The 55514-nt window shown below is 71.3% G+C and carries 58 protein-coding genes and 3 tRNA genes (2 of these 61 cut by a window edge); 33 read left to right on the forward strand and 28 right to left on the reverse strand.

Annotated features, from left to right (window positions below):
* The 8 genes from crtI to AB0B55_RS11665 all read left to right on the forward strand — a co-directional run.
* On the forward strand, window positions 1-1185 hold the 3' portion of the coding sequence (gene crtI / locus AB0B55_RS11630) for a phytoene desaturase family protein (RefSeq protein WP_357132060.1). Its footprint begins 297 nt before the window's first position; the window shows 1185 of its 1482 coding nt (coding positions 298-1482); the start codon falls outside the window, past its left edge; it ends in the stop codon at window positions 1183-1185.
* Window positions 1182-1805: an isopentenyl-diphosphate Delta-isomerase gene (gene idi, locus AB0B55_RS11635; protein WP_357132063.1), complete on the forward strand. Its 624-nt coding sequence runs from the start codon at window positions 1182-1184 to the stop codon at window positions 1803-1805. The genes crtI and idi overlap by 4 nt, the downstream gene beginning before the upstream one ends.
* Window positions 1795-2739: a MerR family transcriptional regulator gene (locus AB0B55_RS11640; RefSeq protein WP_357171658.1), complete on the forward strand. Its 945-nt coding sequence runs from the start codon at window positions 1795-1797 to the stop codon at window positions 2737-2739. Before idi ends, AB0B55_RS11640 begins: the two co-directional genes overlap by 11 nt.
* A gap of 76 nt (window positions 2740-2815) precedes the next feature.
* The gene (locus AB0B55_RS11645) at window positions 2816-3616 is read left to right on the forward strand and encodes a polysaccharide deacetylase family protein (RefSeq protein ID WP_357171659.1); all 801 of its coding nucleotides are present in this window, start codon (window positions 2816-2818) and stop codon (window positions 3614-3616) included.
* A gap of 143 nt (window positions 3617-3759) precedes the next feature.
* A tRNA-Glu gene (locus AB0B55_RS11650) sits at window positions 3760-3832 on the forward strand.
* Window positions 3833-3863: 31 nt separating this feature from the next.
* Window positions 3864-3937 (forward strand) — tRNA-Asp (locus AB0B55_RS11655).
* A gap of 99 nt (window positions 3938-4036) precedes the next feature.
* A tRNA-Phe gene (locus AB0B55_RS11660) sits at window positions 4037-4110 on the forward strand.
* Window positions 4111-4385: 275 nt separating this feature from the next.
* On the forward strand, window positions 4386-4538 hold the full coding sequence (locus AB0B55_RS11665) for a hypothetical protein (protein WP_357132072.1): 153 nt from the start codon (window positions 4386-4388) through the stop codon (window positions 4536-4538).
* 1225 nt (window positions 4539-5763) lie between these two features.
* Here AB0B55_RS11665 and AB0B55_RS11670 read toward each other — a convergent pair.
* Window positions 5764-6456 (reverse strand): DUF6218 family protein, encoded by a 693-nt coding sequence (locus AB0B55_RS11670; protein ID WP_357132075.1) that lies wholly within the window; start codon window positions 6454-6456, stop codon window positions 5764-5766.
* Between the two features lie 211 nt (window positions 6457-6667).
* Between AB0B55_RS11670 and AB0B55_RS11675 the strand changes: the two genes are divergently transcribed.
* Together AB0B55_RS11675 and AB0B55_RS11680 are read left to right on the forward strand one after the other, a co-directional pair.
* Window positions 6668-7630 (forward strand): exonuclease domain-containing protein, encoded by a 963-nt coding sequence (locus AB0B55_RS11675; RefSeq protein ID WP_357132078.1) that lies wholly within the window; start codon window positions 6668-6670, stop codon window positions 7628-7630.
* 168 nt (window positions 7631-7798) lie between these two features.
* Entirely contained in the window at window positions 7799-8389 is a 591-nt protein-coding gene (locus AB0B55_RS11680) for a GIY-YIG nuclease family protein (protein WP_357132081.1), read from the forward strand.
* Between the two features lie 97 nt (window positions 8390-8486).
* Here AB0B55_RS11680 and AB0B55_RS11685 read toward each other — a convergent pair whose 3' ends face one another.
* Both AB0B55_RS11685 and AB0B55_RS11690 read right to left on the reverse strand, forming a co-directional pair.
* Complete coding sequence (locus tag AB0B55_RS11685; protein ID WP_357132084.1) at window positions 8487-9389, reverse strand: DMT family transporter; 903 nt, start codon at window positions 9387-9389, stop codon at window positions 8487-8489.
* Window positions 9379-10152, reverse strand: a complete 774-nt coding sequence (locus tag AB0B55_RS11690) for a GntR family transcriptional regulator (protein WP_357132087.1) — start codon at window positions 10150-10152, stop codon at window positions 9379-9381. The genes AB0B55_RS11685 and AB0B55_RS11690 overlap by 11 nt, the downstream gene beginning before the upstream one ends.
* A gap of 240 nt (window positions 10153-10392) precedes the next feature.
* Between AB0B55_RS11690 and AB0B55_RS11695 the strand changes: the two genes are divergently transcribed.
* Both AB0B55_RS11695 and AB0B55_RS11700 read left to right on the forward strand, forming a co-directional pair.
* A complete protein-coding gene (locus AB0B55_RS11695; RefSeq protein ID WP_357132090.1) occupies window positions 10393-10587 on the forward strand; it encodes a hypothetical protein in 195 nt (64 codons plus the stop codon).
* On the forward strand, window positions 10587-10898 hold the full coding sequence (locus tag AB0B55_RS11700) for a hypothetical protein (protein WP_357132093.1): 312 nt from the start codon (window positions 10587-10589) through the stop codon (window positions 10896-10898). The genes AB0B55_RS11695 and AB0B55_RS11700 overlap by 1 nt, the downstream gene beginning before the upstream one ends.
* A gap of 77 nt (window positions 10899-10975) precedes the next feature.
* On the opposite strand, the gene AB0B55_RS11705 is transcribed toward AB0B55_RS11700, so the two are convergent.
* Window positions 10976-12007, reverse strand: coding sequence for a hypothetical protein (locus AB0B55_RS11705; RefSeq protein ID WP_357171660.1), 1032 nt, complete (start codon window positions 12005-12007; stop codon window positions 10976-10978).
* Window positions 12008-12173: 166 nt separating this feature from the next.
* Here AB0B55_RS11705 and AB0B55_RS11710 point away from each other — a divergent pair, with 166 nt between their 5' ends.
* Entirely contained in the window at window positions 12174-12698 is a 525-nt protein-coding gene (locus tag AB0B55_RS11710) for an SRPBCC family protein (RefSeq protein ID WP_355048395.1), read from the forward strand.
* Between the two features lie 97 nt (window positions 12699-12795).
* Here AB0B55_RS11710 and AB0B55_RS11715 read toward each other — a convergent pair whose 3' ends face one another.
* On the reverse strand, window positions 12796-13500 hold the full coding sequence (locus AB0B55_RS11715; protein WP_357171661.1) for a DUF2786 domain-containing protein: 705 nt from the start codon (window positions 13498-13500) through the stop codon (window positions 12796-12798).
* A 128-nt stretch (window positions 13501-13628) separates the two neighbouring features.
* Between AB0B55_RS11715 and AB0B55_RS11720 the strand changes: the two genes are divergently transcribed.
* On the forward strand, window positions 13629-14078 hold the full coding sequence (locus AB0B55_RS11720) for a hypothetical protein (RefSeq protein ID WP_357171662.1): 450 nt from the start codon (window positions 13629-13631) through the stop codon (window positions 14076-14078).
* 40 nt (window positions 14079-14118) lie between these two features.
* Here AB0B55_RS11720 and AB0B55_RS11725 read toward each other — a convergent pair whose 3' ends face one another.
* Window positions 14119-14508: a hypothetical protein gene (locus AB0B55_RS11725; protein WP_357132105.1), complete on the reverse strand. Its 390-nt coding sequence runs from the start codon at window positions 14506-14508 to the stop codon at window positions 14119-14121.
* A 155-nt stretch (window positions 14509-14663) separates the two neighbouring features.
* Between AB0B55_RS11725 and AB0B55_RS11730 the strand changes: the two genes are divergently transcribed.
* The gene (locus tag AB0B55_RS11730; RefSeq protein WP_357132108.1) at window positions 14664-16007 is read left to right on the forward strand and encodes an ABC transporter substrate-binding protein; all 1344 of its coding nucleotides are present in this window, start codon (window positions 14664-14666) and stop codon (window positions 16005-16007) included.
* A 68-nt stretch (window positions 16008-16075) separates the two neighbouring features.
* Here AB0B55_RS11730 and AB0B55_RS11735 read toward each other — a convergent pair whose 3' ends face one another.
* Window positions 16076-16819: an enoyl-CoA hydratase/isomerase family protein gene (locus tag AB0B55_RS11735; RefSeq protein WP_357132111.1), complete on the reverse strand. Its 744-nt coding sequence runs from the start codon at window positions 16817-16819 to the stop codon at window positions 16076-16078.
* A complete protein-coding gene (locus tag AB0B55_RS11740; protein ID WP_357132261.1) occupies window positions 16816-17673 on the reverse strand; it encodes a 3-hydroxyacyl-CoA dehydrogenase family protein in 858 nt (285 codons plus the stop codon). The genes AB0B55_RS11735 and AB0B55_RS11740 overlap by 4 nt, the downstream gene beginning before the upstream one ends.
* Window positions 17674-17850: 177 nt before the next feature.
* Between AB0B55_RS11740 and AB0B55_RS11745 the strand changes: the two genes are divergently transcribed.
* A complete protein-coding gene (locus tag AB0B55_RS11745) occupies window positions 17851-18141 on the forward strand; it encodes a hypothetical protein (protein WP_357132114.1) in 291 nt (96 codons plus the stop codon).
* 45 nt (window positions 18142-18186) lie between these two features.
* Here AB0B55_RS11745 and AB0B55_RS11750 read toward each other — a convergent pair whose 3' ends face one another.
* The gene (locus AB0B55_RS11750; RefSeq protein WP_357132117.1) at window positions 18187-18966 is read right to left on the reverse strand and encodes a class I SAM-dependent methyltransferase; all 780 of its coding nucleotides are present in this window, start codon (window positions 18964-18966) and stop codon (window positions 18187-18189) included.
* Window positions 18967-19019: 53 nt separating this feature from the next.
* Between AB0B55_RS11750 and AB0B55_RS11755 the strand changes: the two genes are divergently transcribed.
* Window positions 19020-19412, forward strand: coding sequence for a PPOX class F420-dependent oxidoreductase (locus AB0B55_RS11755; RefSeq protein ID WP_357171663.1), 393 nt, complete (start codon window positions 19020-19022; stop codon window positions 19410-19412).
* An 82-nt stretch (window positions 19413-19494) separates the two neighbouring features.
* Here AB0B55_RS11755 and AB0B55_RS11760 read toward each other — a convergent pair whose 3' ends face one another.
* Window positions 19495-19704 (reverse strand): BldC family transcriptional regulator, encoded by a 210-nt coding sequence (locus tag AB0B55_RS11760; protein WP_007073996.1) that lies wholly within the window; start codon window positions 19702-19704, stop codon window positions 19495-19497.
* 251 nt (window positions 19705-19955) lie between these two features.
* A complete protein-coding gene (locus AB0B55_RS11765; protein ID WP_357132123.1) occupies window positions 19956-20795 on the reverse strand; it encodes a hypothetical protein in 840 nt (279 codons plus the stop codon).
* A 195-nt stretch (window positions 20796-20990) separates the two neighbouring features.
* On the opposite strand from AB0B55_RS11765, the gene AB0B55_RS11770 reads away from it, so the two are divergent.
* Entirely contained in the window at window positions 20991-22073 is a 1083-nt protein-coding gene (locus tag AB0B55_RS11770; protein WP_357132126.1) for a Glu/Leu/Phe/Val dehydrogenase, read from the forward strand.
* Window positions 22074-22375: 302 nt separating this feature from the next.
* Window positions 22376-22591 carry a DUF3073 domain-containing protein gene (locus AB0B55_RS11775; RefSeq protein ID WP_007454329.1) on the forward strand — a complete coding sequence of 72 codons (216 nt, stop codon included), beginning with the start codon at window positions 22376-22378 and terminating at the stop codon, window positions 22589-22591.
* 142 nt (window positions 22592-22733) lie between these two features.
* On the opposite strand, the gene amcA is transcribed toward AB0B55_RS11775, so the two are convergent.
* From amcA to AB0B55_RS11800, 5 genes are all read right to left on the reverse strand, one after another.
* Window positions 22734-22970 (reverse strand): multiple cyclophane-containing RiPP AmcA, encoded by a 237-nt coding sequence (amcA, locus tag AB0B55_RS11780; protein WP_357132129.1) that lies wholly within the window; start codon window positions 22968-22970, stop codon window positions 22734-22736.
* On the reverse strand, window positions 22939-24042 hold the full coding sequence (amcB, locus tag AB0B55_RS11785) for a cyclophane-forming radical SAM peptide maturase AmcB (RefSeq protein ID WP_357171825.1): 1104 nt from the start codon (window positions 24040-24042) through the stop codon (window positions 22939-22941). The genes amcA and amcB overlap by 32 nt, the downstream gene beginning before the upstream one ends.
* A gap of 126 nt (window positions 24043-24168) precedes the next feature.
* Window positions 24169-25323, reverse strand: a complete 1155-nt coding sequence (purM, locus tag AB0B55_RS11790) for a phosphoribosylformylglycinamidine cyclo-ligase (protein ID WP_355048408.1) — start codon at window positions 25321-25323, stop codon at window positions 24169-24171.
* A 62-nt stretch (window positions 25324-25385) separates the two neighbouring features.
* Window positions 25386-26924: an amidophosphoribosyltransferase gene (gene purF, locus AB0B55_RS11795; protein ID WP_355048409.1), complete on the reverse strand. Its 1539-nt coding sequence runs from the start codon at window positions 26922-26924 to the stop codon at window positions 25386-25388.
* 168 nt (window positions 26925-27092) lie between these two features.
* Window positions 27093-27446 carry a sterol carrier family protein gene (locus AB0B55_RS11800; RefSeq protein WP_357132134.1) on the reverse strand — a complete coding sequence of 118 codons (354 nt, stop codon included), beginning with the start codon at window positions 27444-27446 and terminating at the stop codon, window positions 27093-27095.
* 427 nt (window positions 27447-27873) lie between these two features.
* On the opposite strand from AB0B55_RS11800, the gene AB0B55_RS11805 reads away from it, so the two are divergent.
* On the forward strand, window positions 27874-29625 hold the full coding sequence (locus tag AB0B55_RS11805; RefSeq protein WP_357171664.1) for a carboxypeptidase-like regulatory domain-containing protein: 1752 nt from the start codon (window positions 27874-27876) through the stop codon (window positions 29623-29625).
* Window positions 29626-29880: 255 nt separating this feature from the next.
* Here AB0B55_RS11805 and AB0B55_RS11810 read toward each other — a convergent pair whose 3' ends face one another.
* The 4 genes from AB0B55_RS11810 to purS are packed head-to-tail and all read right to left on the reverse strand — an operon-like array spanning window position 29881 to window position 34336.
* Complete coding sequence (locus AB0B55_RS11810; protein WP_357132267.1) at window positions 29881-30636, reverse strand: 2-phosphosulfolactate phosphatase; 756 nt, start codon at window positions 30634-30636, stop codon at window positions 29881-29883.
* 4 nt (window positions 30637-30640) lie between these two features.
* On the reverse strand, window positions 30641-33337 hold the full coding sequence (purL, locus tag AB0B55_RS11815) for a phosphoribosylformylglycinamidine synthase subunit PurL (protein WP_357132140.1): 2697 nt from the start codon (window positions 33335-33337) through the stop codon (window positions 30641-30643).
* A gap of 55 nt (window positions 33338-33392) precedes the next feature.
* Window positions 33393-34076: a phosphoribosylformylglycinamidine synthase subunit PurQ gene (purQ, locus tag AB0B55_RS11820; RefSeq protein ID WP_355048413.1), complete on the reverse strand. Its 684-nt coding sequence runs from the start codon at window positions 34074-34076 to the stop codon at window positions 33393-33395.
* The gene (gene purS, locus AB0B55_RS11825; protein ID WP_007454310.1) at window positions 34073-34336 is read right to left on the reverse strand and encodes a phosphoribosylformylglycinamidine synthase subunit PurS; all 264 of its coding nucleotides are present in this window, start codon (window positions 34334-34336) and stop codon (window positions 34073-34075) included. Before purS ends, purQ begins: the two co-directional genes overlap by 4 nt.
* Window positions 34337-34692: 356 nt before the next feature.
* Here purS and AB0B55_RS11830 point away from each other — a divergent pair, with 356 nt between their 5' ends.
* Both AB0B55_RS11830 and AB0B55_RS11835 read left to right on the forward strand, forming a co-directional pair.
* On the forward strand, window positions 34693-35376 hold the full coding sequence (locus AB0B55_RS11830) for a trypsin-like serine protease (protein ID WP_355245595.1): 684 nt from the start codon (window positions 34693-34695) through the stop codon (window positions 35374-35376).
* Window positions 35377-35399: 23 nt separating this feature from the next.
* On the forward strand, window positions 35400-35963 hold the full coding sequence (locus AB0B55_RS11835; RefSeq protein WP_357171665.1) for a YbjQ family protein: 564 nt from the start codon (window positions 35400-35402) through the stop codon (window positions 35961-35963).
* A 174-nt stretch (window positions 35964-36137) separates the two neighbouring features.
* Here AB0B55_RS11835 and purB read toward each other — a convergent pair whose 3' ends face one another.
* The 4 genes from purB to AB0B55_RS11855 form a co-directional block, all read right to left on the reverse strand.
* Window positions 36138-37562, reverse strand: a complete 1425-nt coding sequence (purB, locus tag AB0B55_RS11840; protein WP_357132151.1) for an adenylosuccinate lyase — start codon at window positions 37560-37562, stop codon at window positions 36138-36140.
* 60 nt (window positions 37563-37622) lie between these two features.
* Window positions 37623-40058 (reverse strand): hypothetical protein, encoded by a 2436-nt coding sequence (locus tag AB0B55_RS11845; RefSeq protein ID WP_357171666.1) that lies wholly within the window; start codon window positions 40056-40058, stop codon window positions 37623-37625.
* On the reverse strand, window positions 40012-41025 hold the full coding sequence (locus AB0B55_RS11850; protein ID WP_357171667.1) for a glycosyltransferase family 2 protein: 1014 nt from the start codon (window positions 41023-41025) through the stop codon (window positions 40012-40014). The genes AB0B55_RS11845 and AB0B55_RS11850 overlap by 47 nt, the downstream gene beginning before the upstream one ends.
* Before the next feature lie 158 nt (window positions 41026-41183).
* Window positions 41184-42476, reverse strand: coding sequence for an acetyl-CoA C-acetyltransferase (locus tag AB0B55_RS11855; RefSeq protein ID WP_355048422.1), 1293 nt, complete (start codon window positions 42474-42476; stop codon window positions 41184-41186).
* 54 nt (window positions 42477-42530) lie between these two features.
* Between AB0B55_RS11855 and AB0B55_RS11860 the strand changes: the two genes are divergently transcribed.
* The 6 genes from AB0B55_RS11860 to AB0B55_RS11885 all read left to right on the forward strand — a co-directional run bounded on the left by AB0B55_RS11860 (window position 42531) and on the right by AB0B55_RS11885 (window position 48967).
* On the forward strand, window positions 42531-43877 hold the full coding sequence (locus tag AB0B55_RS11860; RefSeq protein WP_357171668.1) for a 3-oxoacyl-ACP reductase: 1347 nt from the start codon (window positions 42531-42533) through the stop codon (window positions 43875-43877).
* Window positions 43878-44110: 233 nt separating this feature from the next.
* Window positions 44111-44926 carry a MaoC/PaaZ C-terminal domain-containing protein gene (locus AB0B55_RS11865; protein WP_357171826.1) on the forward strand — a complete coding sequence of 272 codons (816 nt, stop codon included), beginning with the start codon at window positions 44111-44113 and terminating at the stop codon, window positions 44924-44926.
* Window positions 44927-45014: 88 nt separating this feature from the next.
* A complete protein-coding gene (locus AB0B55_RS11870) occupies window positions 45015-45770 on the forward strand; it encodes an NUDIX domain-containing protein (RefSeq protein WP_357171669.1) in 756 nt (251 codons plus the stop codon).
* Entirely contained in the window at window positions 45767-46732 is a 966-nt protein-coding gene (locus tag AB0B55_RS11875; protein WP_357171671.1) for a serine/threonine protein kinase, read from the forward strand. Before AB0B55_RS11870 ends, AB0B55_RS11875 begins: the two co-directional genes overlap by 4 nt.
* A 10-nt stretch (window positions 46733-46742) precedes the next feature.
* Window positions 46743-47702 carry a hypothetical protein gene (locus AB0B55_RS11880; protein ID WP_357171672.1) on the forward strand — a complete coding sequence of 320 codons (960 nt, stop codon included), beginning with the start codon at window positions 46743-46745 and terminating at the stop codon, window positions 47700-47702.
* Window positions 47699-48967 carry an adenylosuccinate synthetase gene (locus AB0B55_RS11885; RefSeq protein WP_357171673.1) on the forward strand — a complete coding sequence of 423 codons (1269 nt, stop codon included), beginning with the start codon at window positions 47699-47701 and terminating at the stop codon, window positions 48965-48967. Before AB0B55_RS11880 ends, AB0B55_RS11885 begins: the two co-directional genes overlap by 4 nt.
* Here the strand turns inward: AB0B55_RS11885 and AB0B55_RS11890 are convergent.
* Entirely contained in the window at window positions 48959-49453 is a 495-nt protein-coding gene (locus AB0B55_RS11890) for an Lrp/AsnC family transcriptional regulator (protein WP_357171827.1), read from the reverse strand. The two genes, AB0B55_RS11885 and AB0B55_RS11890, sit on opposite strands and share 9 nt — an antisense overlap.
* A 110-nt stretch (window positions 49454-49563) precedes the next feature.
* On the opposite strand from AB0B55_RS11890, the gene AB0B55_RS11895 reads away from it, so the two are divergent.
* Both AB0B55_RS11895 and AB0B55_RS11900 read left to right on the forward strand, forming a co-directional pair.
* Window positions 49564-50493, forward strand: coding sequence for an SMP-30/gluconolactonase/LRE family protein (locus AB0B55_RS11895; protein ID WP_357171675.1), 930 nt, complete (start codon window positions 49564-49566; stop codon window positions 50491-50493).
* A 122-nt stretch (window positions 50494-50615) separates the two neighbouring features.
* Window positions 50616-51236, forward strand: a complete 621-nt coding sequence (locus AB0B55_RS11900) for a DedA family protein (protein WP_355048429.1) — start codon at window positions 50616-50618, stop codon at window positions 51234-51236.
* A gap of 24 nt (window positions 51237-51260) precedes the next feature.
* Here AB0B55_RS11900 and AB0B55_RS11905 read toward each other — a convergent pair whose 3' ends face one another.
* A complete protein-coding gene (locus AB0B55_RS11905; protein WP_357132182.1) occupies window positions 51261-51902 on the reverse strand; it encodes a response regulator transcription factor in 642 nt (213 codons plus the stop codon).
* Window positions 51899-53050, reverse strand: coding sequence for a histidine kinase (locus tag AB0B55_RS11910; RefSeq protein WP_357171677.1), 1152 nt, complete (start codon window positions 53048-53050; stop codon window positions 51899-51901). The genes AB0B55_RS11905 and AB0B55_RS11910 overlap by 4 nt, the downstream gene beginning before the upstream one ends.
* A 167-nt stretch (window positions 53051-53217) precedes the next feature.
* On the opposite strand from AB0B55_RS11910, the gene AB0B55_RS11915 reads away from it, so the two are divergent.
* Window positions 53218-53874 carry a VTT domain-containing protein gene (locus AB0B55_RS11915; RefSeq protein WP_357171828.1) on the forward strand — a complete coding sequence of 219 codons (657 nt, stop codon included), beginning with the start codon at window positions 53218-53220 and terminating at the stop codon, window positions 53872-53874.
* Here the strand turns inward: AB0B55_RS11915 and AB0B55_RS11920 are convergent.
* A complete protein-coding gene (locus AB0B55_RS11920; RefSeq protein ID WP_355048432.1) occupies window positions 53849-54487 on the reverse strand; it encodes a TetR/AcrR family transcriptional regulator in 639 nt (212 codons plus the stop codon). The two genes, AB0B55_RS11915 and AB0B55_RS11920, sit on opposite strands and share 26 nt — an antisense overlap.
* Window positions 54488-54555: 68 nt before the next feature.
* Here AB0B55_RS11920 and AB0B55_RS11925 point away from each other — a divergent pair, with 68 nt between their 5' ends.
* On the forward strand, window positions 54556-55008 hold the full coding sequence (locus AB0B55_RS11925; protein ID WP_355048433.1) for an SCP2 sterol-binding domain-containing protein: 453 nt from the start codon (window positions 54556-54558) through the stop codon (window positions 55006-55008).
* Window position 55009: 1 nt separating this feature from the next.
* A protein-coding gene (locus AB0B55_RS11930; protein ID WP_357171679.1) for an acyl-CoA dehydrogenase family protein crosses the window boundary here: on the forward strand, window positions 55010-55514 show its 5' portion. The gene runs 710 nt beyond the window's last position; 505 of the gene's 1215 nt are visible here — the first part of the coding sequence; the start codon lies at window positions 55010-55012; its stop codon lies beyond the right edge, outside the window.

Below are 55514 nucleotides of genomic sequence, written 5' to 3' on the forward strand. Positions count from 1 at the left end.
GACGGGTCGACCCTCGACGTACGCACCGACACCACCCGGATGGCCGCTGAGATCTCCCGGGTCTGCGGTCCCCGGGAGGCCGACGGCTACCTGCGCTTCGTCGACTACTCGCGCGAGCTGTGGCGGCTGGAGCGGGCCGACTTCATCGAGCGCAACCTGGACGCGCCGACCGATCTGCTCACCGGCAACCTGCTCAAGCTGCTCACCGGTGGGGCCTTCCGCCGCCTCCAGACCAAGATCAACCAGTTCTTCCGGGACCCGCGCACCCAGCGGATCTTCTCCTTCCAGGCGATGTACGCCGGGCTCGCCCCACACGACGCGCTGGCCATTTACGCGGTCATCGCGTACCTCGACTCGGTTGCCGGGGTCTACTTCCCCCGGGGCGGCATCCACGCGGTCTCCCGCGCGATGGCCGGCGCGGCCGAGAAGCACGGCGTGCAGATCCGGTACGACACCACGGTGACCCGGGTGGAGACCGCGAACGGCCGGGCCACCGGCGTACTGACCGCCGACGGCGAGCTGGTGCCGGCGGACGTGGTGGTGCTCAACCCGGACCTGCCGGTCGCCTACCGGGACCTGCTGCCCGCCGCGCCCGCGCGACGCCTCACCTACTCGCCGTCCTGCGTCGTCCTGCACGTCGGCTCGCGGCAGGGCTATGCGAAGATCGCCCACCACAACATCCACTTCGGACGCGCGTGGAAGGGCACCTTCGATGAGGTCATCCGCAGGGGTGAGCTGATGACCGATCCGTCGCTGCTCGTCACCAATCCCAGCCGGACCGACCCGTCGGTGGCACCAGCGGATCGGCACACCTACTACGTGCTCGCGCCCGTGCCGAACCTCGATCGGGCGCCCTTCGAGTGGCGTGGCGACCTGACCCAGCGGTACGGCGACCAGCTCATCGCGACGCTGGAGGAGCGCGGCTACGTCGGGTTCGGCGACGGCGTCGAGGTGCTGCGGGCGATCACCCCCGCCGAGTGGGCCGAGCAGGGCATGGCCGCCGGCACACCGTTCGCCGCCGCGCACACCCTCTTCCAGACCGGGCCGTTCCGCCCGTCGAACCTGCACCGACACCTGTCGAACGTCGTCTTCGTCGGCTCCGGCACCCAACCCGGCGTGGGCGTACCGATGGTGTTGATCTCTGGCAAGCTGGCCGCCGGCCGGATCACGGGGGAGGGACGATGAGCAGTCGCGAGGACCACCTCGTCGAGCTGGTCGACGACAACGGGCGAGCCCACGGCGACACCACCGTCGCCGCCGCACACCAACCACCGGGGCAACTGCACCGGGCATTCTCGGTGATGCTCGTCGACCCGGACGGCCAGGTGCTGTTGCAACGACGGGCCGCGGTCAAGACCCGCTTTCCGCTGCGGTGGGCGAACTCCTGCTGCGGCCACCCCCGGCCGGGCGAGTCGCTCACCGAGGCGGCCAACCGGCGGCTGCGTGAGGAGTTGGGCACCGGTCCGGTCGAGCTGACCCAGGTGGGCGTCTACGTCTACTACGCCGAGGACCCCACCACCGGTCGGGTCGAGTTCGAGTACGACCACGTGCTGCGCGGCGAGTTCCGGCCCGTCGCGCCACTGCGCCCCGACCCGGACGAGGTGGCCGAGCTGCGCTGGGCCGACCCGGCCGCCCTGGAAGCCGACCTCGACCGGGACCCTCGTTCGTACGCGCCCTGGCTGGGCGGGGTGGTGAACCGTCTGTTGCGCCCCTCGGGGTCCTCGTCGGACACCCCCGGCTCCACCACCACGACCCCGCCCGGATCGCCGGCGGACGACGCGGTGGAGCGGTCGGGTGGCCGATGAGGCGTTGAGCGCGGGCGCCGTGGCACGCCGGCTGGGGGTCGCGGTCACCACGCTGCGTACCTGGCACCAGCGCTACGGGCTCGGGCCCAGCGAGCACGTGCCCGGCCATCACCGCCGGTACACGCCGGCCGACCTGGCCCGCCTCGAAACCATGCGGCGGCTGACCGCCGAGGGCGTCAGCCCGGCCGAGGCGGCTCAATGGGCCCGGCAGGGACCGGACCGCACGCACCTGGACACCGTCCCCCGGGGTCGGATCCGTCCGGCGAGCCGCGACGGCGGCGGCGCCATCGGGGTGGGCCGCGCCGGCCCGGCGGCCCGGGGCCTGGCCCGCGCTGCCATGCGCCTGGACGCGGCGGTGATCAACGAGACGATCGCGCACACGATCGCCGCCAGCGGGGTCGTCGCCACCTGGGAGACCCTGCTGCGGCCGGTGCTCGCCGGCATCGGCGAACGGCATGTCGCCACCTCCGGCCTCATCGAGGTGGAGCACCTGGTCTCCCGGTGCGTGTCGGAGGCGTTCGCCGCGGCCAGCCGGGCCAACCCGCCCGCCGGGCCCGCCCGGATCCTGCTCTCCTGCGCCGACGAGGAGCAGCACACCCTGCCCCTGGAGGCACTGGCCGCCGCGCTCGCCGAGGCCGGGGTGGGCTACCGGATGCTGGGCGCCCGGGTGCCGGTGGCCGCCCTCGTCGAGGCGGTCAACCGGACCGGACCGGCCGCCGTGGTCCTCTGGTCACACACCCGGGCCACCGCCGACCCGGACCAACTCAGCGCGCTGCTCGCCGCACCCCGCCGCCCGCTGCTGATCCTCGCCGCCGGGCCGGGCTGGCGGGCCGATGGCCTGCCCGCCGGAGTGGTCCGGCCGGTCGACCTGGCCGAGGCGGTCTCACTGGCGGTGGCGGTCCGCGATTCGCTGGACCAGTCGCGAGAGGCCTGACCGACCTGTCGGCTCCCCGGCCGCTTCCACTACCGTCGGAGTGGTCCGCCCACCCCGACCCTCCGGGAGCGAACAGATGCAAGCCCGCGCCGCCCTGGCGTCCGTCCTCGCCGTGGTGCTGGTCTTGTCCGGTTGCGCCCAGCCAGACACTGCCATCCACGTCGCCGGGCCGCCGCTGCCCGTCGAGTCGACCACCAGCCCCACGCCGACGCCCACCCCGAGCGCCACCCGCACCAAGCCGCCGAAACCGCCGCTGCGACCGCTGCCGGCGAAGCTCCCGGCCGGGCTCCGGCGCAACACCGGCGTACGGCCCGTGGCGCTGACCTTCGACGACGGGCCCAGCCCCGCCTGGACGCCCAAGGTGCTCGACCAACTGAAGGCGGCCCACGTGACGGCCACCTTCTGCGTCGTGGGCCTCGAGGCCCAGCGGCACCCCGAGCTGATCCGGCGGATCGTCCGGGAGGGCCACCAACTGTGCAACCACAGCTGGCGGCACGACCTCGACCTCGCCCGTCGACCGGTCGCCGACATCAAGGCCGACCTGGCCCGCACCAACAAGGCCATCCAGAAGGCCGCCCCGGGCACGCCGGTGCCCTTCTACCGCCAACCCGGTGGCCGGTGGACGCCAGAGGTCCTCGCGGTGGCCAAGGATCTCGGCATGCACCCCCTGCACTGGGCCGTCGACCCGCAGGACTGGGACAAGCCGACCGCCACCACGATCGCCAACCGGGTCCACAACTCGGCACGTCCCGGCTCCATCGTGCTGCTGCACGACGGGGGCGGAAACCGGGCCGCGACGCTCGCCGCCTGCCCGCACCTGATCGCCGACCTGAAGCACCGCTACGGCATCACCCGGCTCAAGGCAGATGGACCCTGACCTGCGGTTATGCGCTCCCCGACGGCCCCGGCCATACCGGTTTTGTCGACCGGCCAGGCATCACGTATGCTTTCCAAGCCTCCGGCGGGGCCGGATGGGAGCAAGTCCGCTTGAAGTTGCGAATGTGCAATGATGGCGGGGCCGCCCTCATCGTCTAGCGGCCCAGGACGCCGCCCTTTCAAGGCGGTAGCACGGGTTCGAATCCCGTTGGGGGCACGACCGGCGCAAGCCGGAGCAACACAAGCTAGGTCCTGTGGAGCAGTTGGAGTGCTCGCCGCCCTGTCAAGGCGGAGGTCGCGGGTTCAAGTCCCGTCAGGACCGCAGCGCTGACGCCGCGCCTCGCGCGGCGTTCTGCGTATCGGAGCGTGTGATCCTGTCAGCAGCTCAATCTGCTGGCGGGTAGCATGAGCCGAGCAACACGGCCAGGTAGCTCAGTTGGTACGAGCGTCCGACTGAAAATCGGAAGGTCGGCGGTTCGACCCCGCCCCTGGCCACATAGCCTTTCGCCGGGCTACAGAGATCCCCACCAGCGGATTCGCAGGTGGGGATCTTGCTATGGGTAGTCCTACCGCACCCATGACCGTGGCCCGCGGTTGACCGCTCCTCACCGGTGATCGCCACCACAAGTTGCACACTCGCCGCACGCCGCCGGCTCGGCTGGGAGGCTGTTGGGACCGGGTACGATGCCCCTGAAGAGCTGCCTTGTACTCGATTCCCGAGCCCTCTGGGGCGGCTGGTGCCTGCCGGTCGCGGGAAGCTCACTAAGATCATGAAGGCCACGCTGCCCGCCGTCTTTTTTGTGCTGCTGCTGATGGTCTCGGCTCTTGTGGGAGGGGTGGATGTGATGGTCTGCAACCTGCTGGTCAACGTCGCTTCGACTCTCGTGACCGGGAGTCGGGTAGAGGGCAGCTCTTCGCTGTAACGCTAGCCACGGGTCGGCCCGCTCGTCGTGCCCGCGAGGCTCCGCAGGACGCCTTCTAATCCGTAGCTTCGGGCGGTTCAGTCCGCTCCGGCTGCCCTCGAGATCGGCTGGCTCGTGGGGGCCGCGTGGTAGCGGTTGCAGCTCGATCGGTTGCTGTACTTCCCTGCTGTATCTCCGCTGCCTCGGCAGGCACGTTCAGCCGCCACTGGACTGGGCACGGACCGCAGAGCGGGCCCGCATCGGCCACGGCGCTTTCCAGAGAACCTTGCGGCGTCCTTGCCTGGCTTCGGCCTGCAAGTTCACGTGCCCCCGGGCGCAGCTCTGGCCTCTCGTTGGGGTCGGGCCGGGGTCAGCTCCCAGAACGAGCAGAAGCCTGCGCTGGGATCTCCTGCTTCGGAAGTGGAGTAACGAGGACCTCGGCAGGGACTGTCCATGGCTCGAAACCGTCGCGGGTGCACCGCAGAAGTAGGCGGACGGACTTGCCGGCGTAGTCGCGCCGCCAGGAAGCTTCCGTGCCACTTGTGTTCCAGAGGGGCGGGAGCTGCCGATCCATGGCGAAGTCGGTGCCCTCGCCAAGCGGGAGGCTGAACGGCGCGACATCGCGGCCGTTCTCCGACCCTCCGTCGATGCCGTGCCTGAATCGGTACGGCCCCCAGACATGGTTCGCAACCTGATCCGCGCTAGGGCCACCTGCGATTTGTGACGCCCCACGAGCGTGGTAGTCATCTCGGACCGAGAGCTGGATCTGGTCGAGGCGGTCGAGGCTGGGAGGGCCTACCAGCTCAACATGAAGCATGGCGTACGTGTCCGACTGAGCCTCGGCCGTGATCTTGAATTGCGGAAGTGTCTCGGCCCAGATGCGTCTCGCCTCAATCCTTGTCAGCGCCGCAGTTGAGCTAGCGGCAGTTTGCGTTGTCCTATAGGCCAGGTAGGCAACGACGAGAGCGGCGAGTGCCGCGAGGGCGCTGGTGACGGTACCAACGGCGCTCCAAAGCGTGGCTGTGTCCACGCTCGCGGTCGGTACAGCCTCAAGCCCCTGGTTCAGTCTCATGGCGACCTCTTGGTGTGATGTAGATCTTGATTCGCGTTGAGCTCCAACGGATGCGTCTGATGCCGTTGTATGCCCTGCCTACCACTGTCGGATCTTGCTTGGCATTGGGTCTCGCTGAACGGTTGCTGACTTACGGCTGACGCAGTGCCGCCAGCGCCAGCGCTCCTAGTCTGCTTATTCAGACGTGCCAGCAGCTGCCTGCAATATCGACAGCCAACGAGGCGGAAGCAGCCGCGGCTCGCTCAAGGATCGGAGATATCGCCGGCGACAGCGCACCTGCTCGGTGTCCTGCCACAGCTGCGCGACCCGGGCCAAGCCGGCGCTAAGGGCAAGCGCACTAGCCGCCACCGGCGATGCTGCCGCCCGCCGGGCCCCGGCAGTGAGCTCCCTCAGTTCCGCCACACTTGGAACCTCGCTGGGCCAGACCAGCGGCGCTACCTTCGACTTCGCAGTTCGCCGGTAGTCGTCCGCCACCAAGACGATGGCCGCACGTTGCTCGGTCACCTCCTGTAGCAGGTCCGGTATGGCCACAACGTTCCGCTTGAGGGCGGCAGACAGCTGTGCCGGCACGTTGGCAGCGAGGCGATCGATCACGCTAACTGGAGTACCGGTGTCCCAGTCGACCAAGCATCTATCCCGCAGCAGGCCCATCAACCGCTGAAAGTACTCGTTATCCTGCTGCAGCTGCTTCAACGGCAGAACCCAGGCACCCACAGCACGACCGGTCGCGCCAAGTCGCCACACCGCCAGCGACTCCGAACCAGCTTCGTCGTGTCCGATCGCCAGAACGGCGTGACCGCGTGCACCTGGCACGTAGTCCAACGGTATGGAGAGCTCGTTCTCGGGGGCATCGACGGCAGAAGTCATATCGGGAGTCCTTGATCATTGACGACGGGGTGACCACCGTAGCGACAACCTCCGACGACTCCAGTCAGCTGGACGGTCGATTAACCAGCGACAGCCGCTCAGACGATCGCGGCCTCGCACGACCGCCTGACTATGGAGCAGGTGGATGAACCCGAGGTCAGACCGAAAGGTGGAACGAGCAGCACTTCGAGCGACACTATGGTCGTTGATCATGACATCATGGGTGGCGATCGATTTTGAGACGGCAAACGAGTACCGCGGCAGCCCATGCGCCGTTGCCATGGTTGCAGTGCAAGACGGCATGCTTGGCGAGCGGTACACCACATACATCCAGCCTCCGCCCTCGGCCGCCTACTTCTCCCCCTTCAACATGGCGCTGCATGGCATCACCCCACGGCATGTCCAGAACGCACCCAACTGGCCTCAAGCGCTCAAGGAGATCATTGACTTTGTCGATGACCGGCCAGTAGTGGCTCACAATGCCGCCTTCGACTTGGGCGTCATCAGGAACGCATGCGATCTGACGGACTCGCCCTGGCCTAACTTGACCTACGCCTGCACCCTCGTGGTCGCCCGTCGAACCTGGCAGCTCATCTCGTACTCGCTCCCCTGGGTCGCCGAAGCCGCTGGCCATCAGTTTCTCGACCACCACGATCCCGCGGCCGACGCACAGGCGGCGGCAACTATCGCCCTCGCAGCGCAGCGCGCCCACGGCGTGGACACGCTGCCGGAGCTTCTACAAGCTACGAGGACTAGGTTCGGCGCTCTTTTCGGCGGCGAGTGGAAGGGCTGCCGCTACCAACCTCCATCGACCTCTAGGGCCCGATCTGCTCTCCCTGGCGCCAACCCAGATGCCGACCCAGATGGTCCCTTCTACGGGCTTACGGTCTGCTTCACAGGCACGCTGCTCACCATGAGCCGCGATGAGGCACGGCACCTGGTAGCCGAGGTGGGAGGCCAGCCGGTTGCTGGAGTCTCGAAAAAGACGAACGTGCTGGTGATCGGCGAACAGGACCCCAGCCGCCTGAGGCCAGGTGCCGAGACCAGCAGCAAGCACCAAAAGGCTGCCACGCTCCTTGAGGCCGGCCACTCGATCGAGGTCATCTCAGAACTTGACTTCCTGCAGCGCCTCGCATCGACCGAAGGTGTCTCACTACGGCTTAACGGAACGTGACACCGTGACCGACTGTCGCTCCTGTGCCCTAGAGTGCCGCATGGCCGACCGCACCTACGGTGACATCCCTGGTTTTCCTGTGGGCACTGAGTTGTCAACCGGACAGCCCTAGCGGCACGCCTTCAGCCTGCCAACCCGCGTCCGCGCATCCCGTGCCGAGGAGTATTAGTGGTCCCGGAGGAGGCATTACTCCGTCCCTCCCGTCTTTACCGGGCTGAGGATGTCCAGGGACGAAACTGTCCGATACCGGCGGCACCTGGCGTCTACGCCTGGTATTTCGCATCGCCGCCACCCCTGGTCCCGGTCCCTGGCTGCCATCAGCGGGACGGGGCAACGCTGCTTTACGTGGGCATCTCACCGAAGGCACCGCCGAGCAATGGCCGCCCCCCGAGCAGGCAGACCATCCGCAGTCGCATCCGCTATCACTACAGAGGCAACGCTGCCGGGTCGACGCTACGCCTGACCCTCGGCTCGCTCCTCGCCGACGAGCTTGAGATCGGGCTACGCCGAGTCGGTAGCGGCAACCGGCTGACCTTTGGCCGAGACGGCGAGAAACGGCTCACCGACTGGATGGCCGAGCACGCCCAGGTCGTGTGGAGCGCCACGGATCAGCCGTGGAAGCTTGAGGAGGAACTCATTCAGTCGTGCGTGCTTCCGCTCAACCTCGACCAGAATCGCCACAGTTCGTTCCACAGCCAACTCTCCGCCCTCCGCGCCGCGCAGAGGACGCACGCTCGCGCGCTACCGGTGGAGGCATGACTGCCGCGCCGAGGATGACCTGGACGCCATGGCCTTCATGCTCGACTCCCAACAGGCATTGTCGATGTGGTGAGACTAGACATCCACAGGCAGGCTGCTACCGCTTCTCGGCTGACCGCTTCCGGGTGAGGGTGACCCCAGCGAGGACCAGGGCGATGCCGGCCACGATCGCGACGGTGACGGCTTCGTGCAGGAAGATCCCACCGAGGATCACGGCGACAATGGGCAAGAGGTAGGTGACCACCGATGCGGCGGTCGGGCCTTCGTCATCGATGATGCGGTAGTTCAGGACGTACGCGGCTCCGGTCCCGAGTGCGCCGAGGACGAGCAGGCTTGCGACGGCGTCGAGTCGCCATGTCGGTGTGTCCAATCCTGCGAACGGGAAGGCTAGGGCGAGCAGGACGGTGGCTGCGCCGAGCTGGGCCGCCGACAGCATGAGCGGAGGGATTCCGCGGCCGGCCAGGAACCTGCCCATGTAGACGTAGCCGAGTCCGTAGCTGGCGGCGGCGGCGAGGCAGGCAAGGCCCCCCCAACTGGCGATCTCACCCGCGGACTCCCACGGCGAGAAGATGACCACTACGCCAAGGAACCCGAGGGCAAACCCCGCGGTCTTCCTCACGGTGACGGCGCGGTCGACGCCGACGAGGAAGGCTAGGAGCAGCGTCCACAGCGGCGTGGTCGCGTTCAGCACGCCTGCCACGTTCGATCCGACCGTCTCCTCCCCGCTACCGAACAGCACATACGGCACGGCGTTGGAGATCAGGGCCGCGACGAACAGGTGCCCCCAGACACGTCGCTCGCTCGGGAAGCGCAACCCCCGGGACAGGACGATGGGCACCAGGATCACGAAACCGAGAAAGAGCCGGGCGAACACGATCTGCACCGGGTTGAAGCCCCGCAGTGCGAGCTTGATCCATAGGAAGCTGGAACCCCACAGCAGCGCCAGAGCAGCCACCCGAGCGATGCCCGTCCGGGTGACGCCTTGGTGGTCAGTCTTCAACGGGCATCTCGTAGTCCAATCCGTTCACGTCGGCTCGCATGACGAACCGCGTCACCTCGAACGCTCGTCCCTCGCCGTCGGTGCTGGTGTGCAGAACCTCGATCACGGGCACGCCCGGCGGCATCGCCAGGCCCTTCACTTCTTCGGGCGTCGGCATGCGGGAGCTCACCTCTTCGCGAATACGCACGATCGGGTAGCCGAGATCCTCGAACCGCTGGTAGATGCTGCCTCGACCGAGCTTCTTCTCACTCGCCAGCGGCGACCCCTCGACCACCGCCGTGGGGATGTAGGTGATCGCGACTTGCACCGGTTCGTCGTCAGCGAAGTACCAGTTCTCGCGCCGGACGACCTCTTGACCGGCGTCCAGTCCGAGTCGCTCGGCAACCTCAGGCGGTGGCTGCACGGTCGTGACTGACCGGCACTCCGTGTGCGGGACTCGCCCTTGTCGCTCGACCTCGATTCGGAACGGCGAAAGGCCGGTCTCGTTCCGTGCTCGTCGGGAGTACCGGTCCCGGCCCATCCGCACCAGCGGCCGGCGCTGACGTACGAAGACGCCTCGGCCGTGCTGAGCCTGCGCAAGCCCTTCGGCTTGCAGGATGCCCAACGCCTCGCGCGCCGTGTTGCGGGCAGTGGCGTACCTGGACGCCAATTCGCGCTCGGAAGGAAGCTGGTCGCCGTCTACGAGATCGCCGCGAATGATCGCGGCCCGTAGCTCCTCGGCGATGCGGCGGCTCGGCGGCTGCCGTTCTTCCTGATTACTCATCGGATCACCCGTTCCTCGAGGTGATCCCAGGCTACCGCTACTGGCTCAAGCCAGCTATTGACAGATGCTCGCCTCTTCACCAAGCTGGCTTAAGCCACTACTGGCTCAAGCCAGTTAGTCGACGGGCACGTCGCCCGCCAACGCCGGGAAGCCGGCGCGACCAAGGAAGGACGGGGGCGGCCGCGCCGAGAGAGGCCGGCCGGCCACCTCAGTCCTGATGAGGAGAGAGGGCAACCCGCGATGAGGATCCGCAATCCGTTCCGCCGGCACGGACGCCGGCTCGCGCAGCTCGACCAGACCGGCCCGGCCACCTGCTACCCGCACGGCTTCGGCGCGTACCCCGCTCCGCCCACGTGGGCCGGCCCCACCCTCATGACGACCGCGTCCCCGCTGCTCACCCCTGGACAGCTTCACCGTGCCGGCGGCATCTGGTGATGGGCGAGGAGCCGACCACCGTACGCGCGGTCCGTATCGAGCTCGGCCAGCGTTCGGTCCGGGCGCTCGCGAACCACCTGCAAGATGAGCACCTGCCGCGGCGGCCGGACTGGGACTGCCTGACGTGTGACCCTTCCACGCCCTGGCCGTGCGACTCGGCGCGGATGCGCCTCGCCGAGACGTACGAGGAGCACGACAACCGGATCGGCCTGTCGATGTACATGGGTTCGCTGCTGCACGCCGCGCTCGAGGAGATGCCGGACACCCCGGCGAACGAGTTGCACGAGAGGTTCGTCGCCTGGACGCGATGAGCGCCACATCGCCCGCAGTCGAGTCGATCAACTCTCGCCCGAGGCCCCGTCGGACGGGCCGGCGCACGGCAGCCCGGTCACTGGTCGTCGCGGCCCTGTTGGCGGTGCTGGGCGATCCCACCCTGGATCGCCTCCCACACGCTGCGGCCCGCCTGCCGGAGGCTCTCGCCGGCCTGCTCGGCGAGCTGCGCCGCGCTCTGGGCCGCCGCCTGCGCCCCACCCGCGACACCACCGCCAGCCTGCCCGCCGCCTCCGCCGCCCTGCTGCCCACCGGCTTGCCGTCCGCCGCCGTACTGGCCGGCACCCTGCTGTCCACCGCCGTGCTGGCCACCACCACCACCTTGCTGGCCGCCGCCCTGGGCACCACCACCGGTCGGCCCGCCACCAGAGGGTCCGCCGCCGGCTTGGCCGCCCCCAGCCCGACCACCCTGGCCGCTTTCGCCGCGCCCCGCCGGGCCGCCACCAGCCCGACCAGCCCCAGCCGGACCGCCGCCGGACGGTCCACCACCGCTCGGAGCGCCCTCGGGCTGCTCCCGGTCACCTCGGCCACCGGTAGGAGCGCCGGACGGGCCCGGAGCGGGGGTCGAGACGGGCGGACCGGCCGACGGACTCACCGGGCGGGCGGGTCGTACTCGTGGCTGGTCGCCGCCGGACGCATCCGTTCGTCGGGCCAGATCGTCGCGTACGCGGGCGTGCTGTGCCAGTGCGCTGACCTCGGTGGCGCCGGCAGCGACCTGCTGGGCGCTCCGGTTGACGTCGTCGAGCGCACCGCCGCCCGCCTGGGCGAGGGATTCGATGACCTGCGGGTTGTTGTCGATGGTGTCGAGCGCGCGGCCGAGGAGTGTCACCAACTGCTCCAGTCGTACCCGTAGCTGCGCCTCGGCGTGTGCCCCGTCGATGTCCAGTTCGACGCCGCGTAGGTGGACCCGTACGCCCGCGTCGAGTTGGAGCAGGTTGGCCAGCCGGGCACGCAGCGAGATGTCGGCGTCCAGCCCGTCCACGGCCAGCCGGATCGAGTCGACCGAGACCTTCGGGATGTCGAGGAGGACGTCCGGCTCTCCGGCGTCGGCGTCCCGCTCCGGCCGTCGCTGCTGCGCGTTCTCGCTCATGCTCTCCCGCTCCGCCCGTGCGCCGAACCCGGTGGTCCGGGCCGTCCGGCGCGGTTACCCGCTTTCCGGCGGGCCATCCCGTGCGTGACGACTCGGCAACCCACTGTCTGGAAAAGGGCACTGCGGAAGCTGCACACCCGGGCATCAGCCGGTATGGTCCGGGCCTATGGGACAGGGGATGGCTGATCCGGCCGACATTCGGCAGGACCTGGAGCGCTTCTCCTTACGGTGCAGTCTCCTCGTCCCCGGGTCCGCCGAGCGGGCGTTCGCCGTGTTCACCGACGAGCTGACCGAGTGGTGGGTCACCGAGTACACCTGGTCCGGTCCGGAAGCTCTCGCCGAGCTGGGCATGGAGCCCCGGGCCGGCGGAATGCTCTACGAGATCGGCCCGTACGGCTTCCGGGCCGACTGGGGTCGGGTGCTCACGTGGGATCCGCCTCGACGGCTGGTCTTCGCCTGGCAGCTCGGGCCGGACCGGGTGCCGGTGCCGGATCCGGCGAAGGCGAGCGAGGTCGAGGTGCTGTTCCTGCCGGACGGCCCCGAACGGACCCGGGTCGAGCTGGAGCACCGGCACTTCGACCGGCACGGCGAGGCGGCCGAGGGCTATCGCAAGGCGCTCACGGCGGGCTGGCACGAGTTGCTGACCCGCTATCTCGCCACGGTGTCGCGCGGCGGCCCGCACACCGCCTGAGCCGCGCCGGGCCGGGCTGATCCAGGCCGAGCCGGGCTGATCCAGGCCGGGCCGCGCCGGGCCCGGCCGCGCCAAGCCGCGCTGCGCCGGGCCGGGGTCAGTGGCCGAGTTGTCGACCGACCCGGCCGGTGTCGAGATTACGGCCGCCCAGGTGAGCGCGGCTGCCCGCCTCGGCGCCGGAGCCGAAGCCCGTGCCGCCGAGGCGACGAGCCGGGGCGGTACGCAGTCGCGGGTACTCCTCGGTGAGCCGTCGCTGCACCCGGTCGGAGCGGTCGGCCAGCACCAACGCCATCGACGGGGCGCCTGACTCGCTGGCCGCCGCGGACTCGGCCGCCCAGAGCCGCCCCCCGATCACCTCCGCGAAGCCCGCGAGCCAGGAGCGCCGGAAGGCGGCCGGATGGTCGTCCGCCGGCACCGCCGTGGCCGCCAGGCCGTGTGCGGCCTGTACGAGCAGCGACGTGAAGAGCAGGTCCACGCGTTCGAGGTCGCTGGCGAAGCCGAACAGGTGGGCGACGAAGCCGTTGCCCTGCTTACGCCGGACGCAGCGGCAGCGCAGCGGTTCGGCGACCGCCGCGAGCAGGCCGACCTTGTCCCGCGCGTACGGGGCGACGATGTCGAGCACGCGGTCGCCGACCGGGTCGCTGGTCGGGTCGCGGACCGCGAGCAGCGCCCTGTCGACGCCGTAGCGGGCGATCAGCTCGGTCGCCTTGGCGGTGAACGCCGCCGACTCGGCGGGAGTGCAGGCCGGATCCTCGGCCTGGGCGAGCAGCTTGCGCACCTTGCTGAGCATGGCCTCGGACATGCCCCAGAGCTATCACACCCGACCGACGATCCCGGACCACGCCGCGATTAATCGATCAGTATCATCGTCACGGTCAGCTCGTCCGTCCAATACGGACAGTCAGTCAACTGTTTTCGGAGGCCGCCTGCATGTCATCCCCGACCGCTCGCCTGCTCGCCGTCGCCACGGCCGCCGCGCTGCTCGCCACCGGCGCACCCGCCCAGGCCGCCACGGCCACCCCGAGCGCCGACTCCACCGATTTCACCTCGGGGCCGAACCTCTTCGCGCCGCTCGCCACCTGCTACGGCGGCGCGGTCCGCTCGTTCTTCCAGACCGGCGGGTACGGCGGCCAGGCCGGCCCGTACCGCACCACAACCCGCTGCCGCGACATCAACGTCCGCAACACCAGCGCGTACGCCACCGAAGCCTGCGTGATCTTCATCGACAAGACCAGCAACTGCAACTACTGGACCTACCTGCCGGCCAACTCCGGCTGGACCGTCGTCGCGACGAACGTCAGGGACGGGGTCAACTTCCGGGTCCGCTTCGACAACCTGCGCTACGAGTACGAGCCGCTGGTCGCGTACCACGCCTTCTGAACGGCCCGCGCGGACGCGGCACCCGAAGCGGGTGCCGCGTTCACTCGGCGCGGCTGCGCAGGGTGGCGATCGTCGAGCCGGCGAGCGTGAGCAGGCAGTCGGAGAGCAGCCCGTCGGCCGCCGCCGCGCCGAACAGGGCCTCGCCGGTCGATACGTCCCGGTTGGCGTAGGCGCTCACGAAGCGGGCCACCCAGCGGGTGTCGTAGTCCGCCTGCTCGATGCCCGGGAACTCCAGCGCGCATCCGGTGCTCGTCGGCGCGTCACCGACCATCGTCGCGGCCAGGCACCAGGCGACCCCGTACGCCCCGGACAGGCCGGCCCGGTCGACGACGGCGTCGAACGTACCCGTCACGGCGTCCCCGTCCCCGGCCAGCGCCGATCGGAGCACGGCGGTCGCGTCGTCGAACGTCTGCTGTGGTAGGTCCGTCACGCAGCGCACAGTAGGACGGGGGGTCAAGCCACGGCACTTCCGTCACTGTGTGTATTCACAGTGAGCTACCTACGCATTGCGCCGCCTCCACGGTCCCGCGACCGGCCCGGGCACGCTAATGTGCGCAGCGGACCTTCGCCGGAGGAAGGACGACCATGCTCGTATCACGCCGCTCGCGGGTGGCCACACTGGCTGCCTGCGCGACGATCCTGCTCGCCACAAGCGCTTGCGGGGATGACAAGGCCCAGGAGGGGAGCGCCCAACAGGTGCGCCTCTACGGCACGGACGGCAACATGCTCAACTCCTACCCAGCGGAGTTGAAGGAACGCGCCGACCTCGTCGACGGAATGAAGGGGACCACGCCACTCACCCCACTGCCCGAAGACTTCAAGGGCCGGCTACGGTCCGTCAATCCGGCGCTGACGGACTACCTCTACTCCGCCGAGACGTACGACGCGGTGGTCATCGGTGTGCTCGCCGCCCAACTGGCCGGCAGCACCGACCCGGCGGCCATCGCCAAGCAGATCGTCGGCGTGACCAACAACGGACAGCGCTGCGAGACCCCGGCCGCCTGCCTCACGCTGGCCCGGGCCGGGCAGGACATCGAGTACCGCAGCGTCTCGCTGACCCGCGCCGGCTTCACCGACAAGGGTGAGCCGGCCACCGCGAGCTACGCCACGCTGACCTTCGACGGCCAGCAGCTCAACGACGGCAAGACCGAGTTCGTCGGCGCGGGCTCCGAGTCGGCGGCGAGCACCAAGACGCCGCCGAAGGGCAAGAAGCCGCGCCCCGGTGACGCCGACGACCAGAAGCCGCTGATCGTGGGCGGTCTGCTGCCGAAGACCGGCGACCTGGCGATCGCGTACCCGCCGATGGCGGCCGGCGCGGCGCTGGCCATCCGGGAGATCAACGCCGCGGGCGGCGCGCTGGGCAAGCCGGTGACGTGGAAGGACGGCGACGACGGCACCAACCCGGCGGTAGCCAAGGCGACCGTCGCCAAACACGTGGCGGACGGGGTCAGCATCATCATCGGCGCGGGCGCGTCGGGCATCTCCCGCGAGGTGCTGCCGGACGTGGTCAAGGCCGGGAAGATCCTCTTCTCGTCGTCGAACACCGACGCCGGCCTGACCGACGTCGAGGACAAGGGCCTCTACTTCCGTACCGCCCCACCGGACAGCCTCCAGGGCCGGGCGCTGGCCGACGTGGTCCTCCGCGACGGGTCGCAGAAGATCGTCATCGTCGCCCGTAAGGACTCCTACGGTGAGGGCCTGCAGGCCACCGTCCGTGACGAGTTGGAGAAGGCCGGCATTCCCGGTGACCGACTCAAGCTGCTCACGTACGACCCGCCGGCAGACGCCAAGGCCGCGCCGGTGGACTTCTCCGGCGGCGCGAAGGAGATCAAGCAGTTCGGTGCGGACGCCGTCCTGATCATCGGCTTCGGTGAGTCGGCCCAGGTGATCCGGGCGCTCGCCGACAGCGGGGTGCAGATCCGGCACTGAGCAGTACCTGCGGACCGCGTACGGCCGCACCGGCTCGACAGCCGGTGCGGCCGTTCCCGTTTGCCGCGTCAGCGGGCCCGGCGGCGTTCCAGGAACTCGGTCATGCGGCGGTGCTTCTCCTCGTCCTCGAAGAGCACCGCCTGACTCACCAGGTCGAGCTGCGGGTGCGCGGCGGCGGGCGCGTCGACGGCCAGTTTCGTGAGCCGCAACGCCAGGGGCGAGGCCTGGGCCATCTCGTCCAGCAGCCCGTGCGCCGTCGTCAGCAGCTCGCCGGGTTCGTCCACCACCCGGTTCACCAGACCGATCCGCAGGGCCTCCGCCGCGTCCACCCGACGGCCGGTGAACAGCAGTTCCTTGGCCCGACCTTCGCCGATGAGGGCGGGCAGTCGGTGGGTCGCGCCAGCGCCGGCCAGGATGCCCAACCGCACCTCCGGCTGGCCGAACACCGCCCGGGCCGTACACACCCGAAGATCGCAGGCGTACGCCAGCTCCGCGCCGCCGCCCAGCGCCGGCCCGTCCACGGCGGCCACGCTCGGCATGGGTAGTGCCCTGATCCGCGCGAAGGCCGCCGAGTTGATCGCGGCCAGGGCGTCCGTGCGGCCCCGCTCGCGGAGCTGGCCGATGTCGGCGCCACCGGCGAAGATGCCCTCCGCGCCGCCGGTCAGGAGCAGCAGCCGGGGACGGGCCTCCAACTCGGCGCAGACCTCGTGCAGCTCGGCGATCAGGTCGGCGTCGATGGCGTTGCGCTTCTCCGGTCGGGCCAGCGTCACCACGAGCCGGTCCGACCGCTCCTCGATCCGCAGACCACTCATTGCTTGACGCCACCTTCCCAGCGGTAGAAGCCGTGCCCGGACTTCTTGCCCAGCCGTCCGGCGGCCACCATCTCCACCAGCAGCTCCGGTGGCGCGAAGCGGTCCCCGTACGCGGCCTGGAGGGTACGGGCGATGTCGAGGCGCACGTCCAGGCCGACGAGGTCGGTGAGTTCCAGCGGCCCGATCGGGTGCCGGTAGCCGAGCACCATCGCCTTGTCGATGTCGGCGGGGCTGGCCACCTGGTCGGCGACCATCCGGATCGCCTCCAGCCCGAGGGTGACCCCGAGGCGGGAGGTCGCGAAGCCGGGCATGTCGCGTACCACGACGGGGTCCTTGCCCAGCCGGCCGGCGAGCGCGACGGCCGCGGTGGTGGTCTCCTCGGCGGTGGCCGGGCCGACCACGATCTCCAGCAGCGCCATCGCCCAGACGGGGTTGAAGAAGTGCAGGCCGAGGAAGCGCTCGGGCGCGTCGAGAGCCGCGGCCAGCTCGCCGATGGCGATGCTGGACGTGTTGCTGCCGAGCAGGGCCGGGTTCAGGGCGGCGGCGTCGCGCAGCACCGCCCGCTTCAGCTCCAGCCGCTCCGGGACCGCCTCCACGACCACTCCCGGGGCGGGGGCGACGTCGGCGAGGCTCGGCCGCAGGATCACCCGCTGCCGGTACGCGGCGGCCTCGTCGGCGGTCAGCCTGCCGCGCTGCACCGCGCGCTCCCACAGGTCGGCGAGCCGGGTCAGCGCGGTCGCGCCCCGGTCCGCGTCCACCTCGACCAGCTCGACGGCGTGACCGGCGCCGGCCGCCACGTACGCGATGCCGAGCCCCATCGTGCCCGCACCGACGACCACGAAACGATCGTTCATCACGCCTCCCTGTCCGTCCCGGTGGCGCGCGGGGTCTCCGCCACGCCGGCCCGGGTGCTCGGCCCGCTGCGCTCGCTCATGGTGCGACCCTAGACAGCCCGGTACCCCGCCGATGCGTGGGGGAGCGCGGGATCGGGTACGTACGGCCCGTCAACTCAAGGGAAGGACCGCATCGAGATGAGCCAGGCACCGGAGAGCGTCACGACCGACTCCGAAACCGTGGAGACCCGGGGCGACGAACGGGTCGACCTGCTGCGCGCCGACACCAACAACGACGGCAAGACCGACGTGTGGGTGGTGGACACCGACGGCGACGGCAAGGCCGACCTGTTCCAGTTCGACACCGACGGTGACGGCAAGGTGGACATCACCATGGTCGACCTCGACGAGGACGGCACCCCCGACGAGGTCGTCGACGGCGACGGCGGCCTCCCGCCCGAGCCGCTGCCCCCGACCGTTCAGGTCTGAGTCGTACGACGGCTCCCGCGTCCGTCGCGGCGCGGGAGCCGTCGCTCAGCCGGCGAGGCGCAGGGTGGCCAGGTAGTAGGGGGCGTCGCGGTCGTCCACATCGATCAACCGCCAGCCGCTGCCGTGCACCAGCTCGGCGAACTCGTCCGGCGAGCAGACCAGGTAGTCGAACCATTCGGTGCCGAGTTCCCGGTAGCGCAGCCGGAGCCGGAGCTGGCCGCCGAGCCGCCCCCGGCGTCGGTTGCGCTCGTGGTAGCCGGTGTGCACGGGGTCGCGGGTGCCGTACGGGTTGGTGCCGTGCGCGATGATCTGTGCTCCCGGTCGGGCCAGCGCGGCGAGCGCGGCGAGGAACGCCGGGGCCCGCTCGCGCCCCTCGAACAGCCCGAGGTTGTTGCCGAGCAGCAGGAACGTGTCGTAGCGCCGGCCGTCGGCGACGTGCGTGTCCACCGTTGCGTGCACCAGCCGCCGTACGCCACGCCGTCGGCTCACGTCGAGGGCGCCCGCCGACGTGTCGAGGCCGGTGACGGGTACGCCGCGCTCCTGGAGCAGCAGCGCGATCCGGCCGGCCCCGGTGCCGACGTCAAGCGTCTCGCCCCGGGCCCGGTCGACGGCCCGGTGGTCGTACGGCTGCCAGTCGGCCGGCCCGTCGAGGTAGTGCGCCGCCGGAGCGCCGTTGATCAGGCCGTCGTCCCGCTCGATGATCTCGATGACCGGCCGGGGCAGCCGACCGCCGACCATCGGCCGGGGCCCGACCCCGGTCGCCACGGCGAGCGTGTCCCGCAGCAGTTCACCGACCACGTCACCAATTCCAGGCTCCCCCGTCACGCCGTTCACGCTATCTGGCCGCTCAGTGGCCCGCAGCGGCCTATCCTGGCGGCGTGACCACCCTGGACCGACTGTCGGCCGAGAAGTACATCCTGCTCACGACCTTCCGCAAGGACGGCCGGGCGGTGCCGACCCCGGTCTGGGCGGTCCGCGACGGCGACGCGTTGGCGGTGTGGACCCGCGCCGACTCGGGGAAGGTCAAGCGGATCCGCCACAACGGCGAGGTGACTGTTGCGCCGTGCGACGTGCGGGGCCGGCCGCACGGCGCGGAGGTGCCCGCCCACGCGAGCCTCTACGGTGGCCACGACACGGGCCGGGTTCGCGACCTGCTCAAGCACAAGTACCGCCTGATCGGTCGGCTGAGCCTGCTGGGCAGCCGGTTCCGTCGCGGTGAGGGCGGCACGGTCGGCATCCGGGTGACGTTGACCGGCCCCGACACGGACTGACGCGCCACCGTCGGAGCCGAGCGGACATGAAAAGGGGCGGTGGATCGAAATCCACCGCCCCTTTCCGGAAACCTCTATCGGGTCAGTCGCCCTGCCGCTGCTGCGGGATCTGGCCCTGTAGCAGCGCCCTGACCTCCGACTCGCGGTATCGACGGTGGCCACCCAGGGTGCGGATGGCGCTGAGCTTGCCCGCCTTCGCCCACCGGGTCACCGTCTTCGGGTCGACACGGAACATCGACGCCACCTCGGCCGGTGTGAGCAGCGGCTCTGGTTCGTGCGTTCGCGATGCCATCGGTCACTCCTCCACATGTATAGACATCGGCCGGGGTCCCGCCGGCCGACGCGTCTCCCATGGTCCGGCTAGTCCCCGATGTCCGACATGGGCCGAACGGATGAAGGTCCCTAGACGGACGGATGAACCATGCCCGATTTTTACGACTTTTACACGGCAGAAAGTACCTTATTCGGACTCATGATCACGGTTCGTGATGCGTCAACTACGAGACACCCTCGCTTTGGGAGCGCTCCTAGGGGCGATTTGCCCTAGTTGCACCGCTCCAGGAGCTGCACCGCGCGCCAGCGGGCCACCAACTTGTCGTACGCGGCCGACGCCTCGTCCGCCTCCCCCCGCGACAGGCCCGCGAGGCCACCGGCGACCAGCTCCGGCGAGTCGTCGGCGGCGAGAGTCTCATCGGAGAGCAGGTCGACGAGGCCGCCGTAGTCCAGCTCCACCACCGAGCCCGGGTGGAACTCCTCGAGCCAGCGCGCCGCCTCCTGGACCGCCTCGGTGATCGGCGCCTCACCCACCGACTTACGCAGCACCGACAACGCCCGGGACGAACGACGACGAGCCTTGGAGATCTCCGTCCGGTAGCGCAGCGCCCGCCGGCCCGGCTGGGTGACGAGGTCCCGCTCGGTCGGGTCGAAGAGCACGAACCACCGCAGGGGTACGCCCCAGGTTGCGATCTGCTCGTGCACCCGGGGCACCCCGTGCTCCAGAACCCGGGCGCCGCTGCGCCAGTCGTCGACGACCGCTCGGGCCTGCCCGGCGAGCACCGGCGGCACGAAGGCGTCGGCAAGCACCGGGGGCACCCCGTCCCGGGCGTTGAGCGCCGCCTCAGCGACCCGGATGCGCAGGTTCCAGGGGCAGACCAGCAGGCTGTCGTCCGTCTCCAGGACGTACGCCTCCTCGGGCAGGTCGGGTAGGCGGGTCCAGCCCGCGCCCAGCGCCTCGATCACCGCCGTCCGCTGCCGGCCGGGTCCCTCGACCGGGGCGATCGCCCGTCCCTCCGAGACATAGCGACGCCAGTAACTCTGCCGGTCCCGGTCGAAGGCGGTCAGCGGCTCGTACACGCGCAGGTAAGAAGCGAAGAGCGACGGCACCGCGCGATCCTCCCATGAACCGCACCCCGGCGCGGCCAGCGGTGCGGACCGCGCGCCCCGCACCGTGGGACGGCGGCGGCACGTCGGGCGGTCGCACGGCGGCCGATACTAGGCTCGATCACACCGGCAGCATCCCCGCCGGGGTCCACCAGGTCCGCGTCCCACAAGGAACGCACACCATCGTAGGAGCCAGTCATGGGCGTATTCGCGAGCACCGACGACCCGGTATCGACCGGTCACGAACAGGTCGTCTTCTGCCAGGACAAGCAGAGCGGCCTCAAGGCGATCATCGGGATCTACTCCACCGCGCTGGGGCCCGCGCTCGGCGGCACCCGCTTCTACCCGTACGCCAGCGAGGACGACGCCCTCGCCGACGTGCTCGACCTGTCCCGTGGGATGGCGTACAAGAACGCGCTCGCCGGCCTGGACCTGGGCGGCGGCAAGGCCGTCATCTGGGGCGACCCGGAGCAGATCAAGAGCGAGGCGCTGCTGCGCGCGTACGGCCGCTTCGTGGAGTCGCTGGCGGGCCGCTACTACACCGCCTGCGACGTCGGCACCTACGTGCCCGACATGGACATCATCGCCCGCGAGACCCGCTACGTGACCGGCCGCAGCGTGGAGCACGGTGGCGCCGGCGACTCGTCGATCCTCACCGCCTGGGGCGTGTTCCAGGGGATGCGGGCGGCCGCCGAGCACGTCTGGGGCACGCCGAGCCTGAACGGTCGCCGGGTCGGCGTGGCGGGCCTGGGCAAGGTCGGTAAATACCTGACCGGGCACCTGCTGGACGACGGCGCCGAGGTGGTCGCCACGGACGTCAACCCGAAGGCCCTGGCCTGGGTACGCGCCAACCACCCGCAGGTCACCCTGGTGGACGACGCCAGCGCGCTGGTCGCCGCGGACATCGATGTGTACGCCCCCTGCGCGCTGGGCGGCGCGCTGAACGACGACACCGTTGCGGCGCTGCGCGCCAAGGTGGTGACCGGCGCGGCGAACAACCAGCTCGCGCACCCGGGGATCGAGAAGCTGCTGGCCGACCGCGGCATCCTCTACACGCCGGACTACGTGGTCAACGCCGGCGGCGTGATCCAGGTGGCCGACGAGATCGAGGGCTTCAACTTCGACCGGGCGAAGCTGCGGGCCACCCGGATCTACGACACCACCCGGGAGATCCTGCGCCTGGCGGACGACGAGGGCGTGCCGCCCGCGGTCGCCGCGGACCGGCTGGCCGAGCGGCGGATGGCCGAGGTCGGTCGGCTGCGCACGATCCACCTGCGCTGAGGCATCCCGGAGGCGGATCGACCGGGATCCGCCTCCGGGCCTCCCGTGCCGGTCCGACTCGGTAGGCTGAGGCCCGGGTCAAGTTTGGCGTGTTTTGCCCGGTGTCACGGGTGCTCTCCGTTCCGCTCCTTACCAGGTACACTGGGTGACGGCCGGATCGCCGCGACGCGCAGAGCCGGCTGACGGTAACCCGAGGTGCCGAACGATGGCATCCCCATGTACCGTAAGAGCCACGAGAGATGCCTGACGTCATCGGGGCCCGCCTTCGGGCTGCCCCGCATTCTGTGCGAGGGGGTCGAGCCATGGGGCGCGGCCGTGCTAAGGCCAAGCAGACGAAGGTGGCCCGGGAGTTGAAGTACCACTCCCCGAACACCGACCTCACCGCCTTGCAGCGCGAACTGGCGGGTGCTGGTAAGTCTGAGCACCACTTCGACGACGACTCAAAAGAGTTCGTCGACGACGATGATGAGAATCACGCGGACGACGACCCCGATCCCTGGGTCCGTCCGACCCGCTGACCTCTCGACGTAGTTGAGCACGCGGTAACCCCCGCGTGCTCACGCATGTGTCCTTCGGGAGCGAGATCGGTGCCGATCATCAGGGGCCTGCCCTGGCCGGGGACTACCCCGTCTGGCCGACAGGCCCCTGATCACGGCCGCCCTAGCGCGGCCGGTTGTTCCAGTTGTAGAACGTCGGGATGTTCTCGAAGTGGTTCCACGCGCAGACCGCGCTGACGCCGTCTCCGCCCGCCACCTCGGCCCGTAGCCGCCGTGCGTCCGCGGCCTCCTGCAACAGCGCGACAAGCCCGGGGGCGGCCTCCCGCACGCGCTCGGTGACGTCGTCCGGCGCATCGTCCGCTTCTCGTTCAGGCCGCCGGTGACTGGTGATCTCGGGCATGCTCCAACACTCCCTCCAATAGGCGGATCTTGCTGTTGCGGCAGTGCTCGGTCTCCGTACCGTCAAAACGCCCCAGCTCGAAGTAACGGTTGGCAGCGTGACCGCCACCACAGAAGCCGAAATACGGGCACGACACCCGACACGCTTCCACCCCCGTCAGGAACTCGCCGACCCACGAGGTCGACGCGGCACCGGCCAGGATCCGGGCCAGCGGAGTGGTCAGCACGTTCCCACTGCTGAAGTCGCCGTAGCGCGGGTCGGTGAAGCCGGCCAACTCCGGGGAGAGCACCGTCACCGAGCCGTCGTGCCCGATGGTGGGTATCGGATCCAGCCGGCGGGGCAGCACACCGTCCGCCGTGCCGTCGAGGACCGCCGCCGCGTACCGCAGCGACCACTCGACCTCGCGCAGGTGGATCCGGGGCGCCCGCCGCCAGGCCGCCACCAGTTCGGCCCAGAACGTGGTCACCGCCGCCGGGTCGTGGCTGTTGTCGCGGGTGTTGACCCCTTCGGTCTCCTCGATGTTGATGCCCAGCACGTCGCAGCCCAGATCGAGGAAGTAGTCGTACAGCTCCGCGGCGAGGCCCGGCGTCGGCCGGGACACCACGGCCAGCGCGGAGAAGGGCAGGTCGTGCCGGCGCAGCGCGGCCACACCACGCAGGATCCGGTCGTACGCCGGCTGACCGCCACGGTTGACCCGGTCGCCGTTGCGCTCACGCGGCCCGTCCACGCTCACGCTGACCCGCATCTCGTGCCGGGCGAAGAACTCGCACCACTCGTCGTCGATCAACGTGGCGTTCGTCTGCACGTGGTGTTCGACCTCGGGCCCGAAGGGCGCGATCAGGGCGGCCAGGTGCTCCCGACCGGCCGCCAGCGGCTCGCCGCCGTGCCACACGACGGAGAAGCGCCCGGAGGCCGCCCACGGGTTGACCGCCGCCGCCACCGCCTCGGCCACCGGCACCGACATCCGCCGGTCGGCGGACCGGAACGGCAGGTAGCAGTACGCGCAGTCGAGGTTGCACAGCGTGGTGGGCTGCATGACGACGTACGACGGGACGGCGGCCAGCCCACGCATCCCGCTGAACGTCGGTTCCCCAGCAGCCATCACCCTCCTCCGCCCAGCCCGAGCCTTTCAGGCTAGGCGGCGCCGGCCACTCGGGTGAAGCCCTGATCAGGTGCCCGTACGGTCACCGGAGCGTGATCAGCCGCGGGTGTGCTGACCCACCATCTGCACGTTGCCGGTGCCCTCGATGATCTCGCCCGCCTGCCAGGCCTCGACCCCACGACCGGTCAGCGTGGCCAGGGCGCGATCGGCGTCCTCGGCCGAGACAATTGCGAACATGCCGACGCCCATGTTGAACGTCGACTCCATGTCCTGGTCGTCGATCCGGCCCTTCGACTGGATGAGGTCGAAGATGGGCTGCGGCTTCCAGGTGGACCGGTTGACCACCGCGTCGACGTGCTCGGGAAGCACCCGCACCAGGTTGCCCGGGATGCCACCGCCGGTGATGTGCGACAGCGCCCGCACCTCGGCCTCCTCGATCAGCTTGAGGCAGTCCTTGGCGTAGATCTTGGTGGGGGTCAGCAGCTCCTCACCGAGGGTCCGCTGCCGGCCGAAGTCGTCGATCACGATGTCCAGTCGCATCCGGGCGGCGCCGAGCAGCACGTGCCGGACCAGCGAGTAGCCGTTGGAGTGCAGGCCGGAGGAGCGCATGGCGATGACGACGTCACCCACCTCGACGCGCTCCGGGCTGAGGATGTCGGCCTCCTCGACCACACCGACGCCGGTCGCGGAGATGTCGTACTCGTCCGGGCGCAGCACACCGGGGTGCTCGGCGGTCTCGCCGCCCAGCAGCGCGCAGCCCGCGTACCGGCAGCCGTCGGCGATGCCCGCGCCGATCTCGGCCACCTTGTCCGGAACGACCTCGCCGGTGGCGATGTAGTCGAGCAGGAACAGCGGCTCCGCGCCGCAGGCGACCAGGTCGTCGACGACCATCGCGACCAGGTCGATGCCGACCGTGTCGTGGATGTCCATCTGCTGGGCGATGACCAGCTTGGTGCCCACACCGTCGGTCGAGGACGCCAGGATGGGGTTCTTGTACTTCTTCGTGTCCAGGCGGAACAGGCCGGCGAAGCCGCCGAGGTCACCCAGCACCTCGGGGCGCCGGGTCTCGCGCACCTTCGACTTCAGCAGCTCGACCGCGCGGTCGCCCGCGTCGATGGAGACCCCGGCGTCGGCGTACGAGACGGAACGCTTGCCCCGCTGGCGGCCGGCACCGCCCGTCCACGGCTGGTGGTCGCTGCCAGCGCCGTTCGGGCTGCTTCCTGCGCCGCTGCGCTCGGACACGTGCGTCACGGTTCTCCCCTTTTGTGGTTCTCGGTGCCGCGCCGGCGGTGGCCGGGCCGCGCCGGTTGGTGCTACGGGCGGTTTGCGGTCACGCCACCCGGAGTGGCGACGAGCGAGCCGAAGCTCTCCGGAGCCTCCGGCGTCGCGTTGGCGACCCGGCGGCCCATCCCTTCGAGCACATGCTTGCCGATCAGGTTGCCGGCCGGCAGCTCGATCGGGTACTCCCCATCGAAACACGCCCGACACAGCCGGGTCTTCGGCTGCTCGGTCGCGGCGATCAGGCCGGGAAGCGATACGTAACCCAGCGTGTCGGCGCCGATGGAACGCCGGATGCCGTCGTTGTCCAACCCGTTGGCCAGCAGCTCCGCCCGGGTGGCGAAGTCGATGCCGTAGAAACACGGCCAACTCACCGGCGGGGAGGAGATCCGGACGTGCACCTCGAGCGCCCCCGCCTCGCGCAACATCCGGACGATGGCCCGCTGCGTGTTGCCGCGCACGATCGAGTCGTCCACGACCACCAGCCGCTTGCCACGCACGTTCTGCCGCAGGGGGTTGAGCTTGAGTCGGATGCCGAGCTGACGCAGGGTCTGCGACGGCTGGATGAAGGTCCGCCCCACGTACGGGTTCTTCATGAGGCCCGCGCCGTAGGTGATACCGGACGCCTCCGCGTACCCGATCGCGGCCGGGGTGCCGGACTCGGGCACCGGGATGACCAGGTCGGCCTCGACCGGATGCTCCTTGGCCAACTGGCGGCCGATCTGCACCCGCGCCGCGTGCACGTTCCGCCCGGCGATGGTCGCGTCGGGGCGGGCGATGTAGACGTACTCGAAGAGGCAGCCCTTCGGCTCGGGCGCGGCGAAGCGGGTGGACCGCAGCCCCTCCTCGTCGATCGCGATCAGTTCGCCGGGCTCGATCTCGCGCACCACGCTCGCGCCGACGATGTCCAGCGCGGCGGTCTCGCTCGCGACCACCCAGCCACGCTCCAGCCGGCCGAGCACCAGCGGGCGTACGCCGTGCGGGTCGCGGGCCGCGTACAGCGTCGACTCGTCCATGAAGACGAAGCTGAACGCCCCACGTAGCTGCGGCAGCACCTCGAGCGCGGCGGCCTCGACCGACAGGTCGGGGCGGCTGGCCAGCAGCATGGTCACCAGCGAGGTGTCGTTGGTCGAGCCGTCCGCGACCAGGCCGCGCTCGGCGACCTCCTTCTCCAACTCGGCGGTGTTGACCAGGTTGCCGTTGTGGGCCAGCGCGATGGTCGTGCCGGAATCGGTCGACCGGATGGTCGGCTGGGCGTTCTCCCAGTTGGACGCGCCGGTCGTGGAGTATCGGGCGTGCCCGATCGCCAGGTGGCCGCGCAGGCTGGCCAGGGTGGGCTCGTCGAAGACCTGGGCCACCAGGCCGAGATCCTTGTAGACCACCACGCCCGAGCCGTCGCTGACCGCGATGCCCGCCGCCTCCTGGCCGCGGTGCTGCAGGGCGTAGAGGCCGAAGTAGGTCAGATTCGCGACCTCTTCGCCGGGGGCCCACACGCCGAAGACGCCGCAGGCATCCTGGGGGCCAGGTCGTTGGGGGTCAAGGTCGTGGCTCAGCCGGCCGTCGCCTCGGGGCACTACCGCTCCCTCATGCTGGTCTGGACCGGCCTGGCGGGGATCACGGGTCGGATCCACACTTCTCGGCCGGGACCACTCTCGTCGCCTGACAGTGTACGCGAGTCAGCGTCAATACAGATAGTCACGATTTCCCTGCCGAGAGTCACGATCACTCGGACATCGGCGCAGCTAGAGGGGCAGATAGGCCGAGATGTCCGCCCGAATGCCGCTCACCTGAACACGTCCATCGGTGACCGCGTCGGCCCACCCGAGCCGACCGGTGGCGAGCTCCAACCAGGTCTGCGGCGACATCTCGACCACGTTCGGCGGGTTTCCTCTGGTGTGTCGAGGACCGGGGACGCACTGGATCGCACCGTATGGTGGAACGCGCACCTCCACCGATCGGCCGGGGGCGCGCTCCGTGAGGACGGCCAACAAGGACCGGACCGCCTCCCGGAGTACCGGCCGTTCGGGCGTACGCCCCTCGTCAAGCGCCGACAGAGCCGCCACGACGGCGGCGGACTTACTGTGCGGAGAGGACACGACGGGACGATACGACCCACAGGTGGAGCACCTGACGTTGGCCCTGGGTCGCGCCGATCCAGTGAGACAAGGCATAGTGGCCGACGGCGTATTCGTACCGTGATGATCCCCGGCCCGGCGCCCCGCCGGTCGAGGGACGTCAGCCCGGAAGGCGGTGGACGTGTCAACACACCGACGTGCCTGGAAGCAGCGGGCCGGTGTGGTCGCAGCGCTGGTTGCCGGCGCTCTGCTCGCCGTCCCCGCCACACCAGCAATGGCCGCTCCCAAGGTCACAAACGTCTCAGCCTCCCCGGGCACCGTCCAAGCGGGCGGCGAGACGACAGTGAGCTACACGCTCAGCTTCGACGACCAACCAGTTCCCGCCGATGTAACTGTCAGTTCTGACAACCCCAAGCTTCAGTGCATCGATGGTTGCTCGCAGGGGAACGTGACCGAGGCCAAGACCTACACGGCCAAGTTCAAGGTGGCGGACGACGCTTCGAACGGGTCCGCTCGCGTCACCGTCAGGGCCAGCGCCGGCCTCGGAAACGGACAGGGTTCGACCACGGTCAACCTCACCGCGAAGGCCGCATCGCCGCCCCCGCCGCAGCAGAACCAGACGGTGAAGTCGGTCTCCGGCAAGGTGGTCAAGAAGGCCGACGGCGAGCCGGTGCCGAACGCGTTCGTCCTCCTCCAGGACACCGCCGGTCACCGCTACGACGCCGTCGCCGATGGCAGTGGCAACTTCAAGTTCACGGGCAGCAGTCAGAGCCCGATCACTCCCGGTCGGATCGACCTGGGTGCGTCCTCCGAAAACATCAAGGCGTTCAAGAGCTTCACCGCGAACGCCGGGCAGACCATCACCGGCCAGCGGATCACCTTGGAGATCAAGGTCGAGGTGACGCCGAGCGCCACCCCGTCGCCCACCGCCGACGCCACCCCCACCGACGAGGCGACCGAGGAGGGTGCCGAGGACCAACCCTCCGAGGAGGCCAGCCCGGGCGCCCCGGCGAACGCCAGCAAGGAGGACGACGGCGGCGGCTTCGGCTCGTACCTGATCATCCTGCTCGGCGGCCTGCTCGTCGCGGCCGGCGTCGGCACGATCGTCCTGCTGTGGATGAAGCGCCGCGAGAGCGGCGACGACGATGACGAGCCGGCGGCGGCCGGCGCTGCCGGTGCCGGCGGCGCGGTGCCGGCGGCCCGTGGGGCCTTCCGCGGGGCCGACGACCAGACCCGGGTGGTCAACCGCCCCGGTGGCGCGCCCGACCCGACCATGGTCGGCGGCGCGGCGCTGAGCGAGGCGCCGACCATGATGCACCGCCCGGTCGTCGACGACGTCCCGCCGGACCCGTACGGCGCGCCAGCGCAGCCCTACGGCGCGGCGGGCCAGCAGGGCTGGGGCGGGACCGGCTACGACGACGAGCCCGGCCAGGGCGGCTACGGCGGCTACGGCAACGCCCCCGCCTCGGGTGGCGGCTACGGCACCGGGGCAACGCCGGACGGCGGCTACGGCGGTGGCGCGGACGGCTACGGCGCCGCACCCGGCTCCGGCGCGGGCTACGGCGGCGCTACGGCCCCGGATGGTGGCTACGGCGGCGCGCCCTCCTCGGGTAGCGGCTACGGCAGCCGTGACTACACCGCGCCGGCCGGCGCGGGCGGCTACCCGCCGGCTCCCGCCGGTGGGGCGGCCGGCGGCTACGGCGAGCGCTTCGACGAGCCGACCGGCCGGTACACCGGCGACAGCACCCAGTACCCGGCGCCGGCCGACCCGTACGCCACCGGCGTGTACCAGCCGGAGCAGGGCCAGGGCTACGGCCAGCCCGACCCGACCGCCCCGTACGGCGGCGGTCGTGGGGCGGAGCCGACGGGCGGCTACGGCCAGCAGACCAACGCGTACGACCAGGGCGGCTACGGCCAGACCGGTGGCGGGTACGACCAGGGCGGCTACGGCCAGGAGCCCCCGCAGCAACGCGGCGGCTACGACGACCGGGGCTACGACCAGGGCGGCTACGGCCAGACTGGCGGCGGGTACGACCAGGGCGGCTACGGCCAGGAGCCCCCGCAGCAACGCGGCAGCTACGACGACCGGGGCTACGACCAGGGCGGCTACGGCCAGCAGCAGCAGGGTGGCCGGGCCCGTCCGGACAGTCCCCCGCCCACCGAGCGCGGCGGCCGCCGGCTCGACTGGCTGGACGACTAACACCAGCACTACCCACAGCGCACCGCGAACGGCCGCCCGGAAGACCGGGCGGCCGTTCGCCGTAACCCCCACCCACCCCCACCCGGTCCCACCTCGTCGATCACGAAGTTATTGCCCACGCGCACGGCGTGTCGGGGCAATAACTTCATGATCATCGCCGTGGGCGCCACCGGGGCGGGCGCCGCCGGGATGGGTGCCACCGGGGCGGGCGTCCGGGGACGGGAGCTGCGGGGGGCGGGTGCTGTGCGGGGTGGGTCAGGCGGCGGAGAAGACGCCCTGGCGGAGGACCGGCACGACCTCGGACACGCCGACCTGGACGGCGACGTCGACGTCGGCTTCGAAGCCGCCCTCGGTCAACTCCCGGCCGGAGACGCTGCCGCGTACCGCAGCGGGTACGTCCGGAGTGCTGGCCAGCGCGGCGAGCGCCATGGCCGCCTCCACGGAGAGACCGCCCGGCACCCCGGACAGAGCGTCCAGCACGCTCGCCGCACCGAGTTGGTCTTCGACGCAGGGGCGCAGCGACCCGTCCGGCCAGCGCTCCCCGGAGGCGATGACGCCGATCGGGGCGTCCGTCGTGCCGTACCCCTGGCGGCGCAGCCAACGCCCGACGGCGCGCGCGTTACGCAGGCACGCCGCGACCACCGGTAGCCCGGTGGCGCTGGCGGCGGCGCTGATGGCCGAGCCGTTCGGCGAGGGCAGCACCAGGTCCGCGACGGTCGGCGCGGCGCTCAGCGCGGCGGGTGAGAGTGACCACGGGTGGTCGGCTGTCACCCGGCGACGGCCGACCGCCGCCACCGCGCCGACCCGCAGCGCGTACTCGGCGGCCTGCTCACCCCACGGGAAGGGGTGCACCCGCGTACCCCGGGCGACCGCCACCTCCACGGCGGTGGTGAACGAGAGCACGTCCACCACCACCAGCGCCGCGCAGACCCGGCCGAGTTCGGCCGCCCCGGTCAGGCCCCAGTCGAACCTGGCGCCTGACCCGGGCTGGCCGTAGACGGCCGCCGTCAACGCCTCAGCGCTCGTCAGGCGACGGCTCGGTGGCACCGGAACCAGACTCGGACGGCTGCTGCGACCCGATCGGGTCGACAGCCCCGGTCTGTGGCGACGGGCCGGCCGAGGCGATCGGCTCGGAGAGCACCTCCGACGCGTCCACCGGCTCGGCCGGGGCGGCCGGCAGCGGCACGGCCTCGACCGCGCCCGCCACGCCGGCGGCCGGGGCGGGCACCTCGGCGACGGCGGGCTCGGTGACAGCCGACGGCACAGCCTCGACGGCGGCGGTGCCACCGAAGAGGCGCGGGAGCGTCTCGGTGTGCGCGGCGCGCAGCTCGTCCAGGCCGATCCGGAACTGCCCGTGCACCTCGAGCGCCCCGCCGGACGGGTCGGTGACACCGATCAGCTCGAACGGCACGCCCCGCTCGGCGCAGAGCGCCGCGAACGCCTTGTCGTGGCCACGCGGCACCGACACCAGCGCCCGCGTCGCGGACTCGCTGAACAGGTAGACGAAGGGCATCGAGCCCTCGGCGAACTGCTCCGGCACGGCGATCCGGGCGCCGACGCCACGCCGCAGGCAGGACTCGACCAGGCTCTGGGCGAGACCACCGTCGGACAGGTCGTGCGCCGAGCTGAGGTGGCCCACCCGGGCGGCCTCGGCCAGCAGGTCGGCCAGCGCCTTCTCGCGGAGCAGGTCGACCTGCGGCGGGATGCCGCCGAGGTGCTCGTGCGTCACCCAGGCCCACTCCGAGCCGGACAGCTCCACGTTCGTCTCACCGAGCAGGTAGAGCTGGTCGTGGTCGCCGCTGGGACGCGGGACGAAGCCCATCGGCACCCGGTCGGCCACGTTGTCCAGCACGCCCAGCACACCGACCACCGGGGTCGGGTGGATGGCCGCGGCGCCGGTCTGGTTGTAGAAGCTGACGTTGCCGCCGGTGACCGGGATGCCCAGCTCCAGGCAGCCGTCCGCCAGGCCGCGCACGGCCTCGGCGAACTGCCACATCACGCCCGGGTCCTCCGGCGAGCCGAAGTTGAGGCAGTTGGTGACGGCGATCGGCTTCGCGCCGGTCACCGCCACGTTCCGGTACGCCTCGGCGAGGGCCAGCTTGGTGCCCTGGTACGGGTCGAGCCGGGCGTACCGGCCGTTGCCGTCCACCGACAGCGCCACGCCGAGCCCGGTCTGCTCGTCGATCCGGATCACGCCGCCGTCCTCCGGCTGGGCGAGCACGGTGTTGCCCAGCACGTAACGGTCGTACTGCTCGGTGACCCAGGTCTTGTCGGCCAGGTTCGGCGACGCGATCATGCGCAGCACGGTCTCCCGCAGCGCGTCCGGGTCGGCCGGGCGGGGCAGCGTCTCGGCACGGTCTGCCTGGAGCAGGATCAGGTCGGCCGGTTCACGCATCGGACGGGCGTACACCGGGCCGTCGTCCACCAGCGAACCCGGCGGCACGTCGACGACCAGGTGGTCCCGCCAGGTGATCAGCAGGCGACCGGGGCGGCCGTCCGGCTCCGGGGCGGTGACCTCACCGATCGCGGTGCCGAGGACGCCCCACTTCTCGCAGGTCTTGAGCACCGCGTCGAGCTTGTCCGGCTCGACGACCAGCAGCATCCGCTCCTGGGACTCGCTGGCCAGGATCTCGTGCGGGTCCATCGAGGGCTCCCGCAGCGGCACCCGCTCCAGCCAGACCCGCATGCCGGTGCCGGCTGCGGCGGCGGTCTCGGTGAGCGCGCAGGTCAGGCCGGCACCACCGAGGTCCTGGATGCCGACGACCAGCTGGCCGTCGTACAGCTCCAGGCACGCCTCGATCAACAGCTTCTCGGTGAAGGGGTCGCCGACCTGCACGGCCGGGCGACGGGCCTCGCTGCCCTCGTCGAAGGTGGCGCTGGCCAGCACCGAGACGCCGCCGATGCCGTCCCGGCCGGTCTTCGCGCCCATCAGCACGACCACGTTGCCGGGGCCGGCGGCGGCCTTGTTCTGCAGCCGGTCGACCGGCAGCACGCCCAGGCAGAGCGCGTTGAGCAGCGGGTTGCCCTGGTAGGACGGGTCGAAGACCAGCTCGCCGCCGATGTTGGGCAGGCCGAGACAGTTGCCGTAGCCGCCGACACCGGCGACCACACCGGTGAGCACCCGGGCGGTGTCCGGGTGGTCCGCCGCGCCGAAGCGCAGCGGGTCCATGACCGCGATCGGGCGGGCGCCCATGGCGAGGATGTCCCGGACGATGCCGCCGACACCCGTCGCCGCGCCCTGGTACGGCTCGACGAAGCTCGGGTGGTTGTGCGACTCGACCTTGAAGGTCACCGCCAGCTTGTCGGAGACCTGCACGACACCGGCGTTCTCGCCGATACCGGCGAGCAGGCGGTCGCTCTGCGGGGCCTTCTCACCGAACTGACGCAGGTGCACCTTGCTCGACTTGTAGGAGCAGTGCTCGCTCCACATGATCGAGTACATGGCCAGCTCGGACTGGGTGGGCCGGCGGCCGAGGATCTGCCGGATCCGGTCGTACTCGTCGTCGCGCAGGCCCAGCTCGGTGTACGGCTGAAGCTCGCCCGGGGTGCCACCGGCACGGGGCACGGTGTCCACGCCGTCGGTCCAGTCGGCGCTCGCCGGCTGCGCGGGAGCGACCGCCGGGGCGGTGGGCTGCGCCGGCGGCTCGGTCGGCTGCGCCGGGGCGGAGTACGCCTCCGGAGTGTCCCGTACCGGGTCCGGATGGGTGGTCATGACCTCTCCTCGCTGCGCTCGTGCCCGCCAGAGCGGCGGTTGAGCTGACCGATGCTCACGCTGGGGTCCCCACCAGGTGCTTGAGGACCGAGGTGAAGAACCCGAGACCGTCCAGCGAGGGGCCGGTGAGCGCCTCCACCGCGTGCTCCGGGTGCGGCATGATGCCGACCACGTTGCCGGCGGCGTTGGTGATCGCGGCGATGTCGCGCTGCGACCCGTTCGGGTTACCGCCGACGTAGCGGGCGACGACCCGGCCCTCGGCTTCGAGCTGGTCCAGCGTCGCGGTGTCGGCGACGTAGCAGCCCTCGCCGTTCTTGACCGGAATCAGCACCTCCTGGCCGGCCTGGAACGCGTTGGTCCACGCGGTGCCGGCCGACTCGATGCGCAGCACCTGGTCCCGGTTGCGGAAGTGCAGGTGCTGGTTGCGGGTGAGCGCGCCCGGCAGCAGGTGCGCCTCGCAGAGGATCTGGAAGCCGTTGCAGATGCCGAGCACCGGCAGACCGCCCTGGGCGGCGTCGACGATCGTCTCCATCACCGGGGCGAACCGGGCGATGGCCCCGCAGCGCAGGTAGTCGCCGTAGGAGAACCCGCCGGGCAGGACGACGGCGTCCACCCCGTGCAGGTTCTCGTCGCCGTGCCAGAGCCGGACCGGCTCGGCGCCGGCGATCCGGACGGCGCGGGCCGCGTCCCCGTCATCGAGCGAGCCGGGGAACGTGACCACACCGACCCGGGCGGTCACGAGCGGGCGTCCGCGGTCTCGTCGGTCTCGACCAGGCGGACGGTGAAGTCCTCGATGACCGGGTTGGCGAGCAGCTTGTCGGCGATTTCCCGGGCCCGGTCCAGGTCCGGTTCACCGGTGAAGTCGATCTCGATCCGCCTGCCGATCCGGACTGAGGCGACGTCGCTGACGCCGAGCCGGGGCAGCGCGTTTGCGACGGCCTGGCCCTGCGGATCGAGGATCTCGGGCTTGAGCATGACGTCGACGACGACGCGAGGCACTGGGCACTCCTGACTGTGTACGCAGTTGGGTGCCTACCCACAACGGGCGAGCGCAGCCAGCGTACCTGGCAGATTCCGTCGCGGACGCACCGGCCGGGCGCAGTTCAGGCAGTGATCCACATAACCGGCGGCGAGCGCGCGCGGCAACCCGGCACAGGCCGCCTCAGCAGGGCATATACGGCGCAGCGGGTAGCCGAATCGTTACATTGACTGAACTCGATCAGCTTCTTGAAAACGATGTCCGCCAGCCCTACAGTACATCGACATGGCTCGATGCCAGCGGCGATGGGGACCTCCCGTCGTCGCCCCCGGGCACCCGGCGACCCCGGGCCCCACCCGCCCCAAGGAGTCCACCGATGCGCGTTCGTCCCCTGCTCGCCCTGATCAGCACGGCGCTGGTCGGCGCCCTCGCCGCCGCGTCCGGCGCGTCCGCTGCCCCGGCCGGCCCCCAGCCCATCATCGGCGGCGGCACCGTCTCGTCCGCCCCCTGGGCCGCCGCCGTGCTGAGCAACGGCTCGTTCACCTGCTCGGGCAGCGTGATCGCCGCGCAGTGGGTGCTCACCGCCCGGCACTGCATCAGCGGCACGATGTCCGTCCGGGTCGGCAGCGTCTACCGCGCCTCCGGTGGGGTCACCCGCACCGTCAGCGCCACCTACACCCGTAACGACCTGGCCCTCATGCGCCTGTCCAGCACCGTCAGCACCTCGACGGTCTCCCTGGCGAGCAGCAACCCGCCGGTCGGCTCGACCAACTCGATCTACGGGTGGGGCATGACCTGCTACAGCGGCTGCTCCGCGTCCAGCCAGCTCAAGACCGCCACCGTCCAGGTGACCAGCACCAACGTCACCGACGCGTACGGCGGCCAGGCCATCCGCAGCACCCGGATCAACGGCAACGCCTGGCGGGGCGACTCGGGCGGCCCGCAGTTCTACAACGGCCAGCAGGTCGGCGTGGCCTCCACGGCCGACGGCTACAACATCCAGAACTACGGCAGCGTCGCGTACAACCGGGCCTGGATCACCTCGGTGGCCGGTGTCTGACGGTTAGCGCCCGTGCGGCGCGGATGGTCGGCCCCGCGCCGGCCGTCCGCGCCGCGCCGTTTTGCAGCATCCGATCAGGTGAACACGGCACCCGATCGGGTCGCCCAACTCCTGACAGCATCGGAAACGTGCTGGTCGTGACGACAGAGCAACTGCCCGGCTACGAGATCCGCCAGATTCTCGGTGAGGTGGTGTCATCGATGGCCAGGACGCGCAACCCGTACCGCGAGGGGGTCAAGAACCTGCGCGGTGGCGCGTACGACCCGATGGCGCCCGACAACCTGACCCGGTGGCGCACCGACTCGGTGACCCGCCTCGGCGAGGAGGCCCTGCGGCTCGGCGCGAACGCCGTGATCGGTATGCGCTTCGACAGCCGGGACTGCGGCGAGATGTGGATGGAGATCTGCGCGTACGGCACGGCGGTCGTCGCCGTACCGACGATGCCCGCGGTCATGCCGCCCGACCAGCCGGCGGTGGCAGCGGACACCGCCACCGACCCCGCCTTCGCCGAGTCCCTGGGCGGCATCGCCGAACCAGCAAGCGCCCCCACCCTACGAACAGCCGCCGAAACCCCCACCGGCGACTGACCGCCCAAACCCCACCCCTCCCTTCCACCCCCACCTCCCTTCCCCCTCCCCTCCACCTCGGGTGATCAAGAGGTTTGCGTCACCAGGGAGATCAAAGTTGACGCGAACCTCTTGATCACCGGGCCAGAAGGGGGCGCGGGGCGCAAGAGGGGGGGCCGGGGGGGGACCGGGGGGTTAGAGGATGGGGGGTGGGGTGTAGGTGGCGGCGTTGGGGTGGGTTTCCACGACCTTGGTGATTCTGCGGGTTACCTGCTCCACCTGGGACTTGGCCGCTCCTACGAAGGCTGTGCGGTCGGCTACCAGGGTGTCGATGTCGGCGCGGGACAGGCCGAGGCGGCCGTCGGCGGCCAGGCGGTCGAAGAGGTCGTTCTCCGGGGCGCCCTTCTCGCGCATGGCCAGCGCCACCGCGACCGCGTGCTCCTTGATCACCTCGTGGGCGACCTCCCGGCCGACGCCCCGCCGGACCGCCGCCACCAGGATCTTGGTGGTCGCCAGGAAGGGCAGGAAGCGCTCCAGCTCCCGGTTGATCACCGCCGGGTACGCGCCGAACTCGTCGAGCACGGTGAGGAACGTCTGGAACAGCCCGTCGGCGGCGAAGAACGCGTCCGGCAGGGCGACCCGACGGACCACCGAGCAGGAGACGTCCCCCTCGTTCCACTGGTCGCCGGCCAGCTCGCCGACCATCGACAGGTAACCCCGGATGATGACCGCGAAGCCGTTCACCCGCTCGGACGAACGGGTGTTCATCTTGTGCGGCATCGCGCTGGAACCGACCTGACCCGGCTTGAATCCCTCGGTGACCAGCTCCTGGCCGACCATCAGCCGGATCGTGGTGGCCAGCGACGACGGCGCGGCGGCGGTCTGCGCCAACGCGGCCAGCACGTCGAAGTCCAGCGAGCGCGGGTAGACCTGCCCGACGCTGTCCAGCACCCGCGAGAAGCCCAGGTGCTCGGCGACCCGTCGCTCCAGCTCGGCCACCTTGTCGGCGTCGCCGTCGAAGAGGTCGAGCTGGTCGGCGGCCGTGCCCACCGGGCCCTTGATGCCGCGCAGCGGGTAGCGGGCGATCAGCTCCTCCAGCCGGTCGTACGCGATGAGCAGCTCCTCGGCCGCCGACGCGAAGCGCTTGCCCAGCGTGGTGGCCTGCGCGGCGACGTTGTGCGAGCGGCCGGTCATGACCAGCTCGGAGTGCTCGTACGCGAGCCACGCCAACCGGGCCAGGGTCGCCACCACCCGGTCCCGGATCAGCTCCAGCGAGGCACGCACCTGAAGCTGCTCGACGTTCTCGGTGAGGTCCCGCGAGGTCATCCCCTTGTGCACGTGCTCGTGCCCGGCCAGCGCGCTGAACTCCTCGATGCGGGCCTTCACGTCGTGCCGGGTGACCCGCTCCCGCTCGGCGATCGACGCGAGGTCGACCTGGTCGAGCACCCGCTCGTACGCCTCGACCACGCCGTCCGGGACCGCCACGCCCAGGTCACGCTGTGCGCGGAGCACGGCGAGCCACAGCCGCCGTTCCATCCGGACCTTCTCCTCGGGCGACCAGAGGGCGACCAACTCGGGCGAGGCGTACCGGTTGGCGAGCACGTTCGGGATCGTCGTCACGTACCTCATTGTCCCGCACCCGCTGACCGGCGCCTGGACCGGGCCGGACCCCGGAGGCGGTCAGGATCGGGTGAGCTCGTAGACGGTCACCGGGCCGGCGACCAGCCGGATCTGGGCCAGCCGGGCCAGCTCCGGCGACACCGCACCGGCCCTGCTGTCGGCGAAGAGCCAACGGACCCCGTACTCCGTCCGGAGCCGATCCAGGTCGGCCAGGGTCGGCGCACTGAACACCCCGTCGTTGAGCGCGAGCAACTCCTGATCGGGAAAGTTCTGCCGGGCGTACCCCAGGTTGTCGACGCCGTGCGCGGCCACCACCGCGTCGGTGTAGCCCCAGCTCTCCACCACCGTGCGGTGCCCGCCCAGCCCGGTCACCCAGAACGCCCGGGCGTCGCAGTGCGGGGTGGTCCGCACCGGCCGGCAGTGGACGTTGGTGGCGACCACGTCATCGTCGGCGGCGTTGTCGTCAAGCCACAGCGCCGCGCGCATCTCGGCGGCGGTCAGCGCGTACGGCTGCGGTCCGGTGGCCGGCGGCCCCGGCTCGGTCAGCACCGAGCGAACCGTCCCGCCCAGCACGACGGCGGCGCTGGCACCGAGCAGCGCCGCGGTGACCCCGGCCACGGCGATCGTCACCGTTCGCCGACGACCTGCTCCCGCATTTGCCGGCGCCGAAACGTGACGCCCCCACAGGGCCGACACTGCGACGGCGAGCGCGGCGGCAACCGCCACGAACAGCACGTACCGTGCGGCCGAGAGACCCAGGACCCGCAGCCACCCCTCGATCGTCGAGGTGGTGGGGGTGCCGGGCCGGCTGATCCTCGGCACGGCGAAACCCACCACCGTGCCGGCGGTGGCGAGCCCCGCCAACGCGCCGGCCACGGCGGGCACCACCAGCACCGGCCAGGGCGCCCGAGCCGCAGCGAGAGACCAGGTGGTCAGCACGACGCCGATCGGGATGACGCCCATCCAGAAGTAGATCTGACTGATCGACGGGTGCTGGAACACCCAGGTGGTGGCGGCCCCGGCGAGGACCGTGCCGGCGAGCAGCCAGACCGCCGGATCGGCCCGGTGCCCACGCTCGCGGAGCAGGCCCATGCCCACCCACCGTGGCGACTGACCCAGCACCCACCAGCCCACCACCGCGAACGCCAGCAGCCATCCGAGGACACCACCGTCGTTGATGCCCGGTGGCAGCGGTGCGCTCGGCCAGATCCCGTCACCCGGCCCGAGCGTCTCGGCGTACGGGGCGACGAAGTGCAGCAACGCCAACGCCTGCACGCGCAGGGTGGAGGCCCCGCCACCGGCGAACAGCCGGAAACCGAGCGCCATCGCCGCCACCAGGCAGGCCAACGCCACCAGGGCGGGTCGGGGGATCTGCCGCTTGCGCCACCAGAACACCACGGCGGTGAGACCCAGGCCGGCGATCAGCGGCGGCAACGCGCTGGACTTCGCCCCCGCACAGACCAGCCCGAGCGCCGGGACCAGCGGCCAGGCCGGGCCGAGGGAACGCCCCCTGGCCGCGTCGACAACGAGCCCGGCCAGCAGCAACAACGGCACCAGCACGTACGTCTGGGAGGGGCTGGCGTAGGAGAGCGGCATCTCGCCGGACGCACCCACGGGCGAGCCGAGCGTGACCGCCGCACCGGTGAAAGCGGTGAGGGCGGCCACCGGACCGGCCCAGACCGCTCCACTCAGGTCGCGGGCGAGCCCGGCCGCGAGCACCACCGCCACGCCGACCACCGGTACCAACCAGAGTCGCAGCAGCACCGTCGTCGGCGCGATGCCAGTGATCATGCTGCCGCTGGCGATGTGGGCGTCGGAGAGGTAGTGGTAGCGCAGCGCCTCCCCCGCGACGTGCGGCAACTCGAACGGCATCGCCCGGGTCAACTCCTGCACCAGACCCAGGTGGTAGAGCACGTCCTGGTAGTAGCCGCCGGACACCGGAGGCAGCGGGACCATCCGCCACTGGACGTACCCCCAGGCCAGCACCACCAGCAGCGCCGCGCCCATGCCGTAGTGCCAACCGACCGGCAGCGGACGGCGCTCGCCGACCCGCCAGTGCCGGCGCAGCCTGGGCACGGCGGCGAACGCGACGAGTACGGGTAGCGGCCACCACCGCAGCAGGGTCTGTTGACCGGTCGCCGCTGCCAACGCCCAGGCGACGATCTCCAACAGCAGGCCGGTGGCCGCGCCGAAGCCGAGGTCCTCGGGGAGGTTGCCGCGACCGCCGCGCAGCGCGCGGTGCACCAGGGTTCCGGGCAGCACCAGCGCGAACGCCCAGTACGCGGAGAACGCCGCGAGGTCCGGCACCGGCACGCTGCCCCGTGACCAGACCACGAGCAGCGCGCCGATCACGAGCACCCACGGAAGCGTGCTGAGAATCGGCACGAGAGCGTTCCGGTGCGGGGCCGAGGCTGGGGCCGGAGTGTCGACCCGTTCGGCCAGCAGGGCGTCAGCCACGGAGGCGGACAACGTCGTCACCGACACGATCACGTGCATCTGCCTCCGCGCCCGGAACCCCGTCCCGGGAGTCGAACCCGATGTGGAAGGCGGGCCGGTTCTGCACTGTCGCGTAGATCCGGCCGACGTACTCGCCGAGCAGGCCGAGACAGACCAACTGCACCCCACTGAGCAACAGCACCGCGACGAACATCGAGGTCCAGCCGGGGATGGTGGCACCGGAGACGTGCACGACCATGCCGAAGACGATCAGGGCCAGGCAGAGCAGGAAGCTCGACATCCCCATCCAGGTGGCCAGGCGCAAGGGCGCGGCCGAGAAGTTCGCCGTGCTCTCCCAGGCCAGCGCGACCATCCGACGCAGCGGGTACTTGGTCTCCCCGGCGGCCCGCGCCGCGCGGGTGTAGCGCACCTCGGCGCTGGGGAAGCCGAGCGACGGCACCAGCAGCCGGTAGACCGGCGCGCGTTCCGGCAGCCGCCGCAGCACCTCGACGACGTCCCGGCTGAGCAGCCGGAAGTCACCGGCCTGGGCGGGCAGGTCGGCGCCCACGATCCGCCGCATCACCCAGTAGTAGGCGCGGGCGGTGTTGCGCTTGAAGATGGTGTCGGTGCTGCGGTCCGCCCGGACGCCGTAGACCACGTCCACGGCGTCCGTCCGGGCCACCCGCAGCATCTCGGCGATGGCCTCGGGCGGGTCCTGCAGGTCGGCGTCGAGACTGACGATCCACCGGCCGACGGCCCGGTGCAGGCCCGCCGTCAACGCAGCCTGGTGACCGCTGTTGCGCCGGAGCCGGAGCACCCGCAACTGCGGCCAGTTCCGGCCGTGGTCGAAGAGCACCGACACGGTGTTGTCGGCGCTGCCGTCGTCGACGGCGACCACCTCGTAGTCGACGCCGAGCGCGTCGAGCACCGGCCGCAGTCGGGCCACCAGGGCCGGGATGACAGCGGTCTCGTTGAACATCGGGATGACCACCGACAGGGTGGTCGTCCCGGGGACGACGGACTCCATGGAGATACGGCCCCGTTCCGCACGCAGGAGTGATCAGCGCCGCGTCGAGGACGCGGCGCTGATCACCGTCGCGTGGTAAACCCACCGCCTGCGGACGGCCCGCTGAACAGTCCGTTAACGCCTGCTGGCGGTCACCCCGGTAAGGGACGATCGAGCGCTCAACGCTCCAAAATGGCGGTCACGCCCTGGCCGCCAGCCGCGCAGATGGAGATCAGCCCGCGTCCGCTGCCCTTCTCGGCGAGCAGCTTGGCCAGCGTGGCGACGATCCGCCCACCCGTCGCGGCGAACGGGTGCCCGGCGGCCAACGACGAACCGTTGACGTTGAGCCGGTCGGTGTCGATCGCGCCCAGCGGGGCGTCCAGGCCGAGCCGGTCCTTGCAGAACTCCGGCGACTCCCAGGCGGCCAGGGTCGCCAGCACCTGCGAGGCGAACGCCTCGTGGATCTCGTAGTAGTCGAAGTCCTGCAACGTGAGCCCGGCGCGGGCCAGCATCCGGGGCACCGCGTACGCGGGGGCCATCAGCAGCCCTTCGTCGCCGTGTACGAAGTCGACGGCCGCCGTCTCCGACCAGCTGAACCAGGCCAGCACCGGCAGGTTGTGCGCGGCAGCCCACTCCTCGCTGGCCAGCAGCACGGTGGACGCGCCGTCGGTGAGCGGCGAGGAGTTGCCGGCGGTCATGGTGGCCTGCTCGGCGTCCGGACCGCGGGTGCCGAAGACCGGCTTGAGGGCGCCGAGCTTCTCCACGCTCGTGTCCGGGCGGAGATTCTGGTCGCGGGTCAGGCCCAGGTACGGCGTCATCAGGTCGTCGAAGAAGCCCTTGTCGTACGCGGCGGCGAGCCGCTGGTGCGAGCGCAGTGCCAGCTCGTCCTGGGAGCGCCGGTCGATCTGCCAGCGCAGCGCGGTCTGGGCGGCGTGGTCACCCATGGACAGGCCGGTGCGCGGTTCGGCGTTGCGGGGGATGTCCGGCTTGAACGGCTGGAGCGGGCGCAGCTTCGCGGCGATCTTCAGCCGCTGGCCGACCGTGCGGGCGGAGTTGAGTTTGAGCAGCGTACGACGCATGTCCTCGTTGACCGCGAGCGGCGCGTCGGAGGTGGTGTCGACACCGCCGGCGATGCCCACGTCGAGCTGACCGAGGGCGATCTTGTTGGCGACGAGGATCGCGGCCTCCAGGCCGGTGCCGCAGGCCTGCTGGATGTCGTACGCCGGGGTGTGCGGGTCGAGCCGGGATCCGAGGACGACCTCGCGGGTGAGGTTGAAGTCGCGGGAGTGCTTGAGCACCGCCCCGGTGACCACCTCGCCGACCCGCTGCCCGGCCAGCCCGTACCGGGCGATCAGACCGTCGAGCGCCGCGCCGAGCAGGTCGGCGTTGGACGCGTCGGCGTAGCGGGAGTTGGAACGGGCGAAGGGGATGCGGTTGCCCCCGATGACCGCGACCCTCCGGATGCTCTGCACGATCCGCCTCCTCGCGAGTGTTGCTCGAACCTTACTCGCCAGTAGGCTACGCCCATGACCGACAGGTACGCGAGCTTCGTCCAATCGGCCGCCGGCCGCACGCTGGTGAAGCGTCTCGGGCTGCCCGATCCGCCGCGACTGCGCCGGCACCAGCCCGGCGACCCGCTGCTGCCCGGCCCGGCGCTGCTCGGCGCGGCCGACGGCGGCCGACTCGCCGAGCCGGTCCGGACGATCCTGACCGCCGCCGGGGTCGAGCTGCGCGACGGCGGCACGGCCGAGGGGCAGGACCGCTTCGGCGCTCTCGGGTACGACGCGACCGGCATCACCGACTCGACGCAACTGCGCCAGCTCTACGACTTCTTCCACCCGCACGCCCGCACCCTGCTGCCCAGCGGCCGGGTGATCGTGCTCGGCACCCCGCCCGGTGAGTGCCCGACCCCGCGCGAGGCGACCGCCCAGCGGGCCCTGGAAGGGCTGGTCCGCAGCATCGGCAAGGAGTTCGGCCGGGGCACCACGGCCCAGCTCGTCCAGGTGGCTCGGGACGGTGATGCCACCAGCCTCGAAGCGACCCTCCGGTTCCTGCTGTCCGGCCGGTCCGCGTACGTCTCGGGGCAGGTCGTCCGGGTCGGCACCGGCACGGCGACCGCCCCGGACGACTGGAACCGTCCGCTGGACGGGCAGGTCGTGCTGGTCACCGGGGCCGCCCGGGGAATCGGCGCGGCCCTGGCCGGGGTCCTCGCCCGCGACGGCGCCCAGGTGGTCGCGCTGGACATCCCGGCGGCCGGGGACGCCCTCGCGGCGGTCGCGAACGACATCGGCGGTACGGCGGTCCAGCTCGACCTGACCGCCCCGGACGCGCCGACCCGGCTCGCCGACCACCTGGCCACCCGGCACGGGCGCGTCGACGCGGTGGTGCACAACGCGGGCATCACCCGCGACAAGACGCTCGGCCGGATGGACGCCGACCGGTGGGACCAGGTCATCGACGTCAACCTGTCCAGTCAGGAGCGCATCAACGACGTACTGCTGGAACGGGAGTTGATCCCGGCCGGCGGGCGGATCATCGGGGTGTCCTCGATCGCCGGGATCGCCGGCAACCGGGGTCAGACCAACTACGCCACCAGCAAGGCCGGCGTGATCGGCCTGGTCGACTCTCTCGCCCCGGCCCTGCGCGACCGGGGGATCAGCGTCAACGCCGTGGCGCCCGGCTTCATCGAGACCCGGCTGACCGCCCGCATCCCGCTGGTCGTCCGCGAGGCGGGCCGACGGATGAACAGCCTGGCCCAGGGCGGGCTGCCGGTGGACGTGGCCGAGACGATCGGCTGGTTGGCCTGGCCGGCGAGCGGCGCGATCAGCGGCAACGTGGTCCGGGTCTGCGGCCAGAGTCTGCTGGGGGCGTGATGGGCCGCAAGAGAGAGCCGGACGACCTGTCGGTCCACGAGCTGATCGAGGGCCCGACCGAGATCCTGTCGCGGGAGACCCTGGACGCGATCCGCCGGCCGGAGTCCACCGACGCCGACCCGAGCGTCGAGCAGACACACGACCTGAGCGCGTCGGCAACCGAGGTGACCACCGACCTGGGCGGCCACGGGCCGGCCGGCACGGGTGGCCGCGAGCTCGTCGAGCTGGCCCGGATGCCGGCCGCCGGGGCGCTCTACCGGCGGGCTGCGCTCGGCGCGCTGCCGGGCCTGGGCCGGGGGCGGAAGAGCAACGACCTGCCGGCGGTCGAGCTCGCCGTTCGCGGCGTGCGGGTCGACCGGGCCCACCTGGCCGACTACGACCGGGTGTGCGGGTTCCGGCTCACCGACCGGCTGCCCGGGACGTACCCGCACATCCTGGGCTTTCCGCTGGCCCTGCGGCTGATGACCACGCCCGGCTTCCCCATCGCGCTGACCGGCGTGGTGCACGTCGGCAACCGGATCACCATCCATCGCCCGATCACCGCCGACGAGACCCTCGACTTCACCACGTACGCCCAGGACCTGCGCCCGCACGACCGGGGGCGGCAGGTGGACGTGGTGCTGGTCGGCTCGGTCGACGGGGAGGAGGTCTGGCGCGGCGTCTCGACGTACCTGGGCCGCGAGCGCACACCCGGCGGCCGCGAGCGGGGCGAACGTCCGACACCGCCCACGGCCACCGCCCGGTGGCGGGTCGAGCCCCGGGTGGGCACCGAGTACGCGCGCGTCTCCGGGGACCACAACCCGATCCACACCTCCCGGCTCGGCGCGCGACTGTTCGGCTTCCGCCAACCGATCGCGCACGGCATGTGGAGCAAGGCGCGATGCCTGGCCGCGCTCGAGACGCGGCTGCCGGACGCCTACACCGTCGAGGTGGCCTTCAAGCTGCCCGTACCGCTGCCGAGCACGGTGAACTTCGCCCTCCTGCCGGACGACGGGTTCGCCCTGCACGACTCCGGCGGCCGGCCGCACCTGGTGGGTCTCGTGCGCTGACGCGCCCCTGCCGATCCAAGGGGTTGGCAGGGGCGCACGTCTGCGCTAAGTTGTTCTCACAGCGAGATGTTCTCAGATTGAGAGAGACATGGTTGACGAGCAGCGATTCCTGGCCGCGTACGACCCTCGGGACTACCCGGCGGTCGCCGTGACCGTCGACGTGGTGGCACTGACCATTCGCGACGGCCAACTGCACCTGCTGCTCATCCGGCGTGGCCAGGCACCCTTCGCGGGGCACTGGGCGCTGCCCGGCGGGTTCGTCCGCCCCGAGGAGGACCTGACGGCCGGCGCGCGACGGGAGCTGGCCGAGGAGACCGGGCTCGGCGGCGAGGAGCTGCGCCGCGTACACCTGGAGCAGTTGGGCAGTTACGGCGCTCCCGACCGTGACCCGCGGATGCGCGTCGTCTCGATCGCGCACCTCGCGTTCGCTCCCGACCTGCCGGACGCCGCCGCCGGCTCGGACGCCGACGAGGCGATCTGGCTGCCGGTCACGGCGCTGACCAGCCGGCAGCTCGCCTTCGACCACGGCCGGATCATCGACGACGCGCTGGAGCGGGCCCGGTCCAAGCTGGAGTACACCCCGCTGGCCACGCGTTTTCTCGCCGCCGAGTTCACCATCAGCGAGCTGCGGGCCGTCTACGAGACGGTCTGGGGTCACCCGCTGCACGCCGGCAACTTCCACCGCAAGGTGCTCTCGGTGCCGGGCTTCGTGGAGAGCACCGGCGCGAGCACCGAGCGCGGCGGCACCCGAGGCGGCCCCCGCGCCCGGCTCTACCGGGCCGGCGACGCCCGGCTGCTGCACCCGGCGCTGCTGCGACCGGCCCGCGAGGAGACGGTGCGATGAGGACCGCCGAGGCCATCGACCTGGTCACGGCCGCCCGCACCGACGCCGAGCTGTTCGGCGCCGACCAGCCGGCCCGCCGCTACCGCGAGCTGGTCGCGGCCCTGCACCCCGACCGGCTGCCGACAGACCCGGGGGTACGCGCCGACGCCCTCGACGCGTTCGTCCACGTCACGACCCGGTGGCAGGCCCGGCGGACCACCGTCCTCGGCGACTACCGGCTCGGCACGCCGGCGCACTCGGGCGACCTGGCCGACCTGTACGACGTCGGCGACGACCGGCTGCTCAAGCTCCCCCGACGCCCCACCGACAACGACCTGATGGCGCGGGAGGCACACGCGCTGCACACCATCGCCGAGCGCGGCGACCCGCGCTACCTGCCGTACGTACCCCGGCTCGTCGACGAATTCGCGCACCGCGACCCCGCGACCGGCGCGGAACGGCGGATCACCGTGCTCGCCACCGCGCCCGGCCTGCACGACCTCGACGCGGTGCGGCGCGCGTACCCCGACGGGTTGGACGCCCGGGACGTGGCCTGGATGTGGCGGCGACTGCTGGTGGTGCTCGGCCTGGCCCACCGGGCGGGCGTGGTGCACGGCGCGGTGCTGCCGCGACACGTGCTGATCGAGCCGGACGCCCACGGCGTGGTGCTCGTCGACTGGTGCTTCTCGGCCCCGGCCGGTGCCAGGGTCCCGGCGCTCGTGCCGGACCACGAGGACTGGTACCCGCAGGAGGTGCCGCGCAGGCAGCCCTGCGGTCCGGGCACCGACCTCGCGATGGCCAGCGCGTGCATGAGCTGGCTGATGGGGCCGCGCGCACCCCGTGAGCTAAACGCCTTCGCGCAGGGCTGCCGGCAGACCTCCCTGCGCGGCCGGCCCGACGACGCCTGGGGCCTGCTGCGCGAACTCGACCAGGTGCTGGACCGGCTCTACGGGCCACGCACCTTCCGACCCTTCACCCTCTAAAGGAGCTGTCATGGGCAGTGGAACCTGGTCCACCGACGTGTACGACGCCGCCGACCGCTACCGGCGCTCCACCGGCCGCAGCGCGTTCTCCTACAGCGACAGCGGGGCACGGACCGTGCACCCCGCGCTCGACCCCCGCGACGCGACCCGGGAGAGCCGCGACTCCGCCGAACACCCCCGCTCGACGCCCGTCGCGGTGCTCTTCGACGTGACCGGCTCGATGCGCATGGTGCCGCGGGTTTTGCAGACCAAGCTGCCGCAACTGCTCGGGCTCCTGCAACGGCAGGGCTACGCCAGCGACCCGCAGATCATGTTCGGCGCGATCGGCGACGCCACCTGCGACCGGGTGCCCCTGCAGGTGGGCCAGTTCGAGTCGGACAACCGGATGGACGACGACCTCGGCCGGATCGTCCTCGAAGGTGGTGGCGGCGGGCAGATGAGCGAGTCGTACGAGCTGGCCCTGTACTTCATGGCCCGGCACACCGCCACCGACAACTGGGAGAAGCGCGGCCGGCGCGGCTACCTGTTCGTCATCGGCGACGAACTGGCGTACCAGCGGGTCAAGGCGCGGGAGGTGGCCGGCCTGATCGGTGACAACCTGGGCGAGGACGTGGCGCTGCGCCAGATCGTCGACGAGGTGACCCGGCGGTGGGACACCTACTACCTGCTCCCCGCCGGCAGCAGCCACGCCGGCAACACGAAGGTGCTCGACTTCTGGCGGGACCTGCTCGGGCAGAACGCCGTCGTGCTCGACGACCTGGACGCGGTCTGCGAGACCATCGCGGTCACCATCGGCCTCGGCGAGCAGGCCATCGACCTGGACGAGGGCCTGCGCCACCTGGACCGCGCCGGCTCCGGCGCCACCGGCACGGTGTCCAAGGCGCTGGCCCGCCTCGGCCGGGGTCGGCGGGCCGAGGTGTCGACGCTGCCGGCGTTCCACGACACCACCGGCGGGGTGACCCGGCTGTGAATCACGTGGCGGTGGTCGACCTCGGCTTCGGCGACGCCGGCAAGGGCACGGTCGTGGACTGGCTCTGCGCCACCCGCCCGGTGCACACGGTGGTCCGCTTCAACGGGGGCGCGCAGGCGGCGCACAACGTCGTCCTGCGCGACGGGCGGCACCACACGTTCGCGCAGTTCGGCGCCGGCACGTTCCACCCCGGCGTCGGGACGCACCTCTCCCGGCACGTGGTGGTGGATCCGCTGGCCCTGGCCGCCGAGGCCGACCATCTCGCCACGGTCGGGGTGGCCGACGCGCTGGACCGGCTGACCGTCGACTCCGAGGCGCTGCTCGCCACCCCGTACCACCGGGCCGCCAACCGGGCCCGGGAAATCGCCCGGGGCGCCGACCGGCACGGCTCCTGCGGGCTGGGGGTGGGCGAGACCGTCGCGTACGGCCTCGCCCACCCCGAGGACGCGCCCCGGGTCGGCGACTGCCGGCGTCCTGCCCTGCTGCGCCGCCGGTTGACGGTTCTGCGGGACCGGCTGACCGTCGAACTCGGCCCGCTGGACGCGCCGCCGGTGCAGGACTGCCTGCCCGCGTACACCGGGTTCGCCGGCCGGGTCGCCATCGTCGACCGGACCTGGCTCGCCGGGGCGCTGCGCTCGGGGACCTGCGTCTTCGAGGGCGCGCAGGGGGTGCTGCTCGACGAGTGGCACGGCTTCCACCCGTACACGACGTGGAGCACCACCACGTTCACCAACGTCGACCGGCTGCTCGCCGAGGCGGGACAGGCCGGCGAGCTGACCCGGATCGGCGTGCTGCGGACCGTCACCACCCGGCACGGTCCCGGCCCGCTGGTGACCGAGGACCCGACGCTGCCCTTCGTCGACGGGCACAACCCGACGAACCCGTGGCAGGGCCGGTTCCGGTTCGGCCACTTCGACGCCGTCGCCCACCGGTACGCCCTCGCGGCGGCCGGCGGGGTCGACGGCCTGGCGCTGACCCATCTCGACCTCGCCGGTCCCGACCTGCGGATCTGCCGTCGTTACGACACCGGCGACCGGCTCATCCCCGGCCCGCCCGGCGACCTGGACCGGCAGGCCGCGCTCACCGACCGCCTGCTGCGCTCCCGCCCGGTGTACGACGACGCTCCGGCCGACTGGGCCGAGGCGGTGGGCGCGGAGTTGGCCACACCGGTGGTGCTGACCTCGCACGGGCCCACCGCCGACGACAAGATCCCGTGCGGTCCGCTGCTCGCCCCACCGGCCCTGGTCGGCTCGGTCTCAACGTAGCGGCGCGTCGGCGTCCGGCGGGTGCGGTTCGCTGGGCTGGTCGAGCACGCTCACCGAACGCTCGAAGAACGTCTCCAGCACGACCATGGCCTGGGTGCCGGTGACGCCGTCGACCCCGAAGATGCGGCGCAGCGCCGCTTGCAGGTCTTCGGTCGTCGCGGTACGGATCTTCACCAGCAGTGATGCCGCGCCGGCGATGATGTGCGCTTCCTGGATCTCGGGAATAGCCGCAAGCGCGTCGCTGGTCCGGGCGTCGCCCATCCAGGAGTCGGCACTGACCATCACGAACGCCGACACGCCACGGCCGACGAGCGCCGGGGAGACGTCGACGGTGGTCCGGCGGATCACGCCGCGTTCGCGCAGTTTGCGTACGCGGTCATGGGCGGAGCCGGCGGACAGTCCCACCGCCTTGGCCAGTGCCGCATAGGACTGGGTGGCGTCGCGCTGCAGCTGCGCCAGCAGCGCGCGGTCGATGTCATCTACCACCGAGGCATCTCCGTTGAACGAAATTCGGTTGACCGGCGCGCCTACCATACCAGGTATGGTTTCCACGTGCCTTTGCCGAATGGTGCTCCGGCGCAAGGGGAGGGATGGCGATGACCGACACTGTTCCCACTGAATTCCGCCTGCTGGATGAGCGGTTCCGTGGCTGCGACGGCGACTTTGTCGTCGAACTGCTACACAGCGGCGCACGCAAGACTGAGGGGCCGGCGTATTTTCCGGCAGGCCGCTACCTGGTGTGGAGCGACATCCCCAACGACCGGATGCTGCGCTGGGATGAGACCACCGGCGCTGTCGGCGTCTTCCGCCACGGCTCGGGCTACGCCAACGGCAACACCGTGGACCGCCAGGGTCGGCTTGTCACGTGCGAGCAGGGCAATCGGCGGGTCACCCGCACCGAGCACGACGGCACGATCACCGTGCTGGCCGACGGCTTCCAGGGCAAGCGGCTCAACAGCCCCAACGACGTGGTCGTCCGCGCCGACGGCACGATCTGGTTCACCGACCCGAGTTACGGCATCCACAACGACTATGAGGGCAACAGAGGCGACAACGAGTTCGACGGCGCCTGTTACGTGTTCCGCCTGGACCCTGCGACGGGCGACATGCGCGTCGTCGCGAATGACTTCAGCCGCCCCAACGGCCTGGCGTTCTCGGCCGACGAACAGCAGCTCTACGTGGTGGACACCCGACAGGACCCGAGTCACATCCGCGTCTTCGACGTCACCGCCGATGGCAGCCTCAGCGGTGGGAAGATCTTCACTGAGTGCGACTTCGGCCGTTTCGACGGCATCCGTCTCGACGACGCTGGGCGGGTGTGGGCGGGGGCCTGGGACGGTGTGCACTGCTTCGATCCCGACGGAACCCTGATCGGCAAGCTGCTGCTACCCGAACCGGTAGCCAACCTCGCCTTCGGTGGGCCGAAACGCAACCACCTGTTCATCACCGCCGGAACCTCGGTGTACTCGCTGCGAGTCACCTTCAACGGCGCCCACTACCCTCCGCCCAGCAGCGAGAAGCAGTGAGCGAGGCCATGCCCCCGAGGTGCGGGAGTTCGTCGCCCGCGCCAAGGGGGTGATCGGATGACCATTCGGCGCAATGTCGGCGAAGCGCCACCGACCGCCGCCGAGCCATCAAACATGGGGGCATGGACGCCCTGCTCGACCTCCTCCGTGGGACGGTCACCTCGCCATGGGTGTACCTGGTGATCTTCGGCCTCACCGCGGTCGACGCGTTCTTCCCTGCGGTGCCCGGCGAGGCCGCCGTGATCACCGCCGGGGTGCTGTCCGCCAGCGGCGGTCACCCCAGCCTCACCCTCGTGATCGTCAGCGCTGGCGTGGGCGCGCTGGTCGGCGACCACATCTCGTACGCCATCGGGCGCGGCGGTGGCGCGAGCCGGCTGGCCCGGCTGCCCGACGGCAGCCGCCGGCGAGCCAGCTCCGACTGGGCCCGCCGCGCGGTGGACCGCCGGGGCGGGATGATCCTGACCACCAGCCGGTACGTCCCGGGTGGCCGGACCGCCGTCACCCTCACCATGGGCGCGGTGGGCTACTCCCGCCGCGCGTTCCTGCTCTACGACAGCATCGGGGCGTTCACCTGGGCCGTGTACTGCGGCCTGCTCGGATACTTCGGCGGGCTGGCCTTCGAACGCGACCCGGTGAAGGGCGTACTGGTCGGGGTGGGAGTCTCCCTCGTCATCACCTTCGGCCTGGAGGGGATCCGGTGGCTACGCCGCCAGGCACACCGGCGCGCGGCCTCCCGCCGGTGATCGCCGCCCGGCCACCGGGGCACGTCACAGCAGGTCGGCGTCGTGCACCAGGATCGCCAACCGCACCCGATTGCCCACGTGCAGTTTCGCCAGCGCCCGGCTGACATGCGCCTTCACGGTGGCCTCGCTCATCGTCAGCCGCCTGGCGATCTCGGCGTTGCCGTGCCCGCGTGCCACCTCCCGCACGATCTCCAGCTCCCGTCCGGTGAGCGCGGCGAGCCGTTCGCGAGCCGCGTCCCGACGGGCCGGACCTCGCTCGGCGAACGAGCTGATCAGCCGCCGGGTCACCGTCGGGGCCAGCATCGCGTGGCCGGCGGCCACCGTACGGACGGCGGCGGCCAACTCGTGGGGCGGAGTGTCCTTGAGCAGGAAGCCGACCGCACCGGCACGCAGCGCCCCGTGCACGTACTCGTCGAGGTCGAAGGTGGTCAGCATGATCACCCTCGGGCCGGCGGCGACCAACTCCGGCGCGACGGTCAGCCCGTCGACGCCCGGCATCCGCACGTCGAGCAGCACCACGTCGGGGCGCAACCGGTGGGCCTGCTCCAGCGCGCCGGCGCCATTCGCCGCCTCGCCGACCACGGTGATGTCCTTCGCCGCCTCGAGGATGAGCCGTAGCCCGGCGCGGACGAGCTGCTCGTCGTCGACGACCAGCACCCGGATCACGCCACACCCGCCAGCGGGAGCAGGGCCCGGACCAGGAAACCGCCGTCGACGGACGTCGCGTCCAGCCGGCCGCCGAGCAGTTCCACCCGCTCCCGCAGCCCGAGCAGCCCTTGCCCGGCACCGGGCAGCTCCGGCCCGGCCACGGACGGACCGTTGCGCACGACGACCTCCAGCCCGTCGGGGAGGAAGCGCAGGCGAACGACCGTTTCGGCGTCGGCCGCGTGCTTGCGCACGTTGGTCAACGCCTCGCGGACGACCCGGTACGCGGTGCGCCCCAACGTCGCGGGCAGTGCGGTCGGCGCGCCCTCGTCCTCCCGGGACACCCGCAGACCGGCGGCACGGGACTCCCCGATCAGCTCGTCCAGCGCGTCGAGCCCCCGCTCCGGCAACAACGCCGCCTCGGCCTGGCGGAGCACACCCAGCACCTCACGCAGGTCGGTGAGCGCCGCCCGGCCGGTCGTCCTGATGAGCGCGGCGGTCTCGACGGTCGCCGGGTTCGCGGCGGTCACCTCCAGGGCCCCGGCGTGCACGACCATGAGCGAGACCCGGTGCGCCACCACGTCGTGCATCTCCCGCGCGATCCGGGTCCGCTCCTCGGCGCGGACCCGGTCGGCGTGGGCCTCCCGCTCGCGCTCCAGCCGTTCGGCCCGGTCCCGCAGCGCGGCGAGAGTGTCCCGACGCGCGCGGATCCAGAGGCCGAAGAGCAACGGAAGCCCGACCAGGCAGACGGCGAGCAGCAGCACGTTGCCGGTGGTCGCGGTGGTGATCCGGCGTACGCCACCCACCTGCTGCCCGACCACGACCCCACCGCCGAGCACCACGGCGACGCCGACGAGGTAGCCGGCAAGTTGGCGGCCCCGCAGCCGCACCCCCGCCTGGTACGAGGCGACCACCCCGGCCGCCGCGGCGGCGAGCACCAGCCAACCAACCGCCGCGACCAGGAACAACGGCCAGCGACGGGTACCCACGGCAGCGCTGGCCCAGCCGGAGGCGACGGCGAGGACCAGCGTGACGACGCCCGGCAGCGGCGAGCGGACCCCGAGGTCACCGGCCGCGCTGGCCCACACCGCTGCCCCGACCACGACCGCGAGCAGCAGCGAGGCGTACCGCTGGAAGGCTCGCCGGACGGCGACGGTGGTGGATGCCACGCAGCGAGCGTAGGGCTTGGTGGACGGGCCGGCCCGCCTCGCGGCACAGGACGGGGGTGTGGTGGGGGAACACCCTGAGCCGTCGTCCGGGCCGACAGCTACCTAAGTAGTGTCGCCCGCCTGACCACTGGCCGATGGCGGGGGCCGCCCCGGACAGCAGCATCAGGATCATGGATCTGCTCGACCTGCTGCACGACACGATGTCCTCGCCCTGGGTGTACCTGGCCCTCTTCGCCATCGCCGTGCTCGACGGCTTCTTTCCGGTGGTGCCGAGCGAGACGGCGGTGATCACGGCCGGGGTGTTCGCCGCCTCGGGAACGCCGTACCTGCCCGCGGTCATCGTGGTGGCCGCCGCCGGGGCGCTCGTCGGCGACCACGTCTCGTACGCCATCGGGCGGGGCGGCGGAGCGCGACTGCTGGGCCGGCTGCCGGCCGACGGCCGACGCTCAAGGGCCATCGACCGGGCCCGTCGGGGAATCGCGACGCGCGGTGGTCTGATCCTCACCGTGGCCCGCTACGTGCCGGGCGGCCGGACCGCGGTCACCCTCACCATGGGTGCGGTGCGGTTCCCCCGGCGACGTTTTCTGGCCTTCGACGCGCTCGCCGCCGGCTCGTGGGGGCTCTACTCGGCGCTGGTCGGCTACGTCGGCGGGCTGGCGTTCGAGCAGGATCCTCTTCGCGGTCTCCTGCTCGGTCTGGGCCTCGCCCTGACGGTGACGGTGGTCGTCGAGGTGGCCCGCTGGCTGCGCAACCGCCGCCGTGCGACGCCGGACACCGAGGCTTTCTCCGCCGAGGCCGTCAGTCGACCGGCGGACGCCAGGTGACGCCGTGCAGAAGCTGGGCGGCGCCGAGCCAGGCCACGTTCATCATCCGGGTGGCCGTCTTCTCCGGGTCGGCCTCCGGGTGGTCGGCGAGCCAGTCGGCCAGCGACTCGGTCGCGCCGACCAGGGCGTACGCGACGACCTCCAGGTCGGTGGGCGCGATCTCGCGACCCTCCTCGCGCAGCGCGTGGTCGAGCATCCCGGCGACCACCTCGACCAGCCGGGCGCGCATGGTGGCCAGTTCACCGGCGAACGGCTGCTCGCCGCGGGCCTGCCGGTAGAGCACCGCCCAGCCGTCGCGGTGCGCGCCCACGAAGCCGAAGAACGCCTTGAGTCCACGCCACAGCCGCTCGTCGGCCGGCAGGTCGGGGGCGGCGGCACCGGCGATGGCCTGCATCATCCGGGTCCCTTCCCGGTGCAGGCAGGCGACGAAGAGCTCCTCCTTGGTGCCGAGGTACGCGTACACCATGGGTTTGGAGATGCCGGCGTCCTCCGCGATCTCGTCCATGCTGGCGGCGTGGAAGCCGCGCCGGGAGAAGACCTTCACGGCCGCGTCGAGCATCTGTTGCTCGCGTACGGCGCGCGGGAGGCGCTTGAACGCGGGAGGCGTGGACACCTTGCGAGCATACCTACTCGTGCGTAGGGTTACGCACGAGTAGCCAAATCTTCCGGAAGGCGCGTCTCATGACTGACTTCGACCCGGCCAACTTCGCCAACGTCGGGCCCAAGGAGTTCGCCCAGCTGGTCAAGTCCACCCCGGACGACAAGATCGCCCAGGTGATGGCCGGCGAGCTGCGCGGCAAGGTCCTCGGTGAGGTGTTCGGCCGGATGCCGTCGCTGTTCCGCGCGGACCGGGCCGGCTCCACCAACGCGGTCATCCACTGGATCATCACCGGTCGCCCCGACGGCGGCAGCGACACCTACGAGGTGGCCATCGCCGACGGCAAGTGCGAGGTGAACGAGACCCCGCAGCACGACCCGAAGCTGAGCCTCACCATGGGCCCGGTCGAGTTCCTGAAGATCGTCTCCGGCGGCGCCAACCCGGTCATGATGTTCATGACCGGCAAGCTGAAGGCGAAGGGCGACCTCGGCCTCGCCGCCAACATCGCCAACCTGTTCGACATCCCCAAGGCCTGACATGGCCGAGTTCTCGCTCGACCTGAACGAGGAACAGCGGGATCTACGCGACTGGGTGCACGGCTTCGCCGCCGAGGTCGTGCGCCCGGCCGCCGCCGAGTGGGACGAACGCGAGGACACCCCGTGGCCGGTGATCCAGGAGGCCGCGAAGGTCGGCCTCTACGGCTTCGAGTTCCTCGCCACCTGCTGGGCCGACCCGACCGGGCTGTCCCTGCCCATCGCCAGCGAGGAACTCTTCTGGGGTGACGCCGGCATCGGCCTGAGCATCTTCGGCACCTCCCTCGCCGTCGCCGCCATCTACGGCACCGGCACCCCGGACCAGATGGTCGAGTGGGTGCCACAGTGCTTCGGCGACGTCGACTCGCCCGCCGTCGCCGCGTTCTGCAGCAGCGAACCCGAGGCCGGTTCCGACGTCAGCGCGATGCGCACCCGCGCCGTCTACGACGAGGCCACCGACGAGTGGGTGCTCACCGGCCAGAAGGCGTACGCCACCAACGGCGGCATCG

The organism is Micromonospora sp. NPDC049107 (assembly GCF_040648595.1).
Lineage (GTDB): Bacteria > Actinomycetota > Actinomycetes > Mycobacteriales > Micromonosporaceae > Micromonospora.

Coding starts and splice junctions, on each gene's coding strand:
- idi (WP_357132063.1), top strand. CDS start 1,182: ATGAGCAGTCGCGAGGACCACCTCGTCGAGCTGGTCGACGACAACGGG.
- AB0B55_RS11645 (WP_357171659.1), top strand. CDS start 2,816: ATGCAAGCCCGCGCCGCCCTGGCGTCCGTCCTCGCCGTGGTGCTGGTC.
- AB0B55_RS11665 (WP_357132072.1), top strand. CDS start 4,386: ATGAAGGCCACGCTGCCCGCCGTCTTTTTTGTGCTGCTGCTGATGGTC.
- AB0B55_RS11670 (WP_357132075.1), bottom strand. CDS start 6,456: ATGACTTCTGCCGTCGATGCCCCCGAGAACGAGCTCTCCATACCGTTG.
- AB0B55_RS11675 (WP_357132078.1), top strand. CDS start 6,668: ATGACATCATGGGTGGCGATCGATTTTGAGACGGCAAACGAGTACCGC.
- AB0B55_RS11690 (WP_357132087.1), bottom strand. CDS start 10,152: ATGAGTAATCAGGAAGAACGGCAGCCGCCGAGCCGCCGCATCGCCGAG.
- AB0B55_RS11695 (WP_357132090.1), top strand. CDS start 10,393: ATGAGGATCCGCAATCCGTTCCGCCGGCACGGACGCCGGCTCGCGCAG.
- AB0B55_RS11700 (WP_357132093.1), top strand. CDS start 10,587: ATGGGCGAGGAGCCGACCACCGTACGCGCGGTCCGTATCGAGCTCGGC.
- AB0B55_RS11705 (WP_357171660.1), bottom strand. CDS start 12,007: ATGAGCGAGAACGCGCAGCAGCGACGGCCGGAGCGGGACGCCGACGCC.
- AB0B55_RS11710 (WP_355048395.1), top strand. CDS start 12,174: ATGGGACAGGGGATGGCTGATCCGGCCGACATTCGGCAGGACCTGGAG.
- AB0B55_RS11715 (WP_357171661.1), bottom strand. CDS start 13,500: ATGTCCGAGGCCATGCTCAGCAAGGTGCGCAAGCTGCTCGCCCAGGCC.
- AB0B55_RS11720 (WP_357171662.1), top strand. CDS start 13,629: ATGTCATCCCCGACCGCTCGCCTGCTCGCCGTCGCCACGGCCGCCGCG.
- AB0B55_RS11730 (WP_357132108.1), top strand. CDS start 14,664: ATGCTCGTATCACGCCGCTCGCGGGTGGCCACACTGGCTGCCTGCGCG.
- AB0B55_RS11735 (WP_357132111.1), bottom strand. CDS start 16,819: ATGAGTGGTCTGCGGATCGAGGAGCGGTCGGACCGGCTCGTGGTGACG.
- AB0B55_RS11740 (WP_357132261.1), bottom strand. CDS start 17,673: ATGAACGATCGTTTCGTGGTCGTCGGTGCGGGCACGATGGGGCTCGGC.
- AB0B55_RS11745 (WP_357132114.1), top strand. CDS start 17,851: ATGAGCCAGGCACCGGAGAGCGTCACGACCGACTCCGAAACCGTGGAG.
- AB0B55_RS11760 (WP_007073996.1), bottom strand. CDS start 19,704: ATGGCATCGCGAACGCACGAACCAGAGCCGCTGCTCACACCGGCCGAG.
- AB0B55_RS11770 (WP_357132126.1), top strand. CDS start 20,991: ATGGGCGTATTCGCGAGCACCGACGACCCGGTATCGACCGGTCACGAA.
- AB0B55_RS11775 (WP_007454329.1), top strand. CDS start 22,376: ATGGGGCGCGGCCGTGCTAAGGCCAAGCAGACGAAGGTGGCCCGGGAG.
- amcA (WP_357132129.1), bottom strand. CDS start 22,970: ATGCCCGAGATCACCAGTCACCGGCGGCCTGAACGAGAAGCGGACGAT.
- amcB (WP_357171825.1), bottom strand. CDS start 24,042: ATGCGTGGGCTGGCCGCCGTCCCGTCGTACGTCGTCATGCAGCCCACC.
- purL (WP_357132140.1), bottom strand. CDS start 33,337: ATGACCACCCATCCGGACCCGGTACGGGACACTCCGGAGGCGTACTCC.
- AB0B55_RS11830 (WP_355245595.1), top strand. CDS start 34,693: ATGCGCGTTCGTCCCCTGCTCGCCCTGATCAGCACGGCGCTGGTCGGC.
- AB0B55_RS11835 (WP_357171665.1), top strand. CDS start 35,400: ATGGTCGGCCCCGCGCCGGCCGTCCGCGCCGCGCCGTTTTGCAGCATC.
- AB0B55_RS11845 (WP_357171666.1), bottom strand. CDS start 40,058: ATGCACGTGATCGTGTCGGTGACGACGTTGTCCGCCTCCGTGGCTGAC.
- AB0B55_RS11850 (WP_357171667.1), bottom strand. CDS start 41,025: ATGGAGTCCGTCGTCCCCGGGACGACCACCCTGTCGGTGGTCATCCCG.
- AB0B55_RS11860 (WP_357171668.1), top strand. CDS start 42,531: ATGACCGACAGGTACGCGAGCTTCGTCCAATCGGCCGCCGGCCGCACG.
- AB0B55_RS11865 (WP_357171826.1), top strand. CDS start 44,111: ATGCCGGCCGCCGGGGCGCTCTACCGGCGGGCTGCGCTCGGCGCGCTG.
- AB0B55_RS11870 (WP_357171669.1), top strand. CDS start 45,015: ATGGTTGACGAGCAGCGATTCCTGGCCGCGTACGACCCTCGGGACTAC.
- AB0B55_RS11875 (WP_357171671.1), top strand. CDS start 45,767: ATGAGGACCGCCGAGGCCATCGACCTGGTCACGGCCGCCCGCACCGAC.
- AB0B55_RS11880 (WP_357171672.1), top strand. CDS start 46,743: ATGGGCAGTGGAACCTGGTCCACCGACGTGTACGACGCCGCCGACCGC.
- AB0B55_RS11895 (WP_357171675.1), top strand. CDS start 49,564: ATGACCGACACTGTTCCCACTGAATTCCGCCTGCTGGATGAGCGGTTC.
- AB0B55_RS11900 (WP_355048429.1), top strand. CDS start 50,616: ATGGACGCCCTGCTCGACCTCCTCCGTGGGACGGTCACCTCGCCATGG.
- AB0B55_RS11925 (WP_355048433.1), top strand. CDS start 54,556: ATGACTGACTTCGACCCGGCCAACTTCGCCAACGTCGGGCCCAAGGAG.